This is a genomic window from Armatimonadota bacterium (genome assembly GCA_039679645.1).
GTDB lineage: Bacteria > Armatimonadota > UBA5829 > UBA5829 > UBA5829 > UBA5829.
Map to the genome: position 1 here is coordinate 1 of JBDKUO010000017.1, position 57,671 is coordinate 57,671.

50 protein-coding genes and 2 tRNA genes (1 of these 52 running past the window's edge) are annotated in these 57,671 nt (G+C 51.1%); 34 read left to right on the plus strand and 18 right to left on the minus strand.

The annotated features are described in order from the left end of the window. Nucleotides 1-206: 206 nt before the first annotated feature. Entirely contained in the window at nucleotides 207-422 is a 216-nt protein-coding gene (gene rpmB / locus ABFD83_03720; GenBank protein ID MEN6356175.1) for a 50S ribosomal protein L28, read from the minus strand. Between the two features lie 80 nt (nucleotides 423-502). On the opposite strand from rpmB, the gene ABFD83_03725 reads away from it, so the two are divergent. The 3 genes from ABFD83_03725 (at nucleotide 503) to ABFD83_03735 (ending at nucleotide 5,393) form a co-directional block, all read left to right on the plus strand. Beyond that, nucleotides 503-1,657 carry a DUF1385 domain-containing protein gene (locus ABFD83_03725; protein MEN6356176.1) on the plus strand — a complete coding sequence of 385 codons (1,155 nt, stop codon included), beginning with the start codon at nucleotides 503-505 and terminating at the stop codon, nucleotides 1,655-1,657. 342 nt (nucleotides 1,658-1,999) lie between these two features. Next, on the plus strand, nucleotides 2,000-4,474 hold the full coding sequence (locus tag ABFD83_03730; GenBank protein MEN6356177.1) for a hypothetical protein: 2,475 nt from the start codon (nucleotides 2,000-2,002) through the stop codon (nucleotides 4,472-4,474). A 166-nt stretch (nucleotides 4,475-4,640) separates the two neighbouring features. After that, a complete protein-coding gene (locus tag ABFD83_03735) occupies nucleotides 4,641-5,393 on the plus strand; it encodes a prepilin-type N-terminal cleavage/methylation domain-containing protein (protein MEN6356178.1) in 753 nt (250 codons plus the stop codon). Between the two features lie 62 nt (nucleotides 5,394-5,455). On the opposite strand, the gene ABFD83_03740 is transcribed toward ABFD83_03735, so the two are convergent. The 9 genes from ABFD83_03740 to ABFD83_03780 all read right to left on the minus strand — a co-directional run bounded on the left by ABFD83_03740 (nucleotide 5,456) and on the right by ABFD83_03780 (nucleotide 11,786). After that, nucleotides 5,456-6,079: a lysophospholipid acyltransferase family protein gene (locus ABFD83_03740; GenBank protein ID MEN6356179.1), complete on the minus strand. Its 624-nt coding sequence runs from the start codon at nucleotides 6,077-6,079 to the stop codon at nucleotides 5,456-5,458. Between the two features lie 321 nt (nucleotides 6,080-6,400). Then, entirely contained in the window at nucleotides 6,401-7,090 is a 690-nt protein-coding gene (gene cmk / locus ABFD83_03745) for a (d)CMP kinase (protein MEN6356180.1), read from the minus strand. Next, nucleotides 7,087-7,980, minus strand: coding sequence for a prephenate dehydrogenase (locus ABFD83_03750; protein ID MEN6356181.1), 894 nt, complete (start codon nucleotides 7,978-7,980; stop codon nucleotides 7,087-7,089). Before ABFD83_03750 ends, cmk begins: the two co-directional genes overlap by 4 nt. Further along, nucleotides 7,980-9,002, minus strand: coding sequence for a 3-deoxy-7-phosphoheptulonate synthase (gene aroF, locus ABFD83_03755; protein ID MEN6356182.1), 1,023 nt, complete (start codon nucleotides 9,000-9,002; stop codon nucleotides 7,980-7,982). The genes ABFD83_03750 and aroF overlap by 1 nt, the downstream gene beginning before the upstream one ends. Further along, entirely contained in the window at nucleotides 8,999-10,087 is a 1,089-nt protein-coding gene (hisC, locus tag ABFD83_03760) for a histidinol-phosphate transaminase (protein MEN6356183.1), read from the minus strand. Before hisC ends, aroF begins: the two co-directional genes overlap by 4 nt. A 174-nt stretch (nucleotides 10,088-10,261) precedes the next feature. Continuing rightward, nucleotides 10,262-10,352, minus strand: a tRNA-Ser gene (locus ABFD83_03765). Nucleotides 10,353-10,464: 112 nt separating this feature from the next. Then, entirely contained in the window at nucleotides 10,465-10,881 is a 417-nt protein-coding gene (gene rnk / locus ABFD83_03770) for a nucleoside diphosphate kinase regulator (GenBank protein ID MEN6356184.1), read from the minus strand. Nucleotides 10,882-10,898: 17 nt separating this feature from the next. Beyond that, complete coding sequence (locus ABFD83_03775) at nucleotides 10,899-11,306, minus strand: ankyrin repeat domain-containing protein (GenBank protein ID MEN6356185.1); 408 nt, start codon at nucleotides 11,304-11,306, stop codon at nucleotides 10,899-10,901. 291 nt (nucleotides 11,307-11,597) lie between these two features. Then, nucleotides 11,598-11,786, minus strand: coding sequence for a hypothetical protein (locus ABFD83_03780; GenBank protein MEN6356186.1), 189 nt, complete (start codon nucleotides 11,784-11,786; stop codon nucleotides 11,598-11,600). Nucleotides 11,787-11,979: 193 nt separating this feature from the next. Here ABFD83_03780 and ABFD83_03785 point away from each other — a divergent pair, with 193 nt between their 5' ends. From ABFD83_03785 to ABFD83_03890, 22 genes are all read left to right on the plus strand, one after another. Then, a complete protein-coding gene (locus ABFD83_03785) occupies nucleotides 11,980-12,483 on the plus strand; it encodes a DUF6125 family protein (GenBank protein MEN6356187.1) in 504 nt (167 codons plus the stop codon). A gap of 128 nt (nucleotides 12,484-12,611) precedes the next feature. After that, nucleotides 12,612-13,307: a GntR family transcriptional regulator gene (locus ABFD83_03790; protein MEN6356188.1), complete on the plus strand. Its 696-nt coding sequence runs from the start codon at nucleotides 12,612-12,614 to the stop codon at nucleotides 13,305-13,307. A 76-nt stretch (nucleotides 13,308-13,383) separates the two neighbouring features. Continuing rightward, nucleotides 13,384-14,079 carry a lipoyl(octanoyl) transferase LipB gene (lipB, locus tag ABFD83_03795; protein MEN6356189.1) on the plus strand — a complete coding sequence of 232 codons (696 nt, stop codon included), beginning with the start codon at nucleotides 13,384-13,386 and terminating at the stop codon, nucleotides 14,077-14,079. After that, on the plus strand, nucleotides 14,076-18,671 hold the full coding sequence (locus ABFD83_03800; GenBank protein MEN6356190.1) for a translocation/assembly module TamB domain-containing protein: 4,596 nt from the start codon (nucleotides 14,076-14,078) through the stop codon (nucleotides 18,669-18,671). Before lipB ends, ABFD83_03800 begins: the two co-directional genes overlap by 4 nt. 6 nt (nucleotides 18,672-18,677) lie before the next feature. Continuing rightward, the gene (locus tag ABFD83_03805) at nucleotides 18,678-19,193 is read left to right on the plus strand and encodes a sigma-70 family RNA polymerase sigma factor (protein MEN6356191.1); all 516 of its coding nucleotides are present in this window, start codon (nucleotides 18,678-18,680) and stop codon (nucleotides 19,191-19,193) included. A 138-nt stretch (nucleotides 19,194-19,331) separates the two neighbouring features. Then, nucleotides 19,332-21,221, plus strand: a complete 1,890-nt coding sequence (locus tag ABFD83_03810) for a BamA/TamA family outer membrane protein (protein MEN6356192.1) — start codon at nucleotides 19,332-19,334, stop codon at nucleotides 21,219-21,221. A 434-nt stretch (nucleotides 21,222-21,655) separates the two neighbouring features. Continuing rightward, a complete protein-coding gene (locus ABFD83_03815) occupies nucleotides 21,656-22,300 on the plus strand; it encodes an OmpH family outer membrane protein (protein ID MEN6356193.1) in 645 nt (214 codons plus the stop codon). Nucleotides 22,301-22,320: 20 nt separating this feature from the next. Further along, the gene (locus ABFD83_03820; protein ID MEN6356194.1) at nucleotides 22,321-23,451 is read left to right on the plus strand and encodes a hypothetical protein; all 1,131 of its coding nucleotides are present in this window, start codon (nucleotides 22,321-22,323) and stop codon (nucleotides 23,449-23,451) included. Next, nucleotides 23,451-24,479, plus strand: a complete 1,029-nt coding sequence (gene lpxD, locus ABFD83_03825; GenBank protein ID MEN6356195.1) for a UDP-3-O-(3-hydroxymyristoyl)glucosamine N-acyltransferase — start codon at nucleotides 23,451-23,453, stop codon at nucleotides 24,477-24,479. Before ABFD83_03820 ends, lpxD begins: the two co-directional genes overlap by 1 nt. A 7-nt stretch (nucleotides 24,480-24,486) precedes the next feature. Further along, complete coding sequence (gene lpxC, locus ABFD83_03830) at nucleotides 24,487-25,413, plus strand: UDP-3-O-acyl-N-acetylglucosamine deacetylase (protein MEN6356196.1); 927 nt, start codon at nucleotides 24,487-24,489, stop codon at nucleotides 25,411-25,413. Continuing rightward, nucleotides 25,401-25,898, plus strand: coding sequence for a 3-hydroxyacyl-ACP dehydratase FabZ (fabZ, locus tag ABFD83_03835; protein MEN6356197.1), 498 nt, complete (start codon nucleotides 25,401-25,403; stop codon nucleotides 25,896-25,898). Before lpxC ends, fabZ begins: the two co-directional genes overlap by 13 nt. Then, entirely contained in the window at nucleotides 25,891-26,706 is an 816-nt protein-coding gene (lpxA, locus tag ABFD83_03840; protein MEN6356198.1) for an acyl-ACP--UDP-N-acetylglucosamine O-acyltransferase, read from the plus strand. The genes fabZ and lpxA overlap by 8 nt, the downstream gene beginning before the upstream one ends. Nucleotides 26,707-26,708: 2 nt before the next feature. Beyond that, the gene (gene lpxB, locus ABFD83_03845) at nucleotides 26,709-27,854 is read left to right on the plus strand and encodes a lipid-A-disaccharide synthase (protein ID MEN6356199.1); all 1,146 of its coding nucleotides are present in this window, start codon (nucleotides 26,709-26,711) and stop codon (nucleotides 27,852-27,854) included. Nucleotides 27,855-27,898: 44 nt separating this feature from the next. Beyond that, nucleotides 27,899-28,423, plus strand: coding sequence for an isoprenylcysteine carboxylmethyltransferase family protein (locus ABFD83_03850; protein MEN6356200.1), 525 nt, complete (start codon nucleotides 27,899-27,901; stop codon nucleotides 28,421-28,423). A 35-nt stretch (nucleotides 28,424-28,458) separates the two neighbouring features. Further along, a complete protein-coding gene (locus ABFD83_03855) occupies nucleotides 28,459-30,219 on the plus strand; it encodes an ABC transporter ATP-binding protein (protein ID MEN6356201.1) in 1,761 nt (586 codons plus the stop codon). After that, complete coding sequence (locus tag ABFD83_03860; protein MEN6356202.1) at nucleotides 30,216-30,881, plus strand: lysophospholipid acyltransferase family protein; 666 nt, start codon at nucleotides 30,216-30,218, stop codon at nucleotides 30,879-30,881. The genes ABFD83_03855 and ABFD83_03860 overlap by 4 nt, the downstream gene beginning before the upstream one ends. A 198-nt stretch (nucleotides 30,882-31,079) precedes the next feature. After that, entirely contained in the window at nucleotides 31,080-32,402 is a 1,323-nt protein-coding gene (locus ABFD83_03865; GenBank protein ID MEN6356203.1) for a 3-deoxy-D-manno-octulosonic acid transferase, read from the plus strand. Further along, nucleotides 32,395-33,489 (plus strand): tetraacyldisaccharide 4'-kinase, encoded by a 1,095-nt coding sequence (gene lpxK, locus ABFD83_03870; protein ID MEN6356204.1) that lies wholly within the window; start codon nucleotides 32,395-32,397, stop codon nucleotides 33,487-33,489. The genes ABFD83_03865 and lpxK overlap by 8 nt, the downstream gene beginning before the upstream one ends. Beyond that, nucleotides 33,446-34,420, plus strand: coding sequence for a lysophospholipid acyltransferase family protein (locus tag ABFD83_03875; protein MEN6356205.1), 975 nt, complete (start codon nucleotides 33,446-33,448; stop codon nucleotides 34,418-34,420). Before lpxK ends, ABFD83_03875 begins: the two co-directional genes overlap by 44 nt. Next, nucleotides 34,410-35,453 (plus strand): glycosyltransferase family 9 protein, encoded by a 1,044-nt coding sequence (locus ABFD83_03880; GenBank protein ID MEN6356206.1) that lies wholly within the window; start codon nucleotides 34,410-34,412, stop codon nucleotides 35,451-35,453. The genes ABFD83_03875 and ABFD83_03880 overlap by 11 nt, the downstream gene beginning before the upstream one ends. 7 nt (nucleotides 35,454-35,460) lie before the next feature. Continuing rightward, nucleotides 35,461-36,549 (plus strand): glycosyltransferase family 4 protein, encoded by a 1,089-nt coding sequence (locus tag ABFD83_03885; protein ID MEN6356207.1) that lies wholly within the window; start codon nucleotides 35,461-35,463, stop codon nucleotides 36,547-36,549. A gap of 4 nt (nucleotides 36,550-36,553) precedes the next feature. Continuing rightward, nucleotides 36,554-37,492 carry a glycosyltransferase family A protein gene (locus ABFD83_03890; protein ID MEN6356208.1) on the plus strand — a complete coding sequence of 313 codons (939 nt, stop codon included), beginning with the start codon at nucleotides 36,554-36,556 and terminating at the stop codon, nucleotides 37,490-37,492. A gap of 10 nt (nucleotides 37,493-37,502) precedes the next feature. On the opposite strand, the gene waaF is transcribed toward ABFD83_03890, so the two are convergent. Next, nucleotides 37,503-38,534, minus strand: a complete 1,032-nt coding sequence (waaF, locus tag ABFD83_03895) for a lipopolysaccharide heptosyltransferase II (GenBank protein MEN6356209.1) — start codon at nucleotides 38,532-38,534, stop codon at nucleotides 37,503-37,505. A 159-nt stretch (nucleotides 38,535-38,693) separates the two neighbouring features. On the opposite strand from waaF, the gene ABFD83_03900 reads away from it, so the two are divergent. From ABFD83_03900 to ABFD83_03925, 6 genes are all read left to right on the plus strand, one after another. Then, complete coding sequence (locus ABFD83_03900) at nucleotides 38,694-39,437, plus strand: outer membrane lipoprotein-sorting protein (protein ID MEN6356210.1); 744 nt, start codon at nucleotides 38,694-38,696, stop codon at nucleotides 39,435-39,437. 21 nt (nucleotides 39,438-39,458) lie between these two features. Continuing rightward, the gene (locus ABFD83_03905) at nucleotides 39,459-40,241 is read left to right on the plus strand and encodes a class I SAM-dependent methyltransferase (protein ID MEN6356211.1); all 783 of its coding nucleotides are present in this window, start codon (nucleotides 39,459-39,461) and stop codon (nucleotides 40,239-40,241) included. Beyond that, nucleotides 40,238-41,200: a hypothetical protein gene (locus ABFD83_03910; GenBank protein MEN6356212.1), complete on the plus strand. Its 963-nt coding sequence runs from the start codon at nucleotides 40,238-40,240 to the stop codon at nucleotides 41,198-41,200. The genes ABFD83_03905 and ABFD83_03910 overlap by 4 nt, the downstream gene beginning before the upstream one ends. A 98-nt stretch (nucleotides 41,201-41,298) precedes the next feature. Beyond that, the gene (locus tag ABFD83_03915; protein MEN6356213.1) at nucleotides 41,299-42,318 is read left to right on the plus strand and encodes a bifunctional ADP-heptose synthase; all 1,020 of its coding nucleotides are present in this window, start codon (nucleotides 41,299-41,301) and stop codon (nucleotides 42,316-42,318) included. Continuing rightward, the gene (locus tag ABFD83_03920) at nucleotides 42,305-43,057 is read left to right on the plus strand and encodes a tetratricopeptide repeat protein (protein MEN6356214.1); all 753 of its coding nucleotides are present in this window, start codon (nucleotides 42,305-42,307) and stop codon (nucleotides 43,055-43,057) included. Before ABFD83_03915 ends, ABFD83_03920 begins: the two co-directional genes overlap by 14 nt. A gap of 204 nt (nucleotides 43,058-43,261) precedes the next feature. Continuing rightward, on the plus strand, nucleotides 43,262-43,477 hold the full coding sequence (locus tag ABFD83_03925) for a cold shock domain-containing protein (protein ID MEN6356215.1): 216 nt from the start codon (nucleotides 43,262-43,264) through the stop codon (nucleotides 43,475-43,477). A 199-nt stretch (nucleotides 43,478-43,676) separates the two neighbouring features. Here the strand turns inward: ABFD83_03925 and ABFD83_03930 are convergent, their stop codons facing one another. From ABFD83_03930 to ABFD83_03955, 6 genes are all read right to left on the minus strand, one after another. Then, nucleotides 43,677-45,389: an EAL domain-containing protein gene (locus ABFD83_03930; protein ID MEN6356216.1), complete on the minus strand. Its 1,713-nt coding sequence runs from the start codon at nucleotides 45,387-45,389 to the stop codon at nucleotides 43,677-43,679. Beyond that, entirely contained in the window at nucleotides 45,386-48,184 is a 2,799-nt protein-coding gene (locus ABFD83_03935) for a response regulator (GenBank protein MEN6356217.1), read from the minus strand. The genes ABFD83_03930 and ABFD83_03935 overlap by 4 nt, the downstream gene beginning before the upstream one ends. A 10-nt stretch (nucleotides 48,185-48,194) precedes the next feature. Beyond that, nucleotides 48,195-48,776 carry a YfiR family protein gene (locus tag ABFD83_03940; protein ID MEN6356218.1) on the minus strand — a complete coding sequence of 194 codons (582 nt, stop codon included), beginning with the start codon at nucleotides 48,774-48,776 and terminating at the stop codon, nucleotides 48,195-48,197. Between the two features lie 29 nt (nucleotides 48,777-48,805). Next, the gene (locus tag ABFD83_03945; GenBank protein ID MEN6356219.1) at nucleotides 48,806-50,812 is read right to left on the minus strand and encodes a TonB-dependent receptor; all 2,007 of its coding nucleotides are present in this window, start codon (nucleotides 50,810-50,812) and stop codon (nucleotides 48,806-48,808) included. 172 nt (nucleotides 50,813-50,984) lie between these two features. After that, a complete protein-coding gene (locus tag ABFD83_03950) occupies nucleotides 50,985-53,036 on the minus strand; it encodes a TonB-dependent receptor (protein MEN6356220.1) in 2,052 nt (683 codons plus the stop codon). A gap of 186 nt (nucleotides 53,037-53,222) precedes the next feature. After that, nucleotides 53,223-54,305, minus strand: coding sequence for a hypothetical protein (locus tag ABFD83_03955; protein ID MEN6356221.1), 1,083 nt, complete (start codon nucleotides 54,303-54,305; stop codon nucleotides 53,223-53,225). 307 nt (nucleotides 54,306-54,612) lie between these two features. On the opposite strand from ABFD83_03955, the gene ABFD83_03960 reads away from it, so the two are divergent. Beyond that, the gene (locus ABFD83_03960; GenBank protein ID MEN6356222.1) at nucleotides 54,613-56,043 is read left to right on the plus strand and encodes an MATE family efflux transporter; all 1,431 of its coding nucleotides are present in this window, start codon (nucleotides 54,613-54,615) and stop codon (nucleotides 56,041-56,043) included. 96 nt (nucleotides 56,044-56,139) lie between these two features. On the opposite strand, the gene ABFD83_03965 is transcribed toward ABFD83_03960, so the two are convergent. After that, nucleotides 56,140-56,214 (minus strand) — tRNA-Val (locus ABFD83_03965). A 127-nt stretch (nucleotides 56,215-56,341) separates the two neighbouring features. Here ABFD83_03965 and ABFD83_03970 point away from each other — a divergent pair. Continuing rightward, a complete protein-coding gene (locus ABFD83_03970; GenBank protein MEN6356223.1) occupies nucleotides 56,342-56,698 on the plus strand; it encodes a tetratricopeptide repeat protein in 357 nt (118 codons plus the stop codon). Nucleotides 56,699-56,712: 14 nt separating this feature from the next. Continuing rightward, nucleotides 56,713-57,671, plus strand: the 5' portion of a protein-coding gene (locus ABFD83_03975; GenBank protein ID MEN6356224.1) for an ASKHA domain-containing protein. 886 nt of this gene lie beyond the right edge of the window; 959 of the gene's 1,845 nt are visible here — the first part of the coding sequence; it begins with the start codon at nucleotides 56,713-56,715; its stop codon lies beyond the right edge, outside the window.

The following is a 57,671-nucleotide window of genomic DNA, read 5'->3' on the forward strand; positions in this document are numbered from 1 at the left end:
CAGCAACCAGTTCTTCGTAAGTCGGTTTCTCCATGCACACTACTTAGGCAGCGCCTGCCGAAGTACCTGCACACTTGTAGTGAATACACAAACTTTTTTCAGATTCTCACGAAGAGTGAGCTGTTACCAAAAAGGGAAGAACAATCACTTACCTGGAATGTTCTCCCCTTTTATTTGCGTATCTGTTAGAATGTAAGAGCTATTTACTATGCGGCGCGGATGACCTTGCCGGCTTTCAGGCACTTGGCGCACACGCGGATTGTTTTGGGAGTGCCATTGATCTTGGTATGGACGGTCTGCAGGTTAGGCAGCCATCTGCGCTTGGTTCTAGGCGCGCGAAGAGCCCATGAACCGGAGTGGACGTGTCTGATATTCTGACCGAACTGCGGACCTTTGCCGCAAACTGCACAAGTATTGGACATATTTAAAAGGACCTCCTGAAGTGAGTAGCCACAAAAAATGCAGTGTTTATAGTAGCACAATTTCACGGGTTTGGCAATAGATGATGGACAGTTCAATTTTATATCTGGTAAAAAGCGCTCCTGCGGTGACGCCTCAAGACTCCATCCGAAGAGTGGTTGGTCTTATCCAAAGCAGCCGCGGTTCGCGAATTCTCGTGCTTGATGATGGGCGGATAGTCGGTGCCGTCAGCGAGCGGGGCATATCGGCCTATATAGCTGCGTCAGATGATCCAGAAGCTGCGATCAACTCAAATATCGAGCCGATAATTGAGCCCAACGGCGCATTTATCGATTCACGCGTATCTCTAAAAGAGGCGGCTCAGATATTTGCCGCAAACGGTGAGGATATGCTGCCGGTGATAGACAGCTTCGGGGGTTACCGGGGTGTGGTCTATCGCAGCGATTTGATAGGGCGACTGGCGAAGAACTTGCGTCCAAACTCGGTTGGAGGGATGGCGACTCCTCTGGGTGTGTATCTTACCACAGGCTCGATCTCCGGCGGAGCGGGGAGTTTCGGATTGTTTCTGACGGGTGTCTCGCTTGGCGTTATGATATTAGTCGCGACTCTGATCGTGACCGGCCTTGCGACATTGATTGGTAAGCTGACCGGCTTTCCGATAAACGCATTTCTGAATTCCACGCCGCTCACGACAGCTCCTAACCTCTACGACTTGCCGTTTTATATATCGACAGCCCTGACTGTCATCATATTTCTAATGCTGATGAGGTTTTCGCCTCTTGCGGGCTATCATGGTGCAGAGCATATGACGGTGCATACGATAGAGGCTGGCGAGGCTCTTGAGCCGGAAGTGGTGAGCCGTATGCCGCGGGTCCATCCGAGATGCGGCACCAACCTGCTTGCCGCAGCCGGGATTTTTGTGATCCTGACCTCCAAGGTAAACAGTCAGGTCGTAGTACTGCTGGCCATGCTGGTGGTTGTAATCGGCTGGAGATCGATAGGCGGGTGGCTGCAGTATTATGCCACCACAAAGAACCCGAACTCAAAGCAGCTAGCAAGTGGTATTGCCGCAGGCAGCGAAATTCTTGAGAAATACCAGGAGAACCCGAATTTTAGTCTGACCGGCCTCCAGCGGATATGGAAACTGGGTTTTCCACAGACGTTTATGGGCATGGCGGCTTTTCTCTGGGTGTTGAGCCTCTTCAGCCGCTATATACCAATCCCTGGACTCTTTTAGGTGTTGGGTGTTGGGTGTTGGGTGTTAGGCACTGGTTTGCTGTCTCCCTCTCCTGGGGGAGAGGGGCGGGGTGAGGGCGCAACTCGATTGATTATCTAGTGTTTTATATTGACTACTGGCCTGGGAAACGAGCCTGCCGCAATCAGTCATTCCGAACGAATGTGAGGAATCTGCTTTGAACTCGACGTTGTAAAAAAACAGATTTTATTTAGCATGTCTGAAGTGAGCTGCACGAGAATGCGGGAACTCAACACTGCCGGTCTCGTCGTAAAAATAGTAACTCACAACTCAAAACCCGTAACATACTGGAACTCATCACTAAGTCATGTCGTCAGGAAAACCATGAGAAAACAACACATAACGCTTTCATCCACACTCGTAATAATTGCCCTTATGCTGGCAGCAGCCTTTCCCATCCCGTCTTTTGCTATTGGGATCAAGTACAAGACCTCTGGGACATACGTCGATTCTACAGGCGGTCAGCACATATGGAGCATAAACGAAGCTCACACTCTGATCTGGGATAACGATCCGTATATTCCCATCGGAGGAGTATTTATGTCCCGCTATATATCGCCGGGCGCGGCGGATGCGGACTATCAGGCTGATGTTAGTGCTCTTGAGGCTATAAAGTCCGGCGGCATTACCGACATAGTTCTCAAAGCGAATTGCCCAATGACCTCAGTCGAGCCTGCCGCACTGCAAAAAATTATAAACTATCTCGATGCCAATGGGTTTCATTATGGAATTGAGATGGACGATGGCCCCAGCGTTCCTCTGAGCGGTTATCTCATCTCGCCCAATCGTTATAGATTGGAGGGACCTGGGGATCAGCGTAACATCGTCTGCTCTTGGCCGGATGTCGATTCGGCGATTTATCTGGTCATAAACAAACTGGACAATTCGATAGTCGATCGCGGCGGAGCAATTATCACAGGCGGTAAAGTTACGATCACCCTGCGCGAGCCGCTACGCACTGAGCAGATACTGATAGTCTATCCTCACAAGACATTCAAACAGAATGCTATGTCCGATTTATGGAGCGGCTTCGATGAGTATCGCGACCGTGTGATCGCATTTTTCGGTAAGGTCAAATTTGGTTCCGGACTCAGGTTTTTCCTGGAACCGTTCACGACCAAAATGGACTTTACCGGCGAGATGATAAGTTTCCTGCCTGATTCCTCCGGTTTCAGACTCGGTCTGGAGGCATATCTAACCCGCAAATATCAGCATGAAGGCGGCGTCAACTCGGGCTGGGCCATGAATGACAATCTGAACACTATCGAAGACGCCACACGGCTGATTCCTATGTGGGCGTCAGGGCGAGGTATGCCTTATGCATATAATCCAGCGAGTGGCAGCCTTTATTCAATCGATGTGACTTCGACCGGGCTTTGGCGTGATATTGTAGACTACCGCGATACCTCAGCCCAGGAATACATGAATACGATCTCGGACGTAATACGCAAGCACTGCGCAAATGTGCCCGTGATTTTTAAGAGTGACAAATATCACCGTATATATGCCAATCCATATGGCATAGGCAGCTATGACGGCCTGAGCGCTCAGACGCAGGGCACTGGTGAAACGTCTGTTGCGAACGTTATCGGGCCTGTCTATTCGCTTGCGGAAGAGTCGGGCAAGACGACATGGTTTATCGCCACTTCGATTCAGACTGCAGGTTCCAGCGAGAGCGCAATGCCTAGCACACTCGACCTGTTTCGAGAGATAGGCTGCAAGGGATTTTTTGCCGGCAGCCTGGACGGGCGTGTTCCCCAAGACTTAAAGAGTTTTAAGGACAAGCTGCGCCCGTCGGGTTTTGCCGGCTTCAAGCCGGATGTGATCGGATATCCGGTTGCCGTAACCACAGGCGCTTATGTAAAGCGGCTCTTGCCGAACACATGGTGGCTGCCGACTCTCGCAACAGGCAGGGCCAGCTATATCGGCGATGGACTCTTTGCCTATACGATGGCTGGTGAGGACAGGACATATATCTGGTCATCAATCGGCGATAAGAGTGTAACGATCAAGATTCCTCCCACGGGAGTGCCGACCGCACTGTTCCCGCCTGATGCGCGTGTTTCTGCAGGCAAAGGTGGGGTATTTACTACCACTCTCAAAGATGTACCAACGGTATTGAAAGGTATGGACATTAGCCTGGTATTTCCGGCAGAGACAGCGCAGACGGAGGTTGACAGGCTCGCGGCACTTATTCCTGAGGCAGATAAGTCGGGTTTAAGCGTGCAAAGAACAAGGGACAGCCTTGATCGGGCGAAGACGCTCATGAAGAACAAACAGTATATGCAGGCCTATGGCATGGCTCAGTCCAGTCTGGGTGATCTGCTGGTCTTAATGGGTGCGGACATATGGCTTGAGGGTGAGATGGTTCGCGCCGAAAACTTTGACAATGTTGAACCGATACAGGGTGCGAGCAATGCGCTGGCATTGGTAATGGACACTAATGAGGAGCCGCCGCTTGCCCCGTATTGCGCCACATTTACGATAGACGCAAAGACCAACTCGAGCTACGAGATATATATCGCGGCCACTCCTCCGTCGGACGCATCTCCGATGAGCTATACGATCGATGACATTAACTGGATTCCGGTAACAGCCGCCGGCGGCAAAGTGGATAATTATGCGCCTGGTCTAGGTTGGTATAAGATTGGTGCAGTAAACTTAAACCCAGGCAAGCATACTCTTAAGCTTAGAGCTGACGGCAGGAGGGCTTCAGACAATCGCTATTACTTTGCAGTAGACGCATTAGTTGCTACACCTAGGGGCTTTAAGCCTAACGGGGTAATCAAGCCATACTGATGACTGTGTGATACCAAATATCAGATAGTAGCACTCTTTATTCACTGTCCAGAAATTCGATGTTTTGTATTTATTTAATCACTTGACACATAGCACAAAGTGGTATATAAAGTATCTAAATTATAAACACGCTTAGGCGAGTGGTGAATGTGAGGTTTGCAGTTCAATGGAGAGAAAGGGTTTCACACTAATCGAACTTCTGGTAGTAATAGCGATTATTGCTATTCTTGCAGCAATACTGTTTCCTGTCTTCCTTAGTGCAAAGGAAAAAGCTATTGCCACTGCTTGTCTTTCCAATACGAAGCAGATTGGCAACGCATTATCAATGTATGTTGATGATAACAACGGCACATATTTTGCCAACCCCTGGGATCCAAAAGGAGTATTTGGATCTGGAGTGACCAAGTTCTGGACTGATAAATTCTGGCCGGACCTTCTGCTCAAATATACAAAAAGCCGGAATGTCTTTTGCTGCAGTGCAGTTAAAGACTTTGCGTTTAATATTACGACACATACATATGACGCGGGATACTTCGGTCCGACATACTCTGCGGCAATCCCGAAATTCCCAATTTCATACGGTATGATGAGATTGCTCTACTGTGCAAAAGGCCCGAGCCCAAGACCATCAAAGATATCCGATTATTACCGAGTTTCATCTATAGCCGTAATATGCGATTCTCACCGACCATATGAGGATTGGTGCGCAACCGTTAACGGACAATATTTTATGCCCCGCTCTGATCCAAATACCGGCTGGAATTACGGCCTTGCAACCCATCAAAAGGGATGTAATTTCGTTTTCGCCGATGGCCATGCAAAGTTTTCTAACAAAGTTGCAAAAAATCCCAATCCGGCTGGCGGCAGTCAATCCGGCAGCAATACATATTATTACACTGACGTCCGCGTCTTTGAATGATCAGACATTGCCGGCAAGTTGTGGCGCGATATTTGATCGCGCCCGAAACAGAAAGACAGAACTTATTTACTATCTCCGTACTTTTCCAGCAGTTCGCCAATCGCAGCCATAATTCTTCTGCCGACTTCCTCGATTGCCTCGCGGCCGCCTTTGTCGTATAAATCTTCAAGTGGGACCGGCTTGCCATAGACGACCTTCATGCGCGTGAACTTGGGAAAGATGGAGTGGGGTGGAAGAAGCTTGTTTGAGTTTATCAGCCCTACCGGGATCACTGGGACCTTCGCGCGCAGCACTATCATTCCCACACCAGCCTCAGCGGGCAGGAGAGTGCCGTCGAGGCTTCTCTGGCCCTCAGGGAACATACCTACCACCTCGCCGGATTGCAGCAGTTCTATCGCTTTTTTGAGCGCTGCCCTGTCTGCAGTGCCTCGCTTGACAGGGAATGCTCCCACGGCTCTGATAAGCGTCCCAAGGATGGGTATTTGAAAGAGTTCCAGTTTGGCCATAAAGTGCACAGGACGCCCGTTAGCGCGAGCACCGAGCGCGGGCGGGTCGATATAGCTCACATGATTGCCGCACAGCAGCACGCCGGCGGTCTTGGGTATGTTCTCGCGACCGATAACCTGCCAACGCCCGAATATTCTGCAGACCATCGCCGAAAGCGATGCGCCTATCCAAAAAAGCATCTATATCCTCATTGTTATTGAGACTAAGTCTTGTATGTTTTATTGCACTGCCCAAGTTGCTTCGGTTGCGAAGCGGCCGGAGCCGCCACCAGAGGTGGCGAGTCCTTCGGCTTCGGCCCCGCCCTACGCTCTGGAACCGAAGTAACCGGATGGCTGCAAATAGGACAAGACTTAGTTACATGAGCACTGGTTCGGAAACCATATGCGCGCTATTTCCGGGCACTGCCCGAATCAAAAACATAAAACAGGAGCATCCAGCTTCTTGCACGCCACGTCTTCATCTCCCTCTTTGCATGAGAGGGTGGGGATGTGGCGTCATGTTTATTCGCCGGGCGCTTCCGCAGGTACCTTCTGATTGTGAATATCGATAATAGCGTCGACTACCTGTTCGGCGGACAGATTATCCGTTTCAAGCAGCACGGCGCCCGGAGCCAGTTTTAGAGGCGCATGCTCGCGGGAACTGTCGCGAAGATCGCGCTCGCGGATATCAGCCGAAATCTTGTCTATATCCGACTCAATGCCCATCTCTTTGAGCTGTTCGACCCGCCGCCGCGCGCGTTCCGTTACCGACGCTGTCAGAAAGACCTTTACCTCAGCGTTGGGGAAGACGACAGTGCCAATATCGCGCCCTTCCATCACTACTCCGCCTTCAGCTCCCATCATTCTCTGCAGCTCGACAAGTCGCCTGCGTACGCCCTGAATTGCGCTTACGGGTGAAGAGAGCCGTGTTGCTTCTGGTGTGCGAATGTCGCTGGTAACATCCTCACCGTCGGCAAATACATGCTGCATGCCGTCTATAATGTCGAATTTGATACCGGTCCGCTTTGCCAGTGCGGAGATTTTAGCAGTATCCGAGAGTGGGATGCCTTCACGGATCACTTTCAGTGCGACCGCACGGTACATTGCTCCGGTATCGATATATAAATATCCCAGCCTGTCGGCGACCGCGCGCGCGACTGTGCTCTTTCCCGCGCCCGCAGGGCCGTCTATGGCGATTATGGGTTTACTCATTTACAAATCCTTTGGTATGTCGATCTTATCTTACCCGCTTGTTCGAAGAACTGCATAATGGCTTCTTTATCACCGCTGTTGAGCGCGGCTTTGAAAGTATCCAGCGATTCCTGCAACTGCCCGATGGCCTGAAGCAAGGCATCACTATTCGTCAGGCAAATATCGCGCCATATCTCGGGCGAGCTGTCCGATACGCGCGTCAGGTCTCTGAAACTTCCGGCGGCCAGTCTGAATACTTTTCCAAACTCGTGCTGCGCCTCTTCGGCAATCTCAAGCAGCGCCGCCGACATCACATGAGGCAGATGACTGATGATCGCGACCGCTCCGTCATGCTCCTTGGCGCTCATAATTTCTACGTCGGAGCCAATAGCATCCGCCAGAGCAGTCAATTTGCCCAACGCATCGAGGTTTGTGTTGTCTGTAGTAGTAAAAACGTAGGTTGCACCCTGGAATAAATCGGCGGAGGCGGCCTCAACTCCCGCCTGTTCCGAGCCGGTCATAGGATGGCCGCCAACGAAGTCCACTCCATCAGGCAAAATCATTTCGACTTCTTGGACTACGTCAGCCTTGGTGCTCCCGACATCCGTTATTATCGCGCCGGGTTTGATACTTGCGGCCATTTGTTCAAGGGTGGGAGCGATCAAACAAACCGGTGTACAGATCACGATCAGATCGGCGTCCGCCGCGCCGTTTTCGATATCCAGGCTGTAGTCGTCGATTGCGCCGAGGATCTTCGCGCGCATCAGCTTTTGCTCGGTCCGTCCGATACCGATCACACGATTTGCCAGGCCATGCTTCTTCGCGGCCATGCCGAGAGAACCGCCTATCAGTCCGACTCCCACAATGACGATTGTATCGAATATGAAATTGTCTTCGCCTGCCGTGGGCATCAGACGTATCTACCTACCGCACGCGCCACTGCGGCCATTTCACTCATTAACTTGTCGAAGTTGGTTGGGGTAAGTGACTGCGGGCCGTCCTTAAGGGCCTTTTCGGGGTGCGGGTGAACCTCGATCATAAGTCCATCCGCGCCTGCAGCCACCGCAGCCTTAGCGACCGGTGAGACCAGATTGAACTTGCCCGTGCCGTGGCTTGGGTCGGCAACAATCGGCAGATGAGTGAGCCCGAGCAGCGCCGGGATCGCACTTACGTCGAACGTGTTGCGTGTATACGTCTCGAATGTGCGTATTCCGCGCTCACAAAGTATGATATCATCATTGCCGCTGCTTGCAATATACTCCGCCGCCTGCAGCCATTCTTCTATAGTCGATGCCATTCCGCGCTTGAGCATTACCGGCTTCTTTACATTGCCTAGTTCCTGCAGCAGCGAGTAGTTGGTCATGTTCCGAGTGCCTATCTGGAGTATGTCGGCGTATTTTGAGACAAGCTCGATATCGCGCGCGTCCATTACTTCAGTGATGATCGGCATCCCTGTGACTTCTCGCGCGGCGGCAAGCATTTTAAGCGCATCCTCACCTAGCCCATGGAAGCTGTACGGCGAAGTGCTGGGCTTGAATGCGCCGCCTCGCAGTATTGTGGCTCCGGATGCCTTGACGGCTTTGGCGACTTCAAGTGTCTGCTCTTCGGTCTCGATTGAGCATGGCCCTGCCATCACAACTACTTTCTGTCCGCCGATATCAACACCCCTTACTGAGATGATTGTTTTATCCGGGTGAAAGTCTTTGCCTACAATCTTATAAGGCTTAAGGATCGGGATTACACCTTCGACGTATGCAAGCGACGAAAGCTGTTCGGCGATCATCGGCTTTACTTCATCGTGTGCGCCGATTACCCCGACGATTGTCTTTTCGACGCCCTTAGACAGATGCACTCCGTAACCGCGGTCCTTCAGATTTTTAAGCAACTCATCAAGGTCGCCGTCGGTTGCCGTAGGTGAAAGTATGATAATCACAGCCCAAGCACCTCCTTGAACGTATTGATGAACCGCATGTTTTGCTCATCTGTTCCTGTGGTGACTCGAATGTGCGTCGGGCAGCCGAATATGTCGCCCGTGCGCACGATCACTCCGCGCTTCATCATCTCTTTGAAGACCACCTGACAGTCTCTGCCGGTATCGATCCACAGGAAGTTCGCCTGGGTGGGCGTGTATCCAATGCCTATGGCGTCGAGTTCTCTGTAGAAATACTGCTTGGCGCGCTTGTTGAGATCACGGGTGCGTCTGACCTGCTCCGGGTCGCCTATGCTGGCAATCGCAGCCACCTGAGCTATGCTGCTGACATTAAACGGCGCCCTTACACGCTCCAGCATATCTGTTATGTGCGCAGGCGCGATGCCGTAACCTATTCTCAGCCCGGCCAGGCCATATACCTTTGAGAAGGTCCGTAGCGCAAGCATGTTTCGCCCTTCTTTGGCCCATTTGACCGCACGGGTATAGTTCGAGTCATCGACGTATTCGTAATACGCCTCGTCCAGAAGCAGTATGCAACGCTCCGGGAGCTTGTCCATCACGCGTTCGATATCGTCCGCCGAGACCAGCGTGCCGGTCGGGTTATTTGGGTTGGTAATTACAAAAATTTTGGTGTGCTCATTGACCTTCGCTAGCATGGCATCGAGGTCGTGTGTCCAGTTTTTGAGAGGGACGCAGTGAGCGTCGCAGCCCATAATGGTCGATGCGGCCTTGTATTCACCGAACGTGGGGTCGGCCTGAACTATCTCATCGTCCTTATCCAGGAAAGCCATCCCAAGGTAGAATATGACTTCATCGCCGCCCGCTCCAAAGAAGAGCATGTTCTTATCCACGCCCAAAAACGGCGCCAGAGCCTGTCTGAGTTCATAACAGCTTCCGTCGGGGTAGAGCGAGACGCTCTCGGCAGCCGCTTTGATTACTTCGATTGCCTTGGGCGACGGCCCGAACGGGTTCTCGTTGGACGCCAGCTTTATAACATCGTCTATTCCCAGTTCGCGCTTGACCTCTTCAATGGGCTTGCCGGGGATATATGGCTTGAGTTTGAGTATGCACTCTCTGCAGTAATTCATTTGAAGACCATCTCCTTGTTCATCAAAAGGATAGCACAAACACGGTCCTTTGGCAAAATCTGCGCTTGGATTAGGTAGACGTGGATAACGAGGTAGAACCGAGGAATATGTAGAGGAGTGTTCGCATTGGATTTCCGAACCCAACCCCCAATCTCTAACACCCGACACCTTCAGTGGCGGAGCGGCTGGGATTCGAACCCAGGAGGGAGTTGCCCCCCTACAGCATTTCCAGTGCTGCTCCTTCGGCCAACTCGGACACCGCTCCACGCACACAAAATAATAGCATGACGGCGCTTGGATAGTCAATCCAAAATAGATCAAAAATAGATCAACAGATCAAGCACATTTCAGTTTGACAGATGGGCATAGTTTTTTGACTACAAGTGATAGTCGCCGGAAGCCTCAGGCTGGTAAAGCACTTCTTTTACCCTAAGATGCCGTTCGCCTCCCGGAACAGACCATGTGAATGTGTCACCGGTCCTGTATCCCAGCATTGCGGTGCCTATGGGGGCAAGAACTGAGAGCCGAGACTCACTGATATCCGCATCCGAAGGAAACACAAGGGTATAAGTTTCCTCTTCGCCTGTTTCAATATCGGTCAGGTGTACGACGGAGTTCATGGTTACTACATCAGGAGGTATATCTTTCGGTGCCACTATTTGTGCGCGGGCAAGCTCGTCGTTCAGACTGCTTAAATTCTCGGGCTGACGATGTTCAAGTGCGCCCGGGTTGTCTATAAGTGCCTGAAGACGCTGTGAGTCATATTCAGTAATAAATATTGCTCGCTTGTTCATTGCATACTCCTTTGTTTTCAGCCATATGTGCTCTGTCTCATTGCAAGCATGAGCAGTTCGGCAAGATTGTAGTTACCACAACTTAACGCTATGTCCATAGGCGTTTTAGAGTTATCGTTTTGTATGCGTATTTGTGCTCCACAGCTTATCAGCAGGTCAGCGGTTTCCCAAGCATTGTAGCGAGCTGCGACATGCAATGGTGTGTCACCGACACCGTTTCTTGAGTCTATATCTTCTCCATGTTTGATGAGCAGCCGAGCAGCCTCAACACTGTTTGAATATGCGGCAATATGAAGCCGACCGTTTCGTTTGGGTCTTCGCAAGCGCGAGTGTATGAATATGTGGTACAGCTTTCTACAGGCATATGGGGTATGAAGCAGTCTGTCTACTCCAGCGACATCGTTATCCAGTATTGCTATGTTCATTCTGTCTTCCCATGAAAACACTGCGGACGCCTCCATGCGACGCTTCCTGTACGCACATCAGGCTGGCATCACCTATTTAGCAATAACCAGCCAGGAACTCTAGAGGAACACTTATTATATTGAAGCTATCATACCCTAGTAACATGGGCAAGTCAAGCTCTGTCGGCAGTCAAAATATGCGGCAAATAAAGGTAAATATCTGCCTGCCGCAGTCGAGCGCGATCGCACGACATGTTCGGGCGTTCGTGTGAGGAGCACTAACTGCAAAAGTCGTATCAGTGTGGGAATTACTTATTTGCCGGTCTCATAGTCATCCATTGCCGTGACCTTAGCATCCGCCGCACAGCATGGGCAGAGAATTTCCTCGCGTGTGCAGTCATCGCTGGTGATTTTCACTGGTTTGCCGCAGTGTTCGCAGCGCGGCATATCCTTTAAGCCGCCTCCAAGTTTCTCGGACCTGTCTCTGTAAACTCGCTCCACGATCTCCACCTCCGATTTGAAACGATAACTACCGTCAGCTCGACGCGGATTCAATGAATCTACATGACACATGTATACCCCACTTTTTGCAACTATTCAAGTGGTCAGAGCAGGATTCTTAAGTATATCTGTATAATTGATTGCTGGTATGCTGATAATTTGATGCTTTGAGGCGAAAATCATTGAGTTGAAGATGAGACAGTGTTTTTCCAACGCTCAGATAGCCGATTTTTTGCGCAAATCATACTTGGCCGTGGACGGGCTGTGGTTTATGAAAGTCGAGGAGCTCTTATCCCAGGCTGACGCAATGGACCTTGATGAGTCCGTATGGTCGGTGATGTACAAAATTCAAGCGCGCAAAGCCCGGGAGGTTCTTGGCCTTACCGGCGGCAGTCTTGATGATCTTGCACGAGCGTTTCAACTCAAATTGACCTCGGAGGGCTACGAGTTTGATGCCGAGATGACCGAGGACGAATTGGTAATAACCATCGCTAAGTGTCCATGGTATGAAGTCCTGAAAAGCAGCGGCAGGACGCATCTTACCGAAACCATAGCGAACCGAATATGCGGCAATGAGTTCTCAGGTTGGACGAGTGAGCTTGCCGAAAATGTCGAATTCGTAGTGTGTTCAGGATTATGTAAGGAGTCGGATACCGGCAACACATGTAGATTGGTGTTTAGATCACATATGCTGTAATGCAGTAATGTATTTGATTGACAATTCGGGAAAATTGGACAATAATACATGAGTAAATAGGTTGTATGCCATACACAGTCAAGTGGTGGGTGTGAACATAAAGTACTAGCTTTGCAAGGAGGAATACGTTGGCGACAGAAAATGGAACTGCGTCCGAGCATATCTACAAAGAGATTCGTAGTATGATCGAGCGTGGGGATCTCAAACCTGGTATGAGGCTGATACAGCGCGACCTTGCAAAGCGGCTCAAAACCAGTAATATTCCGATTGTGGAAGCAATTCGGCGACTTGAGCATGATGGCTTGGTTGTATCAAAGCCCAACTGCGGCGCTCAGGTTGTGGATATGTCTTCTGTTGATGAGATTGAGTCCATAATTATGATACGTTCTTCACTTGAGCAGGTGGCCGCACGTCTTTGTGCCGTTCGAGCGACTGATGAGCAGCGTGTCAAGCTCAAGGAGATGGCAGAAAAATATAAAGCGATTGCCTCGACGGGGAATCGAGATGAGTCTCGAAATATTGACGTCAGTTTACACTCATTTATTGCAAAATGTTCCGGTTCTCGCATACTTGCCCGTATGCTTGCTAACTCACGCATAATTACCAACACCATTTATAACGTTTTCTGGTTTCCTCCGAATACGCCTGTTCCAGATGTTCATGATGCTCTAGTTAATGCCATTGTATCCGGTGATCCAGATCTTTCTGCACAGACAGCAAAGACTCATATCGAGAGATCGCTTTCGGTTTTGCATCGAGTTGTTGAAGAGCGCGGTCTTCGGCTGCAAATGCCGGGTTTTCCTCCTGCTTCCGGTAACGCTTGACCGTGCGCGTCTGAGTCGGTATACTGAGTCAAGCCGCCAGGAACTTATAGCCGGAGGAGACCACGCAGTGCAAGATATGTCCGCAGCCAATAATAATGCTGACTCCTGTGCGCTACCTTGCCTGCTCCGTGATATTAGTCGCATATGCTACTCCGACGCCCTGAAGCTGCAAAGCGATCTGCACGATCGCTGCGCGGCGGGTGATATACCGGGCGTTTTGATCCTTCTTGAGCATGATCCGGTGATTACTTTAGGAGTCAAAAACTCCAGCCGGGGTAACGTGCTTGCAAGTCCCGAACTGCTTAAGGCGAACGGTGTGGAGCTTGTCGCGACTGACAGAGGCGGTGACGTTACCTACCACGGGCCGGGTCAACTGGTCGGATACCCCATTGTGCGACTGCGCGAACTTACCGGTGATGTCCACAGCTATCTGCGCTTGCTTGAGCAGAGTGTAATTGATACCCTTGCCGAGTTTGGGCTTGAGGGCCATAGGAATGGTCTTGCAGGTGTATGGGTAGCGGATAAGAAAGTCTGCTCGATAGGCATCGCTGTGCGCAAGTGGGTCACATATCACGGTTTTGCTCTCAATGTAGACCCAAACCTCAACCACTTCAAGCTGATAAATCCATGCGGGCTTCATTCTGAGCAGATTACTTCCATGGCGAAGCTTCTTGGGTATGCTCCGGATATGCGCGATGTTCGTGATGCGTATACGCGCGCATTCTCAAAGATATTCAACGTCGAACTCCAAACCTGGTGTGGTCCGACATGACAGATCGCCGCCAAAAGCTGGTTATTATCATTGTTGCGTGGCTGCCTGTATTAGCCATGGTATTTGCGAGCGCAGTTTATGTAATCGGCCAGTACCGCAGAACGATAAACAATGCTTCGGCCATAATAGTCGATGAGCTTGAAGAGCGGCTGGGCCGCGAAGTCAAAATCGGCAGCGCAGCGGTTACGCCGTTTGGGACGGCTGTTTTCGACGATGTGGCTATAGCTTCAGGCAAAAAGCTTGCAAACGGCAGTATAGTCAAAGCCAAACAGATACGGATTAAGTACGATGTTAATGCGCTTTTGCTGCGCAGCATGGGAGCGCAGAGCATCAAGAGTGTGCTGGTAATTGAGCCGCATGTCAATCTTGTCAGGCGGCACGACGGCACTCTGAACGTTATAGACCTTTTCAAGCGCCCGCCCGGCCCGCCCGGCAAGCCGTTCAAGGGCATAGTAAGCATTCGCGGCGGCAGCCTGATATTCAGGGACTATCTTGCCAAGACAAGGCCGCTGCCTGCCATGAACCGTATATATGATTTGAATGGGTCATTGAGTGCGGCAGGTTCTCCAATCTACAGATTCCACGGTTCCGGGCGCGGTCCAGGAGGCAGGTTTCAATCGGCAGACGTTGTCGGCAACTATAATACGCTCACAAAGACAACCGACCTGGACGTCAATGCCCGTGGTGTAAATGCTGCCTACTTGAGCAGATATGTAGGGCTGACCAGGAGTCTGAATGTGCTTGGCGGCTCAATGAATGTAATCACGGGCATTCACCTGGCCAAATCTGCAGGCAAGACGAAGATGTCTCTTTCAGGCGCGGCGCGTATTTCCAACGCGAGCGCGCAGTTATCGATTATGACCAAGCCGGTGACTGGCATCAACGGTATTGCTGTGCTCCGTGGGCAGCATGTCATTATGAGCGTGACCGGCATGCTCATGGGATCAAATGTGCGTGCGGCAGGCACAATAAGCAGCTTTACAAAACCCCGACTGGACATATCGATCTCATCTAAAAACGCTGACTTTGCGACTCTTCCGACAGCTTTCAAACTGCCCGGTCGTGCTCGTGAACTGCGCGCAAGCGGGCGGGGACCACTGAAGGCAAGGATCACAGGCACATCGTCCGCTCCGATAATTGCTTTAGATGCCAGGGTTCCCCAGGCGAGCGTTAAAGGTTATACTGCGCAAAATGTCGGCGTCTCGGCAATGTATAAAGACCATATTATTTCGATCTCGCCAATGACATTTACCTGGCGCGGAGCGCGTTTTGTTGCGAGCGGGTCGCTGTCGACTTCCGGCGAGCAGAAGATTTCTGCTCGAGGCCGTGCGACGGGAGTAAACATAGCCTCTCTGCCGCTTCCTCCTGAGATGCCTGCAAAGGGCACTGCGAGTATTGGGTTCAGTATAAAGGGCACACTTACTGATCCTGCAATCCTTGCCAATGTGAGTGTTGCAAATGGTGTGTTTCGAGGAATTCTGGTTGAGACAGCCCGCGCACGTGTAACATATTCCTCCGGGCGCATTGAAGTTGCAGCTCTTGAGGTGACGAGCAAGGCGGCTGCGGGTCTGGTGACGGCCAGGGGAGAGGTAACTTTACAAAGGGTAAATCTGTCTGTGACCGGCGAGTCGGTAAATCTGGCCAGAATCGGTCGACTGTTTGGTTTTGATGATATCACAGGCACAGGCTATTTTGCCGGCACGATCAAAGGCTCCCTCCGTGCGCCCACATTCGCGGGTGTTTTCGAGGCGTTTGATGCGGGTTACGGCAAATACAGAGCGGACTACGCCCGTATGGAATTTTCAACCGATATGAAGACCGCCTCGATCAGAAGCGGCATTATAAGGCTTTTTCCTGCGGAGTTAAAGTTCAGCGGCAGCGCGAGCGGCCTTGGGACCGACCGTATAGCATTCAAGACTTCCGGTCAGGTCGACAGGCTCACGATTGAAAAACTGGAAGAGATTCTGGGTCATAAGATTGATGTAGGCGGCACACTGGTGGGCAGCTTTGATGCGTCCGGTGTGTATATTACAGACGCCAAGCTGGGTCAGGTCCCGCTACGGGATACCGCTGCCCGGGCGCAATTTACGCTGGAAGACGGTTCCGCATTCGGGTATCCGATAACCGAGGCGACTGCGCAGCTAAGCCTTGTCGATAACAAGCTGGAGATAAGCGAAGCTTCGCTTACCAGCCAGGAAGCGAAAGCGACAGCGGACGGTTCAGTATTGCTGGACACAGGAGTCGTCAGCCTGACATTCGGTGTTTCGGACTTTGATATGGCTCGCCTTCAAGACAAGACCGGCGATTACGCTGTCGTGGGTGGGAAAGCGCATGCACAGGGTTTTGTTACCGGCAGCATTACAAATCCGAAGATCGTGTTCAGTTCAGCCATAGATAATCTGATCGTAGACTATGTAAAGTTCGACCAGGCGAAGCTTGATGCCGTGTATTCTGACGGCCTTGTCGAAAATGCATCGGCTGTGCTTGCTAGGGGCAATCAGTCCGTCTCCATTCAGGCAAACGGATACAATCCTGAGACAAACTGTCTGGCGTCCGCAAATGGGACGGTTAAAAATGTAAATATCCCTGAGCTTTGGAACATGTTTCGTTCCTCGCCCTATTTGCGTTCCGAGAGCGGCGCACGGCTGCGCGAATCGCTTGCGCGTACGCCGAGGTTTACAGGCGGCCTTATCAACGGCAAATTTTCAATGAGCGGCTGTATGTCTAATCCCAGCGGCGCGGTCCATCTCGTGGCGTCCGACGTAGGTGTTGATACCAGTCGCATCGAGACAGTTGTTCTTGACGCAAGTCTGTCCGATGGCACTATTAACCTGGATCAGTTAACTGCCGCATCCGGTTCGGCGAGTATCATCGCCAGCGGCAATTACAAGATAGCCGATAGAAAAATCCAGCTTGATAGCTCCGCAGCCAACATCGATATTTCCCGCCTGAGTCCATGGCTTGGTGAGAATACTCCAGGCGGCACATTGTCAGCGGATTTCAGGATCAGGGGGAATATCGGTTCGCCGAGCGTTACAGTGTCAGTTGAAGTTGCGAAGCCCAGCTTTAAGGGGCGTACATTTGATTTCCTGCGTACCAGCCGAATTGTGATATCATCTGACAAAATTGAGTTCCCGGATGTCATATTGGCTTCCGGCAGCCATCAGGTAGTAGCGCGCGGTTACCTGCCTTGGGACTGGTCGACTTTGACTGTCCCGTCGAACAAGCCAATCGAGATAACAGCGCAGCTAAACAGACAGGACCTCTCGGTGCTCTCGACATTTTCTACTATGATTGAACCGGGCGAACAGGGCGGGACCACGGGTTCGATAGAAGCGGCGTTGAATATAAAGGGCACGCTTGCCGCTCCTGTCCTCGCCGGTTCACTGACTATCGAAAACGGCACTGTTGCGCTCAGGAACTTCTCGAACAAGTTCAACAACATAAACATCAATGTGTCATTTGACGGTAACAAGGTATTGGTAAATCAGTTTTCGATTGCATCCAGCCTGGGCGGCACTCTGAGCATTGTGCCGGGCGGATATATTACGATCGGCCCTAGCGGTGCGACCCAAACAAACCTGCTGATTGCCGCGAACGGTTTTTCAGTGGCCGAGACTAACGCGTTGGGTATGCAGGAGGATGTCAGTCTTCAGTTTGATGCGGGTCTGTCGGTGACGGGAGACCCCAAGGCGCCGCTGGTCACGAATGCCGACTTAGGCACAGTTGCCGGTGGAATAAGCATACACGATTCTCACATTTCGTTTGTCGCGCCCAATGTCCCAACGAGTCCGCTGCTGGCGATGCCTGCCGTGAACCCCACGTTTAATGTGGCTGTGAGGATTGGAGAGAATGTGGTGCTTGCGCCGCCGACCATGACGCTTATGGTCACCGGTGACGGCCTCATCAGTGGCAGCCTTGCAAGTCCTGTTGTTGTATTTGATCCGATCAGGATCGAGGAAGGCACTCTGCGTTTGGCGGTTTCGCGCCTTACTGTCGCGCCCGGCGGTACGCTTTACGTGCGCTATGCGCCTCCTGATGAGCCTGTGCTGCGGGTCAATTTCAAAGCGACTACTAATGTCACCGCAATGGATTCTTTTGGTCAGCGGCAGAGGTATGAGATAACCGTAGCCGTAAGCGGAACTGTAAAAAACCTGAGTATAGAGCTTTCGTCCGATCCTTCGGGTTTAAGCAAGGAGCAGATCCTGGCGGCTCTCGGGCATGTTTCCGGCATCTTCGCCACCGGAGAGAGCGGGCTGCAAAATGAGCTTGGCAATATCCTGACCGCCGTGGGGACAAGCACAATCTTTGCACCGGTCGAGAGTCTGTTTGTGGAGCAATTGGGCTTCGAGCAGTTTACTCTGGAGTATGCGTTGGGCCAGCCTCTGGCGCTGTATGTATCCAGGCGTATGGTCGGCAATTTATACATTTCTTATTATGGTTATCTAACGTCTGACTTTACAAGCCCCAGTGACGTGGCTTATCTGCTGGGTTTGAGCTATAGGATAAACCCGAATTATCAAGTTTCGGTGTTTGTCGACGATCAGCAGAGCGGCTCATTCCAGATCCAATACACAAGGGCATTTTGGTAGGCAAAGATGGACTTTGGCGAACTGCTCGATGCTTACGAAAAGCCTATATATAACCTTATATTTCGGCTCATCGGCGACAGAGATGAGGCTGCCGACCTTACGCAGGAAACGTTCGTATCTGCGTACAAGTCCTATTCCAAGTTTAAGGCTGAGTCGTCGGAGTACACCTGGCTTTACAGGATAGCGGTAAATAAGTGCAAGAACAAGTTCAAGGAACGCGCCACTCAGAGGGTGAGTTTCTCGCTTGATGACGAGCTTGCCCGGGATGAAAGCTTTGGTGGATCTGACACGACTTATAGTCCCGAGGCAGCTTTTGAAAGAAAAGAGCTAAAAGAGCGCATAATCCAGGCAATGAGCCAGCTTCCCCCCGACTATAGAATAGTGGCGGTCCTTCGCGACCTGCATGGTTTGAGCTATCAGGAAATAGCCAATGTCGCGGACTTGTCGGTGGATGTTGTAAGGACCCGCATAACCAGGGCGCGAGGCATGCTCCGCAAGAAGCTCATGGAATATTTGATTTAGTATTTTGTATTGATTATTGTTCTTGCATGGCGCGCGACATGCGCTTTTTGTTCGTTTGCTTGAATGAGTATTGGGTCATATTGTATAATCTCGGCGAGAACTGCTGCCGAGGGAACGGATGTGGAGGAGTTATCTGATATGATGAATCGGACGTGTGTGTTTTTTAGAAATGCCGTGTTTGCAGTTTTGGCTATAAGCGTGCTGGCGGTGCCGGCAGTACTTATGGCTCAGGAAGCCAAAAAGGTAGTTGAAATAGCCGTGACGGGAAACGACAACATCAACACCGATACAATAATGAATGCCGTTTCGCTCAAGTCGGGCGATGACTACGACGACAAGGCTATCGAGAAAGACAAGGCCGCAATTGTAGCGCTGGGTTACTTTAGTGCGGTGACAGTGCACACCGAAGACGTCGCCGAGGGAGTGAAGGTCACGTATGAAGTGACCGAGAACCCAAAGGTCTGCGACATCAAAATCGCCGGCAGTGATCCGATGACACCTCAACAAATTTTGGACTTGATGAAGACGAAGCCCGGCCATATTTTGAATACCTCCGTATTATATCAGGATATTGAATCCATTCAAAACTTCTATGGCGAGCAGGGATATATCGCATATGTCACCGAGGATATCATGGATATCGGTGTGGACCCGCAGACGGGCGTATTGACTGTTCCGATAGTGGTGCATAGAGTCGAGAGCGTCGAGATAATCGACAACAAGAAGACCAAAGAGATTGTCTTTTTGCGGGAGATGAGCACCAAACCCGGAACGATATTCAATTGGAAGACGCTTCAAAAGGACATGATGAAAATAGGCAGCCTGGACATTCTGGAAGACATCAAGACGCCTCAGCTCAATCCCGGCAGCGATGTAGGTCTTCTTAAAGTTGTGGTGCCTGTTGTAGAAAAGAAGACCGGCCAGATGTCTGTCGGAGTCGGCTACTCATCCAAGCAGAGACTTGTCGGCCAGGCAAGGTATTCCGAGACAAACTTCCGGGGGTTGGGCCAGGGGCTTAATATGATGTGGGAGCAGGGCACAACCGATCAGGCTACAGGAGGCAACGCAAGTTACGAGTTGGGCTTCTATGAGCCTTGGATAGACGCAAAACACACATCACTTAATGTGAGCGCTTTCAACAAGCTGATATACAGGTTTTCCTCAGGAGTTTTCAGCAGCAGCACACTCACTGATGATCAGATATACAACGAGCGACATAAAGGCGGCGAGGTGACCGTAAGCCGTCCGATGAACGAAAAAACAAGAATTTATCTTGGAGGTTCGTTTGAGAATGTTGAGACCGATCCAAGCCTGTTGACGGATGTGGATGCCGAGTTGGTCAACATCGTGCAGGACGGCAATGTCGGCAGCGGCTCGCTTCGTTATGTGCGCAACACCCGCGATTATGATCTGGATCCTGCTGTAGGAGGCTATGATGCCGTCTCACTTGAGGTGGGGGCGGTAAACGCCACGCGATATGAACCGAATGCTGTGCTTGTGGAAGACGAAAACAACCCCGGCACATATAATGTCGGGCAGGCCCCTATTCCGTTTGATTTCAACGGCGGATACCAGAAAACATCCGTCGAGGCCAGACGCTATTTCAGCAAACAGGGTCCCAAGAGTTCTCTTCAGGACAAGCGGACCACGTGGGCTGTCCGGTTAAGAGCAGGATACGGCAGTGGAACAATACCGTATTTCGAGCAGTTTTTCGTGGGCGGCGGCGAGAGTCTTCGCGGATACAGAGAGGACCAGTTCTGGGGCGACAAGATGTTGCTTGCGAGTTTAGAATATCGCAAGCCTATCGCTCAGTCGATCTCAGGTGTCGCGTTTGTCGATTATGGCGATGCTTGGGGAACGGCGGATGAGTTCAACACATCCGAGCTTCCGCAGTCAAACTCATTTGAAGGCAATCTAGGTGTGGGCATTGGTTTGAGGGTTGCAACTCCTATAGGAAACCTGCGGCTCGATTATGCCGAAGGCAGGTTTGGACCGCGAACGCATTTCAGTATGGGGCAGGCGTTTTAATATCTTATCAGTTGATCTCTAAACATCTGGCACAGAAAACAGTGGAAAGCTGAAAGTGGAAAGCATAAGAAGTTCATTCCGGGCTTTCCACTTTTTATGTCCGGCCTTCTTAGTTCCGGCTTCGCCGCGTTAGGGCATAAAGTGGAGATCAAATTATAGAAATAATTGGGCTGGGTGGCGCGTCTATCCGGCCTTTTTTGGTGCGAAATGAATTTATTGAAAACCATGTTGTCGCAGCGGCAATACGGCTTCTTTTGCAACGTCTATGCCATATGGGCTTATAGGTTCAAGCGTTTTCAACTAGGTCTCCATAAGCTCGTCAGCCCTTTAGCGTTATCCTTCTTTGCTTGTTGGGCTGTGGGGTATTTGATATAATTTTTTCATAGGAGGCCCAAGAGATGAGCCTCCATAATGTGCTTGAGAGGTGCACCCTTATGTTAAAATCACGCAATATGGCGTGGGCGTTGGCGATTATGCTTGTTAGCGCCGGACTGACGGCAACAGCAGCGGCTGCGGCTGACCAGGTTCAAAAGATAGCTGTTGTAGATGTCGACAAAGTGTATACAAATGCGCCGCGTGTTAAGCAATACAGCGAAGAGCTGAACGCATTTGGGCAGGATTTAAGCAAGAAAGTAGAGATCCGCAACAAGAACATGATGCTCAACGAGACCGAGATTCAGGAACTCGTTACGCTTAAGACCAAATCGAGTCGAACCGCCGCGGAGGATGCGCGTATCAAGGAAATCGAGAATACCGAAGGCGCGAGGGATGAGCAGTACAGGACTCTGCAGGCGACAAAGGAGCCGACCGAGGAGCAGAAAACTCAGCTTAAGGAACTGCAGGATATGCGGCAAAAGGCTAAAGATACTCTGGATGCTCTGGCAAAGGACTACGATGGTCAGCTCAAGTCAAAACAGCAGGAACTGCTCGGCAAGGCTGATGCCGACATAAGGGAGGCAATCACGAAGGTTGCCGGTGCAAAAGGTATTACTATGGTGATCGCAAAGGATGCCGTTTTGTTTGGCGGGCTTGATATTTCGGACGATATCATAGCGAATCTCGACCGGAAGATGCAGTAAGTTTTTATCGGAGACTGTTTTTGAAGTTTGCTATTTACACATTGGCGGGCGCGATGATTGTCGTGACGATTGCAGGGCTGGCTCTATCTGGTGGTCAGCCCGTTGCCGCGCCAAGGCAGCCGAGGGGTCATGAAGTTGTCTATGTTGACCTGGACAGGCTTGTGCAATCGCATCCGGCGTGGCAGGCTGTTTTGATGACCAGGTCGGTGGTAAATGACGCGCGGCCCGATTCGATACAGGTTGGCGGATCGTCTCAAGAGAGCGAGGCTGCCGGTTCCAAGATTAAATATCCGAATGCTGATCCAAATATCAGGGAGCGCCTTGTATCTGAGGCCATTCGAGTTGCAGATGAAGCAATGATAAAGCTTGAAACGCAGCAGTTAGAGACGGTTGATATACGTCTGCGTCAGAGACGCGAGACTATGGAAAAGAGCGCTGAGTCTGAAGTAACCGCCGGTGTGCGCGAAATTAATGAGAAAGCTGAAAGTGATGTCGAGCAGATTGCGCGCAGATATTGTCCGGATAAAATAAATGCTGAGCTGAAATTTGCTGCATTGAAGCTGAAGTCGGGAAAACCCGGCATTGACGACAAGGCAAACTCCTTGAAGATTGAAGAAGCTGGAAAGAATCTTGCCCGGATCAATGAACAGTGTTCGACCGAGACGAGCAGAGTGCTGGATCAGGCCAAGGCGCAGATAGAGGCCTTATGGTCAAATGCCACTACTCGGACTGACGCGTATCTCTCGATCATTGAAAGTGGTGAGAAGAGAAAGATCAGTAATCGGGCTGCGGCTTCGCGAAATGAGATTTTACGCGAGATGTTGTCGCTTTATGATTCAGGCAGCTCATTAACCGCATTACAGCCTGCTATGGATACCAATACAAGCGCGAGTTTATCCAGGGTGGCATCGGTCGGTTCCAGCCGGATGGATATTGGCGATTGGCGCAATGAGAATATCCGTCTCGAAAGCCGCATCAGGCAGGGCGTAAAAGCTGTTGTTTCAAGGATTGCCCGCGACCAAGGCGTGAGGGTTGTCTTTTCGCGGACATCGAAGGGTGTTCCTGATGAGACCGGACGCTTTGCACGGTTGATGAGTGAGCGCGCATGGGACGGATGCGATCCGGTGGTCAGCATGGCAGGCGAGTCATAATGCAGATTAGCTCGGCGGATATCGCTATTCTTGTCGGCGGGATTTTGGACGGAAAGCCCGATGCAATCATAACAGGCGCGGCAGGCGTGGATGACGCCGAAACCGGCGATGTGGTTTTGGCCGAGGACGTAAAATACTTTGCAAAAGCCGTTAGCTCAGAAGCGAGTTGTATCATTGCGCATTCCGATTCGGGTCCTGCAGCGGGCAAGTGCCTGATACGAGTCGCGGACCCTGTGGAAGCGTTCATCAAGGTTCTCGAGACTTTCAAAGGCGGCGAGGCCGGTCCGGATTTAGGCATCGGATACGGAGCGGTTATAGAGCAGGGGGCTTTGCTTGGTCAGGATGTCGCGGTAGGGGCGAACTGTTTTGTAGGCCGCGGCGCAAGCCTTGGAGCCGGATGTGTTTTGTATCCGGGCGTATATGTCGGTCGCGATGTTGCGATAGGTGAAGGATGCGTGCTTTATCCCGGAGTGGTTGTTTATCCGAAGTGTAAGCTTGGCAAACATGTAATATTGCACGCAGGCGTAGTGATAGGCGCCGACGGATTCGGGTATAAGCCGTCTCCGCAGGGGCTGATGAAGTTTCCGCATATCGGGACGGTCGAGATTGGTGATGACGTCGAAATAGGCGCGAACTCTACTGTCGACCGCGCGAAGACCGGCGCTACGGTCATAGGTAGCGGAACGAAGATCGACAACCTGGTGCATGTTGCGCACAACGTAAAGGTCGGCTCGCACTGTATAATTGTCGCGCAGAGCGGCGTAGCGGGCAGCGTTGAGATCGGCAGCGGCGTAGTTGTGGCTGCTCAGGTCGGCATAAAAGACCATGTCCGTATTGCGGACGGCGTGACGGTCGCCGCGCGTGCGGGTGTGATAGGCGATATAGAGAAGGGCGCGGTCGTGTCGGGTTTCCCGGCCAGAGAGCACCGTGCCGAGATGAGGGCGCAGGCTGCAAGGCTGCGTCTGCCGGAGATTTTGGCGAGACTTCGTGATCTGGAGAAAGAGGTCGCAAGGCTCGGTGGAGAATGAGTTGCAGATGAATATGCTGAAGATTGATATGGCTGACGGGACTCAGCGAGGCAAACGCTCGGTTTTTACCTCCAATCAGACGACTATTGCCGAGAGCGTTCGGCTGTCCGGCACCGGTCTGCACAGCGGCGGTCAGACATCCGTATTTATTCACCCTGCCGGCGAGGACCTTGGAATTGTCTTTTGCGATGGTGAGAACAACATCGTGCGTGCTCTGGCTTCTAGTGTAATCGACACGTCGCGGGGGACCACCATTGGCAAAAACGGCACTTCTTTTCGCACCATCGAGCACCTTATGGCTGCCCTGAGCGGCGAGGGTATAGACAACGCGATAATCGAGGTTCTCGGTCCCGAACTGCCCGCATTGGACGGCAGCGCACTTGTATATTCCGAGGCGATTGAAGCCGCGGGCGTGGTGGAACTGGGCACAAAGCGCAAGTCGATTGAGCTTACGGAACCTATGTGCGTGCGACAGAACGGTTCGTTCATACTGGCTGTGCCTGCGCCGAGGCTCAGCATTACATATGTGCTCAATTATGATCACCCGATGATAGGCTCGCAAACGGCTGAATACGTGCTTGGTGAGACCGATTTTGGCGAAGATATTGCTCCTGCAAGGACATTCGTTTTATACGAAGAGGTTGCGGCTCTGCTCAATGAGGGGCTTTCTCAGGGCGGCAGCATCGATAATGTGATTGTCATATGGCAGGATCATATGAGTTCAGATTTGCGCTTTGCCGACGAACTGGTCAGACATAAGGTTATGGATATGATAGGTGACCTGTATCTCGCAGGCGGCGTTCTGCAGGCTGAGATATTGGCCGTTAAGTCTGGTCACACGCTTAATGTCGAGTTCGCGAAGGCAGTGGAGCGCATGGTTTGTGAGTTGCAAAATTGTGAGATTGGAGTAGGCGAAGAAAGATGCTTGATGTAGAACAGATAAGGGATGTGCTGCCTCACAGGTATCCATTCCTGCTTGTCGACAGGATACTGGAGTTGGTGCCGGAGAAGAGCTGTCGTGGCTATAAGAACGTGACCATAAACGAGGAGTTTTTTGAGGGGCACTTTCCGGGGCATGCGGTTATGCCGGGGGTTTTGGTCTGTGAGGCCATGGCGCAGGTTGCCGGAGTGCTGCTGCTCTCGATGACCGGCAACGAGGGCAAACTTGCATACTTCGGCGGAATGGACAAGGTCAGGTTCCGAAAACCGGTGCTGCCGGGCGATACTCTGGTAACCGACGTGGATATGATCGCAAGCAGAGGAAATATCGGTAAAGTAAAAGCAGTTGCGCGCATCGACAATGAAGTCGCGGCGGAAGGCGAATTTATTTTCGCACTTGTAGATCGAAATAAAAGGCGAAAACTGACCGGCGATGCTGCCGAGACAAAAGAAAACGGAGCTCGGCGCAGTGATGAATAATATGGACAAGGTGACTGAAATACACCCGAGCGCGATTATTGACTCGTCTGCCGAGATAGGCGAGGGTGTCGAGATCGGGCCATACTGCATAATCGGCAAGAATGTCCGCATCGGTGATGGTACCAGACTGGCTGCGCATGTAGTCATTGAGACCAACACGACCATCGGACAGAATTGCACAGTCTTAAGTGGAGCAGTTTTAGGCGGTGCGCCGCAGGACTATAAGTTCAAAGGCGAGCCGACCTATCTGAAGATTGGTGACAACAACATCATCAGGGAATGTGTCACTCTCCATAGAGCCAGCGGCGAGGGCAACGCCACAACCATAGGCGACAACAATATGCTTATGGCGTATTGCCATGTGGGTCATAATTGCACTCTCGGAAACTGTATTACCATGGCCAACACCGTCGGTATCAGCGGGCATGTCGTTGTTGAGGACAAGGTCGTGTTTGGCGGGATAGTGGGCGTTCATCAGAACGTTCGCATCGGCAAGCTGGCTATGATCGGCGGCTTCTCGAAGATACTGCAGGATGTGCCGCCGTTCGCGATGGTCGAAGGCAGACCCACGAGAGTATACGACCTCAACAAGATCGGCCTGCGCCGCAACGGTGTGGGGCCTCAGGAGCGAGCCGGCATTAGAATGGCATATAAGCTGCTCTACAGGTCGAACCTGAACACCACGCAGGCGCTGGAAGCTATCGAACGCGAGGTCGAGCCGAGTCCCGAGCTTGAATATCTGCTCAGCTTCATCCGCAGCATTAGAAAAGGTTATGCGGGGCGGCAGTTGGAAGCGCCCAGGTTCTAATAGTGTCATACTCGATTGCCATATCGGCCGGTGAGGCATCCGGCGACATGTACGGCGGCCGTTTGGCCGCCGAACTGCATAAGATGCGAAGTGACCTGAAAGTGTGGGGCGCCGGTGGTCCGAGCATGCGCAAGGCCGGTGTTGATGTTACTGTCGATATGACGGGCGGAGGCACTATCGGCATATCGGAGACCATAAAGTCGCTTCCATCCGTGGCAGCAAAGTATTTCAGGCTTCGTGCTCAACTGCTCCGGCGGCGGCCTGATTTGTTTGTGCCCATCGACTTTGGCGCATTCAATATCAGGCTGGCTCAGATTGCACGCAAGAACGGCATTCCGGTAGTGTATTACTTTCCGCCGTCATCGTGGAGAAGACAACCCAAGAACGCTGCTAAGCTGATAGCATGCGGCGGCAAAGTCATCACTCCTTTTCCATGGTCTGAAGAATTGCTTTCGGCGGCGGGTGTCGATGCCAGGTTTGTCGGCCATCCGCTCATAGATATTGTAAAACCCTCATGCGATAAGGGAGCTTTTATACGTGAGTTCGGTTTGTCCGATTCGCTTCCCACGATCGGCATGCTGCCCGGGAGCCGTGCGCATGAGATCAGCGAACACATGCCTGTAATGATCGAGTGTGCCCGCATAATCGATAGGCAGCTTAGTGGAGCGCAGTTTATAATCGGTGCTGCGGGCAGAGCCGACCGGATTCGAAGAAGTATCGCTGATGCCTCTGAAAAAGATAATTTGCCGATGATCCGAGTCATCGAGGGACGCACATATGATTGCATGGCTCATGCCGACCTCTTGATATCTAAGTCCGGGACAGCTACACTAGAAGCAGCGATTCTCGGCACTCCAATGGTCATCATATATCGTGGATCACCGATTATGCGCTTCGAGTTCTTGTTCAGAAAAGCGGTGTTGGAGGATTATATAGGTCTTCCGAATATCATAGCCGACCGCGGCATTTGCCCGGAACTAATCAATGAACAAGCGACACCCGAGGCGGTGTCGGATATTGCGATTGATCTACTGCAGGACAATGCTAAAATGAAAGCAGGCCTGCTTGAAGTAAAGCGGGCGCTTGGTGAGCCGGGTGCCCTTGTTCGTGCAGCACACTTGCTGCTTGAAATGGGAGGATTGAAATAGAAAAGCTGGTATATTTTCTCTTCAGAAGGAGAACATCCTTTCTGTTGGTCGCATCTGTTATTATTCTGCTGGTCGCCAAGCCGACTCTGAAGAGTTTCTGGATAGGCTTGCCGTTTGTTATTGTCGGTGAGCTGATTCGCATTTGGGCATCCGGATATCTCAGTAAGATGTCGAGGCTGATAACCGCCGGGCCGTTTGCAATTTGCCGCAATCCGCTTTATATCGGCAGTTTCTTTATCAGCCTTGGCTACTTTTTGATGTGTAATCAGCCCATAGTCTGGATTGCAGGGCCGATTCTGTTCTGGCTCTTTCACGGCGGCGCAATCTCTTATGAGGAGAGGCTGCTTGCCGATAAGTTCGGCGAAGATTTCAATGAATACTGTAAGTCTATTCCAAGGCTTATCTCATTGCCGCGCTCTCTAGCGGGCCATGGCGAATTCTCAATCAGACAGATCGTTGTTAATAATGAGCATCGAAGCGCTCTTGTAACTGCATTGGCGTCGTCGCTTTATGCCATTCTGGCATATTCATCAAGTGATATGCCGATCTTGTGGATTTTAGGCAGGTAAATGTGAGTTCTCAAAAACGCCTTCTTGGATATGTTATGGCTCACAAAGGCCGTATGATCACATCTCTTGTGTGTGGGCTTTTGATGACCGGATGCACGCTTTTTATGGCGACTCTGATCAAGTACTTTACCGCCGTTGCGAGTAATGAGCCTGTTACAGGTTATGCTATTGTGAAATTCGGCATCAGCCATGGTTTGTTTGCGGCAAAGCAGGCTCCGGCGGCGCTGATGATGATAGCGGCGGGCCTGATGGTGCTGATCAACATACCCAAGTCAGCATTCACCTTTCTTAACAATTATCTGATAGCTTCCGTCACCAGCCGTATCGGCACTGATGTCAGGGCGGATGTCTATGCGCACCTGCAGACACTTCCGCTGCGGTTTTTTCACAGAAGCAGAATAGGGGACATTATGTCCCGAATGAGTGTCGATGTTGCGCTTATCCAAAACTCAAGCACAATAGTGGTTCAGGCGATAGACGGTCCATTGATGGTTGTCGGCGGGCTGGGAAAGATGGCGCTTATCAGTTGGCAGCTCACACTATGTACGATATTGTTCGTTCCGTTGATGGGTTTTGCCATTGACAAGCTGACAAGGAAAATCAGGCCGCTGACGACCGCTACTCAGTCCACATTCGCGGACGTAAGCTCGGCCATTGAGGAATCCATCCATGGCGTGCGCATAATAAAAGCGTTCGGGATGGAAGACTACGAGGTCAAGCGTTTTAACAAGACAAATAACAACAGCCTGATTGCCACCCTGCGATACTGGCGGCGCAACGCTCTGGTGGCGCCGATTGTCGAGTTGATGGGTTCAGTCGCTGCGGCTCTGCTTATGATAATCGGCGGGCGAATGCTGGTTTCGCAAGCAATTGCATTTCCAGACCTTGCGGAGTTTATGGTGCTTGCGTTTTACGTCGCAGGTTCCGCCAAGCAGTTCGGTCGCCTGGGTTCACTGTACCAGCAGACTCTTGCAGCGGGCGAGCGCGTATTTGAGATACTCGATACTACCTCGGATTTGCCTGATGCGCCTGACGCAATTGTCCTGAAAGACGTCCAGGGCCAAGTTGAGTGCGAGAATATCAGCTTTGAATACAATCGCGGCGAGCCGGTTATCCAGGAACTCTCTTTTAATATTGACCCGGGCGAGGTGGTCGCGATAGTAGGGCCGAGCGGCGCAGGAAAATCGACTATTGCGGACCTTATACTGCGTTTTTACGATGTCGATAAAGGCCGCATCCTGATCGAAGGTCACGACATTCGCCAGATCAACACCAGGAGCCTGCGTGAACATATGGCAATGGTTCCGCAGGAGACGATCCTCTTCAGCGGTACAATTGCGGAGAACATATCTTACGGCAGGCCCGGCACAAACATTTCAGAGGTTATCGAAGCCGCCAAGGCTGCCAACGCTAATGATTTTATTATGGAGTGTCCGAATGGTTATGAAACCGAGCTGGGCGAGGGCGGAGTAGGCCTTTCCGGCGGACAGCGCCAGAGGATTTCCATCGCGCGCGCACTGCTCAAGAACCCGAAAATTCTCATACTAGACGAGGCGACATCGTCTCTCGATGCTGCATCCGAAGGGATCGTTCAGGAAGCGCTTGACCGCCTTATGAAAGGCCGCTCGACATTAGTGATTGCTCACAGGCTCTCGACCGTTAAGAATGCTAATAAGATATTCGTGATGGATAGAGGCCGGGTGACCGAGTCAGGCACTTTTGATGAGCTGATGACCGCCGGTGGTCTTTTTGAGCAGCTTTACAAGACCCAGTTTCGCACTCAGGGTGCCAAATGAGCGGTGAGAAAGAGAGCCTTCTGGAGCGGATCAAGCGCGCCGCCGTCATATGGCTGCTCTGGCTCATATCTACCGTCATCGCCATGACAGTCCGGTTCAAGATCGACGGCTGGGATAAGCTCATAAAGATCAGGGATGACGGCAAGGGTGGCCTGATTTTGCCATGGCATGGCGTGACGATACTGCCGATCTACTATTGCCGTCATATGGGGTTTTGCTCGATTGCGTCGGTCTCAAAGGACGGCGAACTGCAAAACGGCATCCTGCGACTGCGAGGGTTCAAGACCATTCGCGGGTCCAGCGGAAGGCATGCAGTGAGGGTGCTTTTGGAGGCCATAAGGTGTCTTAAGGAGGGCAAAGTGCTTGCCTATACACCCGACGGTCCCAAAGGGCCGCCTAAGAAAGTCCAGCAGGGCACTGTGTATATGGCTAAGCGTTCCGGTTGCCCGGTTCTTCCGGTTGGTGTTGCTTGCAAGCCATGTAAGAGGCTGCACTCATGGGATTCACATATGGTGCCGATGCCTTTTTCGCGCGCTGTGATAGCGTTCGGCGACCCGATGTATGTTCCGGAAAATATGGATGAGTCCAAAGCCGCCGAGATGATCGAAAAGGCAATTAACAGTGCCGAAGACCGGGCAAATGAGATTTTGGCGCATATGTGACTTGCGTTGCGGTTAAAACCGCGGCAACAACAACACGAAGTCGGCCTGCGCCAACTGGGATTTTAGTGTCCGAAGGGACACTTTGTGTTTTTGCAGCCGTGACTTTACCCGCATTATTCACGAGGAGCGTGAATAATGCTCTCGGAGACCCGTATTATGCGGGAAGCGCATAATACGGGTTTAGTCGTAGGAAAAAATATGATTGGAAATGAAATTCTGAACCATCAAACCTATATGACTTACTATTTATATAACCTGGCTCTGTTGATCTTATCACCGCTGATTGCGGTGTTTATTTTGTATCGCATATTCATCTCGGGCAAGTCGCGAAAATCGTGGCGTCAGCAGATGGGCAGCGTGAAGCTTCCAGATGAGATCGGCGGCAAAGACAAAATATGGATTCATGCCGTATCGGTTGGTGAATCGGTCGCGAGCGCGGCAGTTGTGAGTGAGCTCAAACAGATGCTGCCGGATGCAGCCGTGGTTGTTTCGACCACAACCGAGACCGGCCAGGAGATGGCGCGCAAATCGATTAAAGATGCCGATGCGTTTTTTTATTACCCGTTCGACCTGGCGCCGTTTGTGTCTCGATCTATAAACAGGGTTCGCCCGAAAGTTTTTGCGAGCACGGATACTGAAATCTGGCCCAACTTCCGCCATATTGCGCGTAAAAAGGGCGTGAAGACAGCCATGATCAACGGGACAATCTCAGATAAGACCATATCCGGCGCGAAAAAGATCCCGTGGCTGTATAAATGGACTATGTCAAATATCGACCTCTTTTGCATGCAGTCTCAGGCTGATGCCGACCGGGTTATCGCGTTGGGTGCTGACAGAGCGAGAGTGATGGTGACGGGAAACTGCAAGGCTGACCAGTCGTCTGAACTGTTAAGCGATTCGGAAAAGGACGAAATCTGGGCGCGATATAAGTTCCCCGCCGGGTCGAGAGTATTTGTGGCTGGAAGCACCAATCCGGGCGAGGATGCGCCTGTTATGGAAGCGTTTGTTGCAGCAAGGAAAGCTCATCCGAGCCTGCGGCTGATTATAGCTCCCAGGCAGATAGAGCGCCGCGATGAGATTATTTCAATTGCTAGTGATATGGGTCTGAAGTGCGGCTGGCGGAGCGAGCCAGCAAGCATCTCGGGTGACGAAGATATCGTCATACTGGACACTTTCGGTGAGCTGGCGCGAGTATATTCTATTTCGGACGTGAGCTTTGTAGGCGGGAGCTTGATTCCGCGCGGCTGTCACAGTATTCTCCAGCCGATATCTCAGGGAAAGCCGGTGTTTTTCGGGCCGTATACGTTCAAGGCGAAAGACCTGGTCAGCCAGGCAAAGGCAGCCGGAGTAGGGTTTGAAATTGCCGACGGCTATCATCTCGGCGAACAAATAGTCGCTATGCTGGGCGATTATGCTCTTCTGGATGATATAAAGGTCCGCTGTGATCAGATGATGCAGGCAAATCAGGGTGCGTCGCGCCGCACCGCCGAAGCGCTTGTTCGGCTGTATAATCATGAGTAGCCGCTATATAGAACGTGTAATACTCGGCGAGGATAGAGGTGCGGCATCTTGGCTGATCCGATGCGCCCTCTGGCCGCTCTCGCTAATATATCGAGCAGGCTTGGCTGTTTATCTCGGACTATATTCGGTAGGGCTTAAGCAGAGATATAAGCTGAGTGTTCCGATAATAAGCGTCGGCAACCTGACATTCGGCGGCACAGGCAAGACGCCTGCCGTGCAGACCATCTGCCGTCTGCTCGTCCAAAGCGGCAAGAAAGTAGTTGTCCTTTCGCGAGGACATGGCGGTTCAGCGGAGGACGCTGTAGCTGTTTCGGACGGCGAGCAAGTGTTGATCGACTCGGCAGAAGCCGGCGATGAGCCCGTTCTGCTTGCACAGAGCCTGCCGGGCGTGCCTGTAGTCGTCGGCAAGGACAGGAGACTGAGCGGGAATCTGGCGTGCGAAAAGTTTAAGCCGGATATAATCGTGCTTGATGACGGTTTGCAGTATTGGCAGCTTTATCGCGATCTTGATATAGTAGTAATGAGCGCGGCGCGGCCATTCGGCAGCGGGTTTGTGATGCCTATGGGCGACCTGCGCGAGCCAGCAAATGGCCTCAGGCGTGCAGGAATTGTGCTGCTGAATACTGATGGCAAGGCGGAAATTGAATCTGTCGAGAAGCGCATTAAGCGTGTTGCGCCCAGGGTCGAAATATACCGCTGCGAGCGCAAGCCGGAGAGGTTTATCCGTGTCTCGGACGGCCAGCCGCTCGACTTGGACTGGATAAAAGACCGCAGAGTTCTGGCGTTTTGCGGTATAGGCAAGCCGCAGTCATTTATGGATATGCTCGTCTCGCTTGGCGCGGTGGTTGCCAGGCAAATGGTCTTTTCGGATCATCATGAATACTTGCAGGAAGATATATCTCTTATCGAGAGTGAGAAGCTTTCGTCAGGAGCCGAGGTTGTTGTAACCACGCAGAAAGACATAGCACGGCTCGGCAATCATTTTTCAATTGAGCATACATATACACTTGTGATCAGACTCGAAGTTGAGGATAAAAGTAGTTTTGCACAACGGATCAACAACAAGAATACGCAATCTCCCACCTAAGAAGCGGCTGATTAAGCTTATAGGCCGCATCACATTCTGGTGTATGGCCAAAACTGCGGGGCTTCTAAGACCGTGGTCGGTCAGGTTTATCGGGCAGACTCTCGGCTCGGCATTTTATCATCTTTCGAGCCGATATCGAAATGTTGCCCTGAAAAACCTCAGAAGCGTTTACGCAGGCAAGAAGAGCGATGATGAGATTCACGTTATAGCTAAAGAGGTGTTCAAACACTTCTCACAGGCGGCGGTCGAGTTCTTCTATCTGATTTCTTGCAGCCGAGAGCAAATAGACTCAATGGTTGATATTCAGAATGGCGAGCACATAAGTTCGGCTCTATCTGAGGGCAAGGGTTTAATAGTCCTTACCGCCCACTACGGCAACTGGGAGCTTCTGGCTCGAAAGCTGGTTATAATGGGCTACAAGGTAAACGTCATTGCGCGCGACAGCGATGACCCCGGCATGACAGGTATAACCGAACGCATCCGCGAGGATGGCGGCTATCGTGTCTTTGACCGCGACCAGCCGATAATAGGCGCATTCAGGGCGCTTAAAAATAATGAGATTTTAGGAATTCTGCCAGATCAGAATGATGCCGACGGCATATTTGTGGATTTTTTCGGCAGGCCGTCTAAGACCGCCGCCGGAACTGCGGTCTTATCGTTGAAGTCAGGCGCGCCGATTGTGCCTGTGTTTGCGCGCAGGGTTAAGGGCGGCAGATATCTTGCAAAAGTCTATCCTCGTATAGAGTTTGCTCCCAGCGGTGACCATGACCGTGATGTTCATAATCTGACTGGGCTGGTCAATGCCGCCATCGAGCGTGAGGTGCGTTCGAATCCGTCGCAGTGGCTCTGGCTTCACGACCGCTGGAAGCTTTCGCCGCCAGTTTCAACTGCTGCTACTATGGCTGGAGAGGAGTCGCCGAATGCCCGCTGATGCGCCAAAAAGAATTTTGATTGTGAAACTGAGCGCCATAGGCGATGTGCTGATGGCGACCCCCGCCGCACGTGCGCTGCGCGATGCGTATCCCGATAGTCATATCGCCTGGGTCGTAGAACGAAAGTCCGCCGATATCGTGCTCGGCAATCCTTACCTGGACGAAGTGATTGTCTGGGAGCGCACAAAGGGTTCCGGCCCGGTCAGCGGCGCCTGGCGTTTTATAAAATCAATTTCAGGTTTGAGCAGGGAACTCAAGGCCCGCAATTTCGATGTTTGTGTTGACCTTCAGGGTCTGCTTCGCAGCGCGGGGGTGTGTCTGGTCTCCGGTGCTAAGAGGCGGATTGGTTTTGCGGACGGCGCGGAGGGCAGCGTATATCTCTATAATGAGAGATACGATCCCGGGGGTGATGACGTGAATGCCCAGCAGCGCAATCTCGATCTGCTCAAGAAGATAGACGTGCATTCGACTAATACAGCCATGTACATGCCTGTCGGTGATGATGATCGCGCGTTTGCGAACGATTTCTTTGGCAGTAATGATCTTAACGGCGAAAAGGTCGTTGCGTTTTGCCCGGCCACTACATGGGTCAACAAACACTGGACACCCGAAGGCTGGTCTCAGGTTGCCGATCTTTTGTGGAGTCGTTATGGAGTTCGGTCGTTGATCCTGGGTTCCAAGGCGGATATACCGCTTGCCGGAAAGATCGTTGATGGGTCTGAGTGCAAACCGGTTATCAGCGCCGGCCGGACCACGCTTAAGCAGGCCGGAGCGCTTATGGAGAAATGCGCCGCTGTAATAGGCGTGGACACGGGACTACTGCACATGTCGGTTGCGCTGGACAGGCCTACAGTGGGTCTTTTCGGTGCGAGCGCATGGCGCTGTTTTCAAAAGAAGGCTAATTTTATATGGGTCGCCAAGGTTTTTCCGTGCAGCCCATGCCGCAGACACCCGATTTGCAAGAATGTTGACTGCATGCAGGCCATAACCGCTGAGGATGTTATCGGCGCAGTGGCAGGCTGGCTAGAGTAGGCATACTATGAGAGTCTTGCATGTCGTTATGAACCTTGACTATGGTGGAGTTGAATCGTATGTCGTCAGGGTCTCAAAGGCTATGGCAAAAATGGGACATCAGGTAACTGTTTTGTCCCAGGGCGGCCCCGTTGAGGATTTGCTGCATGAGTGTGGCATCGACGTCATAAGAGCGTCCTTCACTCCAGAGAATATGCCGGCTTTGTCACGGCAGGTGGCTGAGCGCGGATTCGATGTAATTAACGGGCACAACTACAACAGTGGGCGAGTGGCGCACATCATATCTCAAAATACCGGCATTCCTTATGTTCTTACTGTTCACGGACCAAGGCATTTTTTAAAGCGAGTTTTCTACAAGTCTTGGAGCAGGCGTGTTATTGCTTTGAGTGGAGCTGATATGCGAGGTATAGCCGGAATGCTTGGTATACCTCGGGATCATATTTCACGCAGTTTCATACCAATCGATCCTGCGCAAAGTGGCGATGCGAAATGCGATTTACACAGCGATTTTAGTCTGCCATCTGATACAAAGCTAATCCTGCATGTGAGCAGGTTTACGAATCGAAAGGCGAGGGTCGCCCTTGAGTTGATAAAGGCAATGCCCGATATAATGCAGCGTGTGCCTGAAGCAAGACTTCTCATCATAGGCGGCGGCCCGGCGTACGATCGCATTGTCGAGAGTGCCGCGACATTTAACAAGCAATATGGGCAAATTATAAGTGTGCAGCCATCACGCCTGGATGTATCGAGGCTGTTCAAATTGGCTGATATTGCTGTGGCGACTGCCACTACAGCAATGGAAATTCTGGCGCACGGTACACCCTTGGTGGCAGCGGGGCGGACCGGATTTGTTGGGCTGGTTGAACCGGATAATTTTGACATGGCCTATGATCTGCTCTTTGGTGATCACGGCAAGTGTCCACGACAGACACATTCCGGATTGCTGTCGACATCTGTGCTCTCAGTCTTGCAAAATAAGACCCAGTGGAAGGTGAAAGCGGATATAGTTGCCGATAGAGTGCGCAGGGAGTTTACTCCCGCAAAGGCCGCCGAGAGTTTGCTGGCAATATATCGGGATGTGATAAATGGGAGATAGAGGGATGGCATGCATTGATAATGGTAAGGAGCCGATGGTTTCTGTCGTGATCTCCGCATATAAGCGACCTGCCTATTTAAACCAGGCGCTGCACAGTGTTTATGAGCAAACTTTTACAGACTACGAGGTTATTGTTGTTGACGACGGTTCAGGTGACGAGTATACGCGGCAATATGATCTGGGCAGGAACACAAGACTGATAGTCCACGATGCCGCGCAGCGCGGTTGTGCTGCCACAAAAAACACAGGGATCAAAGCCAGTCGCGGGCGCTATGTGGCATTTCTTGATGACGATGACCTTTGGCTGCCGGGCAAACTCGAATCTCAGGTTCGTGCCATGGAAGAACACCCCGAGGTTGGTCTCGCGTTTTGCCACTATACATTAGTCGATCAGGACCTTCATCCGCTCAATTACCAACGTTCTCCCAAGAAATTACCCGTTGATCTTTTCAAACGACTTTTGGGAGGCAATATCATCAAGTCGCCATCTGCAGTTATGCTCAGGCGTGATGCGATTGCCGATGTCGGCGGGTTCAATGAAACCTTGTGTGGGGCGGAAGACTGGGAAATGTGGATCAGGGTTGCATACAAGTATGGGTTCTGGTCCGACGACATGCCTCTGATCTTATATCGGACGCATCCCAAGCAAATGACCGGCAAGTTTCTCACTTGCAGGCGGGCAGATATGCAAGTCATGGAAACGATCATGAAGTGGTCTCGCAGACGGGCTCTCAAATCATCAGGACTGGTAAAGTCTGCTTTGTGCTATAGAATACAGAGGCTGTCGAAATGGGAGTGCAAGCACCAAGGTTTTTTTGTGGCTTTGTCTCTCCTGTTTCGTGCCATCCGGCTCAGGCCATTTGATGTCAGAAACTATTCTCGCTTGGCAGAATCTGCGCTTATTGCATTTATGCGAATAATTCAGGACAAGAGAAAAGCTTGAGAAAACATGTTCAGAGCAGGAGAGTTTTTATTGAGTCAGTTACTTCTTCGGCGTTTATCGAGTTCATGCACGTGTGCAGTCGCGCGTCCGTGGAGTGTTGTAGGCAGCCCGGACATGGGTCATCGGATTTGCATACGATGTTTCGAACCTTATATGGCCCTGTAATGTTTGGGTCAGCCGGGCCGAAAAGAGCCACTGTGGGAATTTTATAGGCAGCCGCTATGTGCATGGGACCTGTGTCACCGGTTACGAACACTGCGCATTTAGCGATCATTGCCGCCAGTTCCTGAAGTGTTAGTTTGCCTGCAAAGACCGATAATGGGCGTTTTGTGTTTGTCGATATTTCGGTTGCTATATCAACGTCACCTGGTCCACCAAACAGAACGCATTTAAGGCCGGAGGCATAGAGCATATCGGTAAGCTCGATCCATTTCACTGCAGGCCATTGTCTTTGCTGCACGCGTGCGCCGGGGTTGAGTCCGATCACTGGAGAGTCTGTCGATATTCCGGCTTCGTCCCATTTTTTATCTGCGCTCTCTTGTGATTGTGCGCTGATATGCATTTCCATGCCGCCGCAGTCAACTGCCGGGATATTCAATTTGCGGATCATATCGAGATATGATTCAACACGGTGGACACTAGTGAGCTGTTTTACGGGCTGATGATAAAATATGCGGCAACTGTCGGCAGCCATGCCGACTCTTCTTTTTGCACCGCTCATCAGAGCCAGCAGCATTGATTTGGAGCATCCATGGAAGTCGATTGCCATGTCATAGCCGGAGGCGCGCAGTTCGTTTGTCAACTCCAAAAAGTGGCGTGCGGATTTATGATAGCCGAATTTGTCCATTCCAATAATGCGGTCAATGTTCGGGTTATCACTTAAAACTTCCTGAAATTGCATTGTGACCAGCGCGTCTATCTGCGCTTTCGGATAAGCAGCCCGTAAACATCGCAGCGCCGGTGATATGAACAGCAGGTCGCCAATATTCAAGAGATCAATGATAAGTATGCGCATCTTTTCGTATGTGTTTTGCCGGTTCAATTTCTGGTTGCTGTTTCGCCGTTACTTGCCGGATTTCCTTCAGTTTGCGGGGAAATGCGCAGGGCACAAATACGGTGGGCCGTACATCCGCTGGACTTTCGTCTTTTAGAAATGATATTATTCCATCTGTTGGTCAGTCGGAAGTCTATGAGGATTTATATGAAGCGTTTTTTACTTCTTATTATATTAGGCATCATCCTGATGCTGAATACCGCTGCTTATTGCGATGTTTCTCCGGCAGATGCCTTGAAAGCGCGCATTGAAGAGAGCACAAAGAAACTGACGGATATCTCTTTCGTCGTAACGGTTGTGGAAAAGAACAAAGATGCCCTGAGTAAGATGGATTCCAACTACACTACGGTCTATGAGTTTAAGAATGCGTCCATATCAATGCGTTTGCCCGACAAGATGCGCATTGAAGGCAAGCTGGGTATGGTCAAGTTCGAATACATCATCAACGGTTTTGTCAAGGTGTTTCGGGCATCTGCGGTCAGGATCAATAAAAGAAGCGACTATTCGCACAATCCCGCCAAGCTGCAGGATGCTCTGGATATGGGATTGGTGACCTCGTCAATATGGCGCGGGCGCACTGTCAGCGTGGTGGATGATCCTCCGGCGGCAAATAGCGGGCAGATCAAGCTGAAGTTGCAGTGGCCCAATTCCGAACCTTACTCGTTCATATGGCTGGATGCCAAGAATCTTTTCATTACGCGCCTAGAGAAGTATGATGGTGATGGCAAGCTTGTGATGTCCATCAATTATACGAATCATCAGAATATCGGCGGTATCATATGGATGCCCACACGTATGGAAATGCGTAATCCCAGTGGTGAGTTGGTGGGCGCAATTGAAATGAGCAACATCAAATATAATACCGGCCTGCCGGACTCGTTGTTTGAATGAGTGGAAAGTGGAAAGCTGAGAGTGGAAAGTCAGAAGCCCATAATTTGTAACCTTTGCGGCAGTGTTGTCACGAGCATCCTGGTGAGCAAAGGCGGCTATGATGTATATCAATGCGCGAAGTGCGGCCTTGCGTTCACGTGGCCGCAGCCGGAGGCAATTGCCGATCAATACGATGCTTCATATTTCGATCTATATCGCCGCCGCAGGGCTTTCAGGCTCAAGCGCGGTGACAACCGCTTGTGCCGGATTGAGCTTATGAAAGAACCGGGCAGGCTTCTTGATATCGGCTGCTCTCTGGGTTATTTTGTCGAGGCAGCGAATTCCAGGGGTTGGCGCGCGTCAGGCGTTGAAATTTCACCATACGCTTCCGAAGAGGCTAGAAAGATGGGTCTTGAGGTTAAAACCGGCGTGCTTGAGGATGCCGATTACACGGACGGCTCATTCGACTGCGTGACCATGTGGGATGTATTGGAACATGTTCCCGACCCCACTGATCACATGATCGAGGTGAATAGAATTCTTGCGCCTGGTGGCATGGTCGTAATCGGCACGCCGAATCTTGGCCACAGCCGGTTCAGAGCACAGCGTGAAAACTGGCGGCACCTGAAGCCCGCCGAGCATATTTTTTATTTTACGAAATCCAGCATTTCGCGGCTTTTGGATAAGACTGGCTTCGACCTTGTGTATCCGCCGGTGATGGGCGGGAGGAAGTTCCCCGGCAGCACAGGCGCAGCCATAATCAGCGGTATGGCGAGACTGGTCCAGCTCAACGATGTGCTGACAGTGTATGGAGTTAAAAGATGAGCTCGAAATATCCAGCCGTGGACCCAGGCAGCCTGCGGACAATGTCGATTTGCGATCGCAAGAGCAAGGTCAATGTGGACGACTTTGCAGTGCCGCATAGTCCCGGCGCTGGGCTTGCGCAGTTTTTTGAAAGCCTTCCGGACATATTTGCCGGTCGTTTGATTAGGACGGTGATAGACCGTATTGTGGCCGCACACCGCAAAGGCAAACCGGTTGTTATTACAATGGGCGCTCACGTCATCAAGTGCGGCCTGAGCCCTATGTTGTGCGATCTTATGCGCAGAGGAGTTATCACCGCAATAGGTATGAACGGCGCGGGAGCTATTCACGATTCTGAGATTGCCCGCTTCGGGGTTACATCCGAGGACGTGGTAGACGGCATGCACACCGGCATGTTCGGTATGGCTGTCGAGACTGCCGATTTCATTAACGGCTCCGCCAAAAATGCAAATAACGAGGGACTGGGATTCGGCGAAGCTCTCGGAAAGGGACTTGTTGAGATGGACGTGCCCAATAAGTCAGTCAGCCTGCTAGCCACGGCTTACGAGTGCAGCGTCCCCATCACTATCCACGCATGCATCGGCTGCGACATAGTACACATGCATCCGAGTGCGGATGGCGGCGCGATAGGCGCTGCGTCACTGCGCGATTTCAGGATTCTTACCGAGGCCATGAGAAACCTTGGAGGCGGCGGTGTGCTTGCTAACCTGGGTTCCGCGGTGGTTTTGCCGGAGGTTGCCCTCAAGGCAATCACTATGCTGATTAACATGGGATGCGATATGAGCGGGATGACCGGCGTGAACCTGGATTTTGTTCAGCATTATCGGTCTAATCAGCAGATAGTCGCCCGTGTGCGTGAGATAGGCGGCGAGGGAATATCTCTAACCGGTCACCACGAGATTATGATCCCCCTGATTGCAGCGGGAGTTGTCGAAAAACTAAGCGAAGTGGCGGGATAGATTGATGGTTTTCCATCACGTCACCTTAAAATACGGTTATCAATGATAGGTGACGATCTCCGAATCGTCACCTTATAATGCAGTTATCGGAGGCAATAATGGACTTGAACGCGTGCCGCGCGGCGCTTAAAGAATTTGCTGGCAAGCGTGTGCTTGTAATAGGCGATATGATGCTCGATGAGCATATCTGGGGAAATGTCAATCGTATCTCCCCCGAAGCCCCGGTCATGGTCGTCAATGCTGAGGACGCAAGCTGCATGCCCGGCGGCGCGGCAAACGCTGCAAATAATATACGCGCTCTGGGCGCTCAAGCCTGTGTGCTGGGAGTCGTGGGTGATGACGAAGCGGGTGAAAAACTCAAATCGGCACTCTCAGCTTCCGGTATAGACACAACAGGTCTGTTTGTAGACAAGAACCGCCCGACCACCCGCAAGACTCGTGTCTGGGCATCGCATCGGCATCAGGCGGTCCGCGCGCAGGTAGTGCGTGTGGATTGGGAGGACAAGCGCAAAATTTCCGCGAGCCTTGTCAAACGGATTGTCGAATTTTTGGAGAGCGTCGCGTCCGATATTGACGCGATCCTGCTTTCCGATTATGACAAGGGCGTCGTGATTACAGATACTATACGCGCAGCCGTACGTATCGCCGGCGAGCACGGAAAAATCTCGGTCTCAAATGCCAAACCGCGCAATCTAACTCATTTTGCAGGTATCGATCTCATTACTATGAACCGGCCTGAGGCAGGCGCCGCGTCTGGTATAGAAGTAGAGGATCTGGCCGATGTAGATAAGGCAGGCCGAAAGATACTGCGTTCCACCGGGTGTCGGGAACTGGTTATAACCCTGGGCGCACAGGGTCTTGCCGCATTCTCGGAGTCGGGCGAGATGAGCCATGTCTCCGCCATAAAGAGCGAGGTTTACGATGAGGCCGGGGCAGGGGATGCGGCAGTGAGCGCTCTCACCCTTGCGCTTACTTCCGGCTTGGACCTGGCAGGGTCCGGTGCGATTGCCAACTGCGCAGGAGGCGCGGTCGTGCGGAAAGTCGGTGTCGCGACAACCACGGTCGATGAAATAGACTCTCTGCTTTGCGCGTCCTGGAGCCAGCTTGCTTCGCACTAAGACAATACTCCTTTGCCTTGTTATATTCCTGATCGGAGGCTGCGCTGATCGTGGTATATCGCGTCTGTCCAAAGCAGCCGGTCTGCTTAATGATAATAAACCCCATGCAGCGGCAGATGAACTTTTTGCCGCTGTAAAAGCCGAACCTTCTCGATTCGAAATCTACACCTCCTCGGTCGATTTACTCTGTGAAAAAGAGCGCTACAAAGATGCCGCGCGTATCGGCGATGTGCTGCTGGTCCGAATAAAAACAGGCAGGCTGGAGCGCAAGCTCACGCGTGAGGAATTGGCCTCGGTATATGTAAAACTGGGAATGGTGTATCAGAAGGTGCCGGACCTGCCGAAAGCCGAGAGCTTATATAAGTCCGCCTTAGCATTGGCTCCTAACAGTCCTCAACTGCTGAATGATCTTGGCTACTTCTACGCAGACAGCGGAATCAAGCTGAAAGAGGCTCTAAGACTTACAAGACGGGCTGCTATGCTCGCTCCGAATGATGGAAATATAATTGACAGTCTTGGCTGGAGTCAATACAAAATGGGGCAGTATGCCACAGCAATTCATACATTAAAACGTGCTGTCAAGCTGGAACCGGATTTCGCGGAACTGCGATACCACCTCGGGGCGGCATATTACAGTGCCGGCAAGCAGAATGAGGCTCAGATAGAGTTAAACAAGGCTTTGATTATTGATTCCGGTTTGACAGATGCAGCCAAGTTAATAATAAAGATTCAAATCTAACTCTTGATGGCTGCCTGGTTTTTGTATTCAGGGCCATGCAACGTGCACAAAGTTTGAACGATATTGCCTTATATCGGGTTGATGAGCCAATTATGCTATATTTATTCTCTAAATAGTTGACTGGGTAAGTTTCGTGTGATATAATTCCTCCACGATGCAGAAAGCTTGCTTCGTGTGGTGAAGTGTTTTTTGCAGGAGGAAAGTATGGCAATAGGAAAGGTGAAGTGGTTTAGTGACGCAAAGGGCTATGGTTTCATTCAGACTGAAGATGATCCCATGGCAGGCAAAGATATCTTTGTACATTATTCGGAGATAGTGAAAGACGGCTACAAAAGCCTCGCACCGGGTCAGGATGTGGAGTTTGAGCTGATGGACACTCCAAAGGGTCTTCAAGCGAAGAACGTGGCGCCTGTATCTTAGTCGAAGTGTGGTTAAGCAAGTTGCAATAAGCGGAAATGGATTATTCCTCGGTCTGACAGAGACCAAGGTTTGGAAACTCAAGTATTGGATTCCTTTTTCCTCGCAATCGCGGATGCGCAGGCCTTACGTCAAATTTGCGTCTCCGCGATACTTTCCACTATTGTAGTCCCAAGCAAGGCATATGCTGCCGTCTTGGAGCTTATGCAGCCCTTTTGACGCCTGTGTCCATCACGATCTGGGTCAGTTCGTCGGCCGGGACCGGAGGGGTAATAAAGTAGCCCTGCATCTCATCACATTTGAGAGTCCGCAGAAATTCCAACTGCTCCAAGGTCTCTACGCCTTCGGCAATGACCGTCAGCTTCAGGCTGTGCGCCATAGCTACCACAGCGCCTGCGATTGCGGCGTCGTCGGGGTTGGAGTTGATATCGCGAATGAACGAACGATCGATCTTAACCGCATTTATTGGGAACCGCTTCAGGTAGCTCAGCGATGAATAGCCCGTTCCGAAATCATCGACTGAGATTCGGACGCCCATTGATTTGAGCTTGAGCAGGATTGCGATGGCTGTGTCCGGGTCCTGCATCAGCGTGCTCTCCGTCAGCTCCAATTCGAGATATTGCGGGTCGAAGCCGGTTTCGTCAAGCGCATTTGTAATCATTGTTACCAGGGAGTCCTGCTGGAACTGACGCGCAGATATGTTTACAGAGACCGTCATCGGTTCAATTCCCATCGACAGCCATTCCTTGGCCTGTGCACAAGTTTTGCGAACCACTGATTCGCTGATTGGCGCAATGAGGCCTGTCTCCTCGGCAAGTGGAATGAACTGCGCGGGTTGGATTAGACCATATTCGGGATGCTGCCAGCGGACAAGCGCTTCAACGCCCATGACGCATCCCGTTTCGATTTCCACTCTCGGCTGGTAATAGACCAGAAATTCATCGTTATCAAGAGCTTTGCGCAGATTGCTTTCGAGTTTCATCCACTCCACGGCGGCTGCGTTCATGGATTCGGTATAGAGGTGATAGTTGTTCCTGCCCTGTTCTTTTGCTCGATACATTGCGGTATCAGCGTTCCTGACAAGCGTTTCCGCGTCAGAGCCGTCGGATGGAAAAAAGCTTATTCCGATGCTTGCCGTAACGAATAGTTCTCGTCCTTCAATGGCGAACGGGCTTGCGAGCGCTGCCAGCACTTTATTTGCTATCTTTGTCGCATTGTCCGGCGAGGCGATATCGGATAATATGATTGTGAACTCGTCACCGCCCATTCGCGCGAGAGTATCTGTTTCTCTCAGGCAGGCCGTAAGACGCATTGCCACTTCCTGAAGGAGCATATCGCCGAAATTATGCCCGAGGGTGTCGTTAATGATTTTGAACCTGTCCAGGTCCATATACATAACAGCCGTCGATTGTTTTTTGCGGCGTGATTGTGCAAGTCGTTGTGTGAGTCTGTCGCCAAAGAGAAGGCGATTTGGCAGGCCGGTGAGTGGATCGTGTGTGGCCTGCTGCCTAAGGGTTTCGCGTGTCGATATTAGTTCAGCCTGCAAATCGAGTATTCTTTTGCCTGCTCTCAGCCTGGCATTTAGCTCATTGGTATCAAATGGCTTGGTAATATAGTCATCTGCGCCGGCCTCGATACCGCGAATAATGTCCTCTTTCTGACTTTTGGCTGTGAGCAGAAGGAGATAGATGTATGAGCCACCTTTGCGCTCACGCACTCTGCGGCAGAGATGAACGCCGTCAATACCGGGCATCATCCAGTCTATAATCGCCAACCGGGGAGTGTCGTCACTGCTGAGCACCTTCCATGCTTGTTCTCCATCGCAAGACACGATGACTTCATATCCCCATTTTATCAGCAGCGCTTGAAGCAGCCTGCGCGAAACGGGATCATCTTCAGCGATGAGTATTCTCATGCTGCTTCCTCCATATCAAGCCCGTCAAGTGTTTTTTTCAATTGCTCTATTTTCTCTTCCAGCGTGACATAAGCATCAAGCGCTCCGCCCAAATTTCCGCTGTGCCCGATTTGTTCAAGTCGAAACGCGGCATCCAATGCCGGTTTTGCGGCGAAATTGCCTACTGAGCCTTTCAGTGTATGAGCGCTCCTTTCAAGTGCAGCCCCATCTCCAGAGGCAATAGCGTTTTGTATTTCTGTCATCAGGTACTGAGCATCACTCGCAAATAACCCTATAATCTCCTTAAGCAGCGACATATCACCGTCCACCCGCGCGAGCAGTTCGGCCATATTCAGAGTCGGTGTGCCGGATAAAGCTTCTGATGTCTTGGGCATGACTCGATATTTGCCGATATCCTCCAGCACATTAAAAAGTTCGCTCGATTGAATAGGTTTTGCCACATAAGCGTCCATGCCCGATTCAAGGCATCTCTCTTTGTCGCCTTTCATCGCGTGCGCTGTCATTGCGACTATCGGAATATGCGCACCGGTCGCTTTCTCTTTCTCACGAATAGCCGTGGTCGCTTCTATACCGTCCATCTGCGGCATTTGAACGTCCATAAGCACCAGATCAAAATTTTCCGTCTCCAGTTCGTCCAGCGCTTCGCGTCCATTATTTGCCACAGTGACGATGTGTCCCTTCTTTTCGAGTATACTCACTGCCAGCTTCTGGTTAACCGCATTATCCTCCGCGAGAAGAATACGAAGCTGTTTGCATGGTTTATTATTTTCCTCCAAGCTTGTGTCTTGGGTTTCTTCATTTTCCGTAGCTGCTCTGTTTTTAGCAGTGTTAGATTTGCTGAGCACGCTCATAATGCCGTCGAAAAGCTCTGATTGCCTGATCGGCTTGGTCATATGAGCGGCAACTCCCAGGCTCTTGCAACGCGCCACGTCGCCGTATTGTCCGCTTGATGTTAGCATCATAATGGTTGCCTTGGCTGTCTTCGGGTCGTGTTTTATGCCCTCGGCCACGGCAAACCCGTCCATTTCGGGCATCTGTGCGTCAAGCAGGATCAGGTCGTATGGCTCTCCCGCATCATTGGCGTGTGTCACTTCAGCAAGGGCAGCCTGCCCACAGTCAGTAGAGACCGGTACCATTTGCCAGCTTGCCAGCGCTTCTTCGAGTATGCGTCTGTTGGTGGCGTTGTCATCGACTATCAGCACGCGCACATTTTTCAGGTCCACCGGCATTGAACAGGAATGCTTGCTTGCGTCAATGCTGCTGCGGCCCATGCGGACAGTGAAATGGAAAGTGCTGCCTTTATCGACTTCACTTTCGACCCAGATATCTCCGTTCATCATTCGAACAAGCTGAGATGAGATCGCGAGGCCCAGACCTGTTCCTCCATATTTGCGGGTTGTGGAAGTATCGGCTTGCGAAAACGCTTCAAATATCAGCCGCCGTTTTGCTTCCGGAATACCGATACCTGTATCTCTGACCTCGATATGCAGCCTGGCTCCTTTTTTTGTCACCGATTCGGCCTTAACATGGACTACTACTTCACCGTGATGAGTAAACTTGATTGCATTACCAACCAGGTTGACCACGATCTGGCGCAGGCGCAGCGGATCGCCGACAAGCGCATCGGGTACGTCCGGTTCGATATGGCAGGCCAGTTCAAGGCCCTTGGCGTGCGCGCGAAGCGCAAGTGTTTTGACTGTGTCTTCCAGGCTTTCTCTGACGCTGAAGTCCGTCGAATCGAGGTCGAGCTTTCGAGCTTCGATTTTAGAAAAGTCGAGTATATCGTTTATGACCGAAAGCAGTGAGTCCGCCGAGGATTTGACGGCATCAAGATATTCCATCTGTTCCGGCGTCAACTTCGTGTCCAATACAAGCTCGGTCATGCCGATTATGCCGTTCATCGGTGTGCGGATCTCGTGACTCATATTTGCCAGGAACTCGCTTTTAGCCTGGCTGGCTGCTTCTGCTGCTTCCTTGGCTTTAATCAGTTCGACCTCAGCATTTTTGCGAACTGCTATTTCAAGCTGCAATTGCTCGGTACGCTGCTCGACGCGGCGTTCCAGCTCATCGTGAGCTTCCTGGAGAGCAGCGCCTCTCTCCTGGATTTGGCTGAGCATTTCATTGAAACTGTCTATAAGCAGTCCCATCTCGTCCTGTCCGTGGTTGGTGGCTCGGACCGAGTAGTTCTTTTGCGTGGCAACGCTTCTGGCCGTATCGACAAGATGCAGTATGGGTCTGGATATAAGCCGCTGCATCTTTGCCGACAGCAGCAGAGCGACGAGTGACGACATCAGCAGGACGATAGCCGCAATTCCTGTATATCGTTTCAGTCGAGAATGCATCTCTTCCATGTCCGAGCGCAGATAGACAATGCCGATGTTCTTTCCATCCAGAGTAATTCGTCTGTACAGCGTCAAGTATCCATCGTTAAAAGTGTAAGTATTTCTTTTGCGGGCATGGGGAGGCGGAAAGGTCCGACCAGCGCCCGGACGAGCGTAATGCGCAAATAACCGTCCGTCCGGCGTATAAATGCATGCCTCTACTATGCCTGATTCCACCCGCAGCGCCGCTAATGTTTCCTCTGCGGAGTTTTTGTCTGAGAATATCAACGCGGCTGTGGAATTGTCCCCGACTATTTGGGCAAGGCTGGAGAGATTATTTACCATCGCGCGCTTGAAAGTGATTGGCTCATACGCAAGAAATGAGCCGATGGCCAGAAGCAGCGCAATAGAGCTGGTAAGCATTATCGCCAGTGTCAGTTTATGTTTGATTGAAATATCTCGAAAAGTGCGCATTCTAGTGTAGTTAACCTTTCACGATCTTAGCAAGCTTAAGCAGCTTGGAACTAATCTTCAGTCCGGATTTTCTTGCGTTGTCGGCGTTGATCTCGAGCTTGATTTTCTTATCCTCGGTAAAGAAATTAATCATTCCTCCGCTGCGCGTGAAGCCGTCCGTATCTCCGACGGTAAGAACGTGCCAATCCCTGACTATATCGTTAATCTTGTCGAAATGATTATCTTCGGATGAGCTGACGAATAGTATATGGCAAGGTTTGAGATCGCGGACGGATTTGAAATATCTGATATCGATCTTGTGGCCGTTAATTGTTTTGCCCATGACGGTTTTTTCAAGCGTGTTGCCGAATGGGTTGTCGCCGCAGACGCCTATGACAAACGCGCCCGAGTTGTCGGCGGGCGTTTTGGATGGCCACTCAACAAAGCTCGCGAAATTGTATAAGAAAGCGGCTTTTATCTCATATTCATTTGGTGATGAGCCTGTTCCTCGCGCATATGCCGTGCTGCCTACTATTGTTACGTATACCAGCATCACAGCGAATGCTTGAGTGAGTTTTAGTCGGTTTTCATATCTTCGTGTTGTTGACTGCACCGTCTACTGCTCCAAATAACAAAATACTTCTAGTGACGCCAGGTGAGCTTTCCGAAAATACTACGAGTGGTGTATGTAGCCTCCTCATAGGTTGTCGCAAATGTTTCTTTGTGCCTGTTGTTAAACAAGTTTTGAATCCCAAGGCTTATCTCGGTCGTCTCCGATTTCTTCCAGCCCAGTCTGAGGTCTGTCCTCGACCATTTTGGAACAGGGAATGTAATATCGATCAGAGGTCCGGAATAGTAATAGTTGATGTCCATCTCGAAGTTTTTCGCCAGGTCCATACTTGATTGGAACTGAAACTGTTTGTGCGGGTAGTAAACATCGTTGTTGACTGAGAATATGTCGGCGCTTCCGGGGTCGGTGGACATATCCAATCTGCAATAGGTATAACCCGATGACAGGCGCCAGTTATCGGCAATATTGTATTTGCCGGAGACCTCCCATCCGTAGACATTTACATTTACCAGGTTGTTGATAGTCAGCGGTATGACCGCGTAAATGAAAGGCGTCATTACTATCTGAGGAGCGCCCGGCTCGAAACTCCGGTAATTATCATACACGTTATAATAAGCAGTCCAGTCGAGTGATGCTCTTTCGGATGGCTGGACTCTGTAACCGACTTCATATGCCGTAAGTTCCTCGGGCTTGAAGTTTTCATTGCCGATAATTTGCGTTACGTAATAATTGCCGTCAGGGAATATATGCCCGACCCAATTAAACTGCGCATTGCGTTCCGCCAGCGACGGCGTTCTCACTGCTCTTGAGACTGACGCCCATACGGTGTGCTGCGGTTGGGGAGTCCAGAGGAAGCGTATATTTGGTTGGATTTCATAGCCTGTGTAACTGTTGTGCTCGAACTTGGAGCCTATGGTTAGCTTTGAACGGTTCTCGGCCAGGGTGATGTCGTCCTGGCAGAATGCGCTGTAAAGATGAGTTGTCTCGCCCGGTATGTCAAAGTTGATGACCTGACTGCTGATCAGAGAGTTAGAACTCTGGCGATAGCCAAGACCCCAAACCAGCTCATGCCGCGGGTCTAGAGTCTGCCTGTTTTGAAAATCTAGGTCAACAGTATTGCGGTCTTCGCCGTAAGCCCCCTCTACTCTGTTTGTATGGTCATAGTAGACCTGGATGTCGGTGCTTGATAGTGGCGAAGGCGAGTGTGTCCATTTTGCCAGCACATCGGACTCTGTAGCGTCGACCTGGTCCTTGCTGATGATGCTGAATGTCGGTTCCAGTTTGGCTCCCTGCTGGGCGACTTCACTATAGAAATCTCCCTGAACCATTAGAGAGGATGAGTCTGCCAGGTCCCAGTCTACCCTAAAGCCGCGCCGGTTTTGCTTCCATTCGTCGGTTGCGCTTTGGCCGTCCACATCCACTGCGTTGTCCCAGTCTATGTGCTTGCCGTACACGCGGTATGTGGCGTTATTGGAGAGTCTGCCGCCATACCGTATGCTGCCGATGCCCTTTGCCAGGTTGCCGGTGCACTCGGTTGCGAGTGTGCCGCCGGTGTCGAGCGAGTTTTTGGTAATGATATTAATTACGCCGTTGACCGCGTTCGCGCCCCACATCGTCGCTCCGGGCCCACGTATTACCTCAATGCGGTCGATATCTTCGAGCATAGTGTCCTGCATATCCCAATAAACGCCCGCAAACAGGGGAGTGTAAACACTTCGCCCGTCTATCATCACCAGCAGTTTGTTGGTATAGCGTTCGCTGAACCCACGGCAGGAGACAGTCCACTTGTTGGAGTCGATCTTAGCAACGTGAAGGCCTGGAACCATACGAAGGGCTTCCGGGATGCTCGTAGCGCCTGACCGCCTGATATCGTCAGATGTAATTACATATACGGCGGCAGCCGAGTCAGATAGCCGTTCGGCTTTTTTTGAGACTGATGTAACCTGGATGTTCATCAAATCTTCAAGGCTCAACTGCGTAAGGTCAGCCGCATTTGAAGTTGTTTCGGTGTTTGCGCACCAGGCGGGCATATATAGGCATATCACTGCAACAATGAGCAGCATTACTGCTTTGTTCATAACAATGTCTCCTTGGCAAGCGAATAATCGTCATATGTATGAATGCTTCATCACTGAGTCGTTTCGTATGTATGATGAGACATTATCCCTCACTATTATCGGTGATCGGCATTGCGGACATTAGGCCTAAGCATGCTCGATCAAAAGCTCGGCTTGTCTTGTTTCTCAGATGTCAGAAACTGTGGGATGTTTCTATGCACAGCACTCTACGTTCTTGAGGTATGCGGTCCTGGGTGTGCTCATATGAGCCTGGAACGTAGCAGGTTGTATTGAATAAATTGTTTGCTTTTATCGAGATATCCCACCCGCTTGCGGCTTTATGAGTGGAGAGAGTGAGATTGACAACTGTGGATGCGCCTGTCTCATTGCCGGCGATTGTCTTGCGCGAACCGATGAGTTGTACTTCCGGTGTAACATAGAACTTGCCGGACAATATCGGTACGCACATTCCCGCGCCTGCAAGCCACCTCGGTGAGTTGCTGATGCGTTGATGCGTGGCTGTATCTGTCGCTTTGAGCGTAGTGGCGTTCAAATAGGCCGTGGAGCCGTCCTGTAGACGATAATCGAACTGCGATTCTATCCCTTCACTCCTGGCTGTTCCCGAGTTTTGGAATTCAACATCGTTAACCTGCGTGATGATATTATTCAGGTCATAACGATACGCGCTGGTTACAAGGCGAGCGCGATTGCTCAGAGATCGATCCCACACCAACTCTGTTGTCGTGATTTCCTCCGGTACTAGGCCTGAATCGGGATTGCCGGTGACCGTTTTCGTATAGTCGCACTCATATCCGTCCGGAGCCCTGAATGCTTTTCCCCACAGGAGCTTGAGTGTTGATGAATCACTCAATTTTTGTATAAGTGCGCAGCGTGGGCTCCAACTCTTTCCATATGTCGAATAATCGTCAAGGCGGCTACCGGCAAGGATTCGCAGTGACTTAGACACATCATAGCTTGCCTGCAAGTAATAAGAATTCAGCGTGCTTGAGCTGTTCGTGTCAAGGTTGACAAAATAATAGGGGTCCGCAACATAGTTCAGAAGCCGCATGTCGTTGACTCTCGTGTATTCTGTTCCCGAAACGAATGAGAGCCTTGGGGATAATTCACCTGAGAATCGAGCTTCACCTCCCCACCATTTGGTGGAGCCGGTATCTTTGTCGATTGCCGGAGTAGGATAACCCAAGTCGTAGACATAGTCGCCGTCATAATCGTAACTGTTTGAGTAAAGGCGTAGGTAAAGGTTGCCGCCAATCTTTGGACAGACATTCCGCTCATAGCTGAGAGCCGCGATGGTTCTGGAATCACTAGATTGGGTGCGAGGGTCATTAAAAACTGTGCCGTATGAACCAGTGGGGATTGTCTTGATATATTTGCCGGTATTGACGAACAGGTTAAAGCCGCTGTATGAGGCCGAGAGATATCCGCACTGCGCGCTGCTGTCATCGACTCCTGTTGCCGTAAGCTGTATATCGGGAAAGTAGATTGAGTTCTCGCCTTTTGAATTCAGAGATGTTATGCTTCCCGCAATCTCTATGCCGTTCGGGTTTTTGCTGCCGTATTCGAAGAACGACATCTTGCCGCTGTCGGATGTAAAGTTCTGAGCGAATTTGCTGCCTTCGATATCAGAACCACTGCGTGTTATCAGGTTGATAACGGCAAGCACTGCGTTAGTGCCCCAAAGTGCCGATCCGGGACCCTTGACAATCTCAATGCGCTGGATACTTCGTATATCCAGGCTCAAATCATCCCCGATTGGTGCGCTATTGCAGATAGGGTCATTGATTCTCAGTCCGTCTACAAGCAGGAGGATACGCGTGCTGTAATCTCCTGGTCTGGCATAACCTCGAACCCCAAGATAGTCGTAGTTTCGATCGGATGATACATATAGACCGACTATTCTGCGAAGCGCCTCGGCGATGGTTGCGTAGCCGTAACGATCCAGGTCATCACGAGCAATTACATATACCGAGGCGGGAGCATCCGCGATTTTTTCCGCTTTTTTTGAGGCGGAGGTCACTTCGATATTCATCAAGTCTTCGATGCTCAATGATGACAAGTCGACTTGAGGCGCTTCATCTTCGGCTATAGCCGTGTTCACTGGGAGTATGATACCGGCCATGATTCCGATAAATAATGTAGCGACAGCAACTGCTATGTAATTCAATTTCCAAGGGTGGGTTTGTTCGTTGGTCTTTGATATAGTCGAGCGAATAAGCCTGTGCATGTTGTCCTTAATGTCGGTTGCCAGAATTGCGGAAGACGCGTGAGCCGACAATCATCTGTATAATCGGCAGGTTTTAGGCGCTGTTTCAGGGACGAGCTGCCAAAATTTATGCATAACAGAAAAGTGCCAAAACCCCGCCGGCATCGCCGACGGGGTTTTGGCTGCGAACTGGTATGGCGCATTCGATCACTTCTTCTGAATATATATGCCGAGTTTCTCACCGATATATTCGGCATCCGCCAATAGTTTGCAGCATGCGGGGTTTTCATCCGAATTGGTGATGCCGGTTCCAAATCCGGTCGAATTTGGCCGTGTTGGCAAAACAGTGATGCACGCATTCATTACCATCAACTCGAATTCTTCCAGCATCAGCCCTGCATTTGCCGTATCGCCGACACTGATCAAGTCCCGAATCTGGATGAGTTTTTCCAGAAGTATATCATACAAAACCTCATCAGAGATCAACGGCACTTCCTCTTTACCGAACGGCAGTTCATGAAACAGAGCTAGAAGACGAATCATACCGTATATATCGGTGTCAACCGTCCATTTCCAAGTGTTACTGTGGTCACAGCCGGGTGGGTTTGACCCATCTGCATCGTCGTCATATGGTGTTTGTGTGCCGTAACGAATACATAAAGTCCATGTTGTGCCTGGAATCTCATACATTAATGGCCACCAAAGTCTGATATTGCAAATGCCTTGCTGAGTGATGGTTCTTGCAGGAAAAACATCAGTGCACTGCAATATCTCAGGTGTTTTTTTCTGCAAAGTCACGTTTTTTAGAGTGTATTCCACTTCGTCTTGAGCTGCGCCCACGTAGTTAGCCCAGTTGCCTCCCGGCACTATCGCCAGCACTGCCGGCACAGCCATAGACAAGTTGCCGCTCACTCCAAGGTAGCCCAAGAAACATTGACTTTGGCCTGACTTGTCATCAACCATGGCTATCGAGTCCAGGATTACCTTGCCTGTGTTGGTGACTGTAAATGTATGTGTCACCACATCGCCGACATGCAATCCATCACCGGTAGTCCAGGCATACGACTTGTGAACGTCAATGGATGCATTGGCGCAGATAAGTTCAAGCGCTATGCCATTTTGGGGAGATTCCGACGTGGCTGAAGTCTGTGCGGCGCTGTTATCATAGATATCCCCATCTACAACGGCTGTGCCGTATGTCGGTTGAGGGGGACTGGCAGCTTCTGCCATATGCGCCGGAGCAAGAATGAGCAATACTCTGACCAAAATCGCCAGGTGCGATACTCTCATGATTGCACCTCCAGACAAATACTCTACGGGTGGGCCAAGTGTGAACAAGATGGCCAATTGCCTGTTGTTGGTGTGTCGCTCTATACGGGTCGATGGCATTTACCCGGCTCCAATTGCCGCCAAACAAAAAAACATGATGCCGTTGGCCTTTGTCGTTAGGTCGATTATAATTGATGCAGGCGATTGAAATCGGATGTCGGTTTGCCGCGTCTTTAGCATGCCTGTTGACTCGCTCTATACAGCATTCTGGATGATATTGATTTACACCGGCGACGAATAATAAAGGCGGTGATGATAGGAAGTAGCAATGATAGAAGAAACATATAACAAAACCGCAAAATATGCGTCGGGCAGCGTCCGTGAACTGCTTGTTATTGCCCTGCCGATGATGGCTTCAAGCGTATGCGACACAGTAATGACTTTCACCGACAGGCTGTTTCTTTCAAAGCTTGGTTCTTCACAAATGAATGCGGCTCTCGGTGGGGGCATGACCAGCTTCATGCTCACAACGTTTTTTATCGGTTTAATTGGCTATAGCACTGCCCTGATCGGCCAGTATTATGGCGCCGGTCGAAAGAGTAATTGCTCGGTGGTTGTAACTCAGACGGCGGTTTTTGCGCTTATTGCTTATCCGATAATTTTGCTTATTGCTCCATTAGTCAGAGCTTCTTTTCGATCTTCCGGCATTGCCCCCGAGCAGCTTGGGCTGCAGATCATTTATTTCAACATACTGGTCTACGGCGCAATTGTAACCCTGCTGCGTAATGTTTTCAGTTGTTTCTTTTCAGGCATAGGCAGGACCCGCACTGTGATGGTGGCTTCCGTGACCGCAATGTTGGTAAACGTCGTAGCCAACTATATTCTCATCTTCGGCCATTGCGGTTTTCAACCGCTTGGAATCAGTGGTGCGGCGTATGGAACGATAACCGGTGGCGTGTGCGGTCTTTTGATTCTGATGGCGGCGTACTTTTTCGGAAACAAGCACAAAGAATACGGCATCGGAAGCTCATACAGGATCGACCTCGATGTAATGCGAAAACTGCTCAAGTTCGGATACCCTGCCGGGTTGGAGTTTTTTCTGACACTCTCTGCTTTTACCGCAATAATCATGCTTTTTCAGTCTCTAGGACAGACTGTAGCCACAGCCGCCACAATTACTTTCAACTGGGACATGGTGGCTTATGTTCCTCTGATAGGCATTGAGATTGCTGTGACAAGCCTGGTCGGTCGATATATGGGGGCGAGGCAGCCGGACACTGCACATCACGTTGCTATGTCAGGTGTGAAAGCCGGCTCGGTATATTCGATTATAATGCTGGTCCTTGTAGTAGCGTTTCCGAACTTGCTCGTCAATGTGTTTCGACCTGACACAAACGACGTAATTTTCATGAAAGCTATGCCTTTAACGGTGTTCATGGTCCGATTGATGTCGCTGTATGTGCTCCTCGAGGCTATGATAGTTGCGCTCTGTGGGGCGCTCCGAGGCGCAGGAGACACATTCTTTGCAATGTGTATGTCCGTGACTCTTCACTGGCTGATGGTTGGGATTCTCTTTGTCATGTTTAGAGTGATGCATTGTAGTGCCGAGGCAGGTTGGGTTGCAATGATATTGTGGTTTATGGTCCTCTTCTTTGCTTTCTGCATGCGTTATCGCAGCGGCAAATGGCGTAATATTCAGATAATTCATGATACAGAGCCGGTCATTTCGGAGGATTCGGAAGTAACTTCGACATTGTAGCGCATGCGTAATAAGTCATCTGGATGGAATTTGGAAAGCATGAGATGTCGCTGCACTTATGACACCACTGGGAGCATCTTAACCGCAAAAGAAGCGTGGTGGGCGATACTGGGATCGAACCAGTGACCTCTTCGGTGTGAACGAAGCGCTCTCCCACTGAGCCAATCGCCCGTATTTGTTATTTTGCGCTCGGTCATTATACCCCCATGCTCAAAAAGAGTCAAGTAGTCTTGATTTGCAATCAATATGCTGTTATACTGCATCCAAGCGCGGTTTCACGTGGCATCGAGGGAAGGTTATGGGGCAGATAGAAGAGCACATTGAGCGCGGTGTCAGCCTCAAAAATGAAGGACGCTACGACGAAGCACTTGCAGAGCTGAAGAAAGCGCTCGGCGTTGACGGATCTAGTGTCGAGGCGCACAGGCAGCTAGGGCTTGTTTACGGCTTTATAGGTCTCTTCGATGAAGCCATAGAGGAGCTGATTGTAGCCGTGCGCCTGGATGAGCGTCACCTCGGTGCGCGCAATGATCTGGCTCTGACATACTCGATGCTGGGTATGTGCGATGAGGCCAGAGCAGAGTTTGAAGCTGTGCTCTCGCTTGATCCGGACAATGAGACCGCAAAGAAGAATATATTGTATTTCGTGCAGCTATGAGCATAAGCAAATTGGTGAAAGTAATTTTCGAGCCCGATGGGATGGAAGTCTTTATCCCCTCGGGCACGTTGCTATCAAGAGCAGCCGCTGCGGCAGGCCGTGCGATTGAAACGCCCTGCGGCGGAATGGGTATCTGCGGCAAGTGCAGGATTATCGTGCATGGAAATGTGTCTGCACCCGATACTGCCGAGCGCGAGCGCCTGACCGATGACGAGCTAGCCTCCGGCCTAAGACTGGCTTGCATGACGAGCGCATTAGGCGATGTAAGCGTTGAGATTCCGGATTCCAGCCGGTCACTGGTTCAGAAGATATTGAGCAAAGGTGTTCATAAAGAGTGCGCGGTGCTCTCAAACGTCACAAAAGTCTACTGCGAACTCACTGCGCCCAGTCTTGATGATGAGCAAGCCGAATTTGAGCGTCTTGCCTCCTGCCTGGAGTCTCGGGACATCCATCTTCAGCCGAATTTCAATATTATCCGCACACTATCAGCCCACATGCGCCGCGCAAATTATAAGATCACTGCTGTCGTATATAGTGATGAGCTGATTGGGATCGAACCGGATGATACGACCGATAAATGTTACGGCATCGCTTACGACCTCGGCAGCACGACCATAGTCGGTTACCTCATGGACTTAACGACCGGCGAAGAGCTTGCAGTATCTTCGGTTATGAACCCCCAGATGGTCTATGGAGACGATCTTGTCTCCCGCATCAGCTTTGCCACAACTGAAAAGGACGGCGCGAAAATACTTCGGTCCGCAGCAATTGGAGCACTCAATCGTATTGCTCATGATCTTTCAGGCAGCGCCGGCATATCGCTTGAGAATGTCTACAAAGTGACAGTGGTCGGTAACACGTGCATGACTCATCTTTTGCTTGGTATAGACACAACGAGCCTCGGTCAATCGCCTTATGTGCCGACTCTCTGCACCGGCATTACCCTGCGATCACGCGATCTTGGTATTGAGAC

Excerpts from the sequence above, each read along its gene's own strand:
- ABFD83_03860 (MEN6356202.1), top strand. The coding sequence starts at position 30,216 with ATGAGCGGTGAGAAAGAGAGCCTTCTGGAGCGGATCAAGCGCGCCGCC.
- ABFD83_03740 (MEN6356179.1), bottom strand. The coding sequence starts at position 6,079 with ATGCTTTTTTGGATAGGCGCATCGCTTTCGGCGATGGTCTGCAGAATA.
- ABFD83_03900 (MEN6356210.1), top strand. The coding sequence starts at position 38,694 with ATGAAGCGTTTTTTACTTCTTATTATATTAGGCATCATCCTGATGCTG.
- cmk (MEN6356180.1), bottom strand. The coding sequence starts at position 7,090 with ATGAGTAAACCCATAATCGCCATAGACGGCCCTGCGGGCGCGGGAAAG.
- ABFD83_03885 (MEN6356207.1), top strand. The coding sequence starts at position 35,461 with ATGAGAGTCTTGCATGTCGTTATGAACCTTGACTATGGTGGAGTTGAA.
- ABFD83_03775 (MEN6356185.1), bottom strand. The coding sequence starts at position 11,306 with ATGAACATAGCAATACTGGATAACGATGTCGCTGGAGTAGACAGACTG.
- ABFD83_03855 (MEN6356201.1), top strand. The coding sequence starts at position 28,459 with ATGGCTCACAAAGGCCGTATGATCACATCTCTTGTGTGTGGGCTTTTG.
- lpxK (MEN6356204.1), top strand. The coding sequence starts at position 32,395 with ATGAGTAGCCGCTATATAGAACGTGTAATACTCGGCGAGGATAGAGGT.
- ABFD83_03805 (MEN6356191.1), top strand. The coding sequence starts at position 18,678 with ATGGACTTTGGCGAACTGCTCGATGCTTACGAAAAGCCTATATATAAC.
- ABFD83_03890 (MEN6356208.1), top strand. The coding sequence starts at position 36,554 with ATGGCATGCATTGATAATGGTAAGGAGCCGATGGTTTCTGTCGTGATC.
- ABFD83_03810 (MEN6356192.1), top strand. The coding sequence starts at position 19,332 with ATGATGAATCGGACGTGTGTGTTTTTTAGAAATGCCGTGTTTGCAGTT.
- rnk (MEN6356184.1), bottom strand. The coding sequence starts at position 10,881 with ATGAACAAGCGAGCAATATTTATTACTGAATATGACTCACAGCGTCTT.
- lipB (MEN6356189.1), top strand. The coding sequence starts at position 13,384 with ATGTCCGCAGCCAATAATAATGCTGACTCCTGTGCGCTACCTTGCCTG.
- ABFD83_03970 (MEN6356223.1), top strand. The coding sequence starts at position 56,342 with ATGGGGCAGATAGAAGAGCACATTGAGCGCGGTGTCAGCCTCAAAAAT.
- ABFD83_03730 (MEN6356177.1), top strand. The coding sequence starts at position 2,000 with ATGAGAAAACAACACATAACGCTTTCATCCACACTCGTAATAATTGCC.
- ABFD83_03785 (MEN6356187.1), top strand. The coding sequence starts at position 11,980 with ATGAGACAGTGTTTTTCCAACGCTCAGATAGCCGATTTTTTGCGCAAA.
- ABFD83_03800 (MEN6356190.1), top strand. The coding sequence starts at position 14,076 with ATGACAGATCGCCGCCAAAAGCTGGTTATTATCATTGTTGCGTGGCTG.
- ABFD83_03960 (MEN6356222.1), top strand. The coding sequence starts at position 54,613 with ATGATAGAAGAAACATATAACAAAACCGCAAAATATGCGTCGGGCAGC.
- rpmB (MEN6356175.1), bottom strand. The coding sequence starts at position 422 with ATGTCCAATACTTGTGCAGTTTGCGGCAAAGGTCCGCAGTTCGGTCAG.
- ABFD83_03750 (MEN6356181.1), bottom strand. The coding sequence starts at position 7,980 with ATGCCCACGGCAGGCGAAGACAATTTCATATTCGATACAATCGTCATT.
- hisC (MEN6356183.1), bottom strand. The coding sequence starts at position 10,087 with ATGAATTACTGCAGAGAGTGCATACTCAAACTCAAGCCATATATCCCC.
- fabZ (MEN6356197.1), top strand. The coding sequence starts at position 25,401 with ATGCTTGATGTAGAACAGATAAGGGATGTGCTGCCTCACAGGTATCCA.
- ABFD83_03910 (MEN6356212.1), top strand. The coding sequence starts at position 40,238 with ATGAGCTCGAAATATCCAGCCGTGGACCCAGGCAGCCTGCGGACAATG.
- lpxC (MEN6356196.1), top strand. The coding sequence starts at position 24,487 with ATGAATATGCTGAAGATTGATATGGCTGACGGGACTCAGCGAGGCAAA.
- ABFD83_03955 (MEN6356221.1), bottom strand. The coding sequence starts at position 54,305 with ATGAGAGTATCGCACCTGGCGATTTTGGTCAGAGTATTGCTCATTCTT.
- ABFD83_03935 (MEN6356217.1), bottom strand. The coding sequence starts at position 48,184 with ATGCGCACTTTTCGAGATATTTCAATCAAACATAAACTGACACTGGCG.
- ABFD83_03735 (MEN6356178.1), top strand. The coding sequence starts at position 4,641 with ATGGAGAGAAAGGGTTTCACACTAATCGAACTTCTGGTAGTAATAGCG.
- ABFD83_03930 (MEN6356216.1), bottom strand. The coding sequence starts at position 45,389 with ATGAGAATACTCATCGCTGAAGATGATCCCGTTTCGCGCAGGCTGCTT.
- ABFD83_03915 (MEN6356213.1), top strand. The coding sequence starts at position 41,299 with ATGGACTTGAACGCGTGCCGCGCGGCGCTTAAAGAATTTGCTGGCAAG.
- ABFD83_03725 (MEN6356176.1), top strand. The coding sequence starts at position 503 with ATGATGGACAGTTCAATTTTATATCTGGTAAAAAGCGCTCCTGCGGTG.
- ABFD83_03945 (MEN6356219.1), bottom strand. The coding sequence starts at position 50,812 with ATGAACAAAGCAGTAATGCTGCTCATTGTTGCAGTGATATGCCTATAT.
- lpxA (MEN6356198.1), top strand. The coding sequence starts at position 25,891 with ATGAATAATATGGACAAGGTGACTGAAATACACCCGAGCGCGATTATT.
- lpxD (MEN6356195.1), top strand. The coding sequence starts at position 23,451 with ATGCAGATTAGCTCGGCGGATATCGCTATTCTTGTCGGCGGGATTTTG.
- ABFD83_03950 (MEN6356220.1), bottom strand. The coding sequence starts at position 53,036 with ATGCACAGGCTTATTCGCTCGACTATATCAAAGACCAACGAACAAACC.
- ABFD83_03815 (MEN6356193.1), top strand. The coding sequence starts at position 21,656 with ATGTTAAAATCACGCAATATGGCGTGGGCGTTGGCGATTATGCTTGTT.
- ABFD83_03880 (MEN6356206.1), top strand. The coding sequence starts at position 34,410 with ATGCCCGCTGATGCGCCAAAAAGAATTTTGATTGTGAAACTGAGCGCC.
- ABFD83_03865 (MEN6356203.1), top strand. The coding sequence starts at position 31,080 with ATGATTGGAAATGAAATTCTGAACCATCAAACCTATATGACTTACTAT.
- ABFD83_03925 (MEN6356215.1), top strand. The coding sequence starts at position 43,262 with ATGGCAATAGGAAAGGTGAAGTGGTTTAGTGACGCAAAGGGCTATGGT.